Origin of the sequence: Candidatus Nitrotoga sp. BS (assembly GCF_927797785.1) — a bacterium.
In the GTDB taxonomy this organism is placed as follows: Bacteria; Pseudomonadota; Gammaproteobacteria; order Burkholderiales; family Gallionellaceae; genus Nitrotoga.
On record NZ_CAKMLL010000076.1, the window covers coordinates 1 to 41,553 of the forward strand.

Sequence of the window (41,553 nt, forward strand, 5' to 3'; positions counted from 1 at the left end):
ATGTCACCCCCAGTAATCAATTGAATCTATTCGCGTATTAACCGGACAGCAGTGAAGTGAACCGCAAAGTTTCGTTTTGACACCTGAATGTAAGGCGGGCTGTTCATTCTGCTGCAGTCTCAAGGTCGAAGTCTCTGATCCAGAAGCGATCCAAATTGCCCAGCACGTTCAGGGACTTCCTCAGGATGAGAGAGCGAAGCTCATTAAAAAATTGAAACTCGCAGCGGCACGAAAAGCAAACTTGACAGAACCTGTGAGAAGCGATTGTGCCTTCCTCCTTGAAGCAGGCCTTTGTTCCATTTACACCATCAGGCCATCGGTCTGCCGAAAAGCGCATTCCTTGTCTGTCAAGGCGTGTCAAGAATTGGCTCCCGAGATTCCTCAGAATCTCAACCTTTTGCTCCAATGCGAAGTAATTGCTGCCGGAACCAACGAAGCTTTCCAGCAAAACAACTTGCACGTAGGCAACAATGAGTTGTCTTCCGCCGTACTTGCAGTGCTCGCAACCGTAAATGCAGCTGAAGAGTGGTTTCGAGGCAAACCACTGATCTGCGGGGCAGTCGCAGCATTAAAACCAGGCAGTTCAGACGCTGAATTGTCGTGAATACTAAAAACCACCGGCTTTAGCCGGTGGTTGTTTAGTCGCGTATTGTCTAATTAGAGGTACCCCGGCGCATTATCTGGCTTTCACGTATTGCTGAAAGCGGGTGGCTAGGAACGGCAGGCCTTGAATATCTGAATAGCCGTTTAGCGCTGAGTTGATTTTAGAGATACGTTCGGTGGTAGAAGGATGGGTTGAAAAAAACACGGATTCGGCATGGCCTTCTTCTTTAGCTAAGGTCTGAAGGTAATCCTTTAACCCTTGTGGGTGATACCCCGCTCGGTACGCATACTCCACGCCCACCGCGTCGGCTTCGAATTCTTTTTCCTTATCCAAGCCCTTGGTAAACAGTAAATCAGTCAATTGACCGATAGCGTTGGAAAACATTTTAGGGTCTTTTTTCATGGCTGTCAGCGAGAGTTCTGAGATGCTGCCCAATACTGCCCCGCGTCTGATGGTGTCTAACATGTGCCGCTTGGTGACATGTGCGATTTCATGCGCTAGTATACCTCCCAGTTCGGCTTCGTTTTTCAACGTCTTCAGGAGGCCAACGGTGATGAAGATATAACCACCGGGTGCAGCAAAGGCATTTTGTTCAGGAGTGTTTAAAATCGCGAAGTGATAGTTGAGGGTTGGTCGGTCAGATACTTCGGCAATCGTTTTTCCGACCAGATTGATGTAGCGATTCCAGGCCTGATTGGGATATTCACCACCAAAACGGCTGAAGGCTTCCACGGCCACAGCTTCTCCCAACACAATTTCCTCTTCTTCGCCTATGGGCTGAAGAGCCCCTACTACGCCGACCCCTTTTTTGACGAGATCTATTTCGTTCTTTTTTACGCCAAACAGTCCACCGATACCATCAAGAAGACCAGGTTGTTGGTCTGCGGCTTTTTCTTGAGCGGGGCTATCCGTCTTTTGTTTCGGCACGGGTTTCAATATGTCGTCAAAAAACCCACTCATGGCGGTGGTGGGAAGAAACAAACACAAGAGGGTAAAGCTACCGAGCATCATAATTCGTTTCATTTGGCATCCCCCGAAAATTCACCTAAGCGGCCTGATTTCTTAAATTCCATGAGATCATTCGTTGCCAATGAAAAGGCTTCCATGCGATCCACGGCATCACGGTGTTTCTGGCTAATTTGTTTATCTTTGGCATATTGTTCAGTGGTTTCTTTAAGGCCGCGAATGCTGCCCCCGGATCGGGATTCGCGGGCAGCAATGGTATTTCGCCCCACAAGGCTTGAGAGACCCGAGCCTCCCCCTGAAGTAGGCTTTTCTTCTGATAGCCGAAATTTAAATACCCAGCCATTTTTTCCTTTTGTCGTTTTGACCTTGGCTACCCGGCCTTCTTCACTAAGTACCGTGACGGCATCGCCAAGATTGAGGGTCTCAACTAACGCGGAGGTGGAAGATTTTTCGGCCGTGACCTTCACACCATCCTGTTTGGCGTACCACGTACCTGCCCAAGAGTAGGAGGGCAGGCTTATAACACTGAACAACACGATGGTCAGCGCAATGAGAGGGTGAATGGAGAACGAGTCTCCAATGTACTTCTGTTTTTTCTGATGGTTGAAAGGTGTCATTTATAGTCTCCGATTAAACTGAACCCTGCCCAAAAGGATGGGTGGGGGAAATCCTTTTTGACGAGAAGTTGCGCTTGACGCAAACTTTTGGCTTTATTGGCTGTGACATAATTCCGATAAAAATGTTTCATGAGTACCGACGTTGAAAGGTCATCCACCCGCCACAACGCGGAGACCAAGGCATGGGTACCGGCATAGATAAACGCGCGGTTGAGACCGATGAGCTCTCCGGCTTCCAGTTTACCAAGGCCCGTTTGGCAGGCACTTAAGGTGACCAAATCTGCGTTGATTTCCAACCCAAAAATCTCTTGCACGGTCAGCTGCCGATTTTCCGGGTTTTCCGAGGCCAGCCAGAGTGAGGACAGCAGCGGATTGCCCTCATCGAATTCCCCGTGAGCCGCCAAGTGGATGATGCCATAGCGGGAGATATTCTTCACTACCCATTCTTTGGTGGCTTTTGTGCCGGTCAGAATATCCATATTGGGATAATTCCATTGGATACTTTTGGCCTCTAATTCGGCCAGTGGAAGATCGTAATTGAAATTTCCTAAATCAGGGTTCCCGATCGCGAGGACTTTGTTATTTTTGATTTCTTGACGTTTAGCGAAGGTGAATTGAAAGACAGAAGCCGAAGGCGCGTAAAAGAGCGGGATGTCATCCACCAGATACGCGGGGCCATGTTTAAGCGCAGCGAAAGAAAGAAAGTGAAGAGGCCCATCGGGAACAATTCCCAAATACTCCAGCTTTGTGATCTCCGGTGCAACTGGCAGAATCAGGGACGCATAGAGTTTTTGTAACTCATCCTCCACTGGTTCCAGATGCTGAACGAGTTGCCGGTAGCGGGTCACTAATCGAGTGAGCTCTTCCTCCTTCGCCGAGATGGTACGAAAAACTGTTCGTTCGTTGGTGATGAGCCACAAGTAGAGTTGATCTTTCGTTATGAAATAGGTCAGTAACCCCACTCCAGGCGCCAAAAGTTGTTGGACCCCTTTCAGGTTTAATGGATCCACAGAGACAAAACTGCTGAGGTCGGGATTTGTCTGTTTCAACTCCAAAACCGCTTCTTGATACCGGATTTTAGTATTGCGATATCGTTTCTCGAGGTCGGCAGGGGGCTTCTCATACGACCCCAGTTCTGACTTGAGCGAATTCACCGTGGAAGCCAAGGTATTGATCTTGTTCCAGGTTTCCTGATCCCCTTCTTTTTTGAACGAGAGCTTTTGATTGCCCAGCAAGTCGATAAAACTTCGGGACCGTGAGCGTTCTAAAAAATTAAAGGCATCATCGGTACGGTTCATGGTAATCAGCAGAGTGATGATGTCCCGGTACAGATCCAGTTTGTTGTTCTGGAAGCTGTTGCGGAGCTCATCAATCTTCAACGTCGCCCGCATGCCTTCCACCACCTCAACACCTTTGGTAAACCAGGTTAATGCGTCAGAGGTCTTTCCCTGTTCCTGCAATAACGTAGCCTTACCCGCCGCCGCCCGCCACTCTACTTCCTTAATGCCATATCGCTGAGATAGCTCATGCGCTCGTTCATAATAGCCAAGAGCTTGTTGAGGTCGCGCAAGCGCCTTGTTTACATTGCCCAGTTCCAATAAGGCTTTGACCCAATTAATGACATTGTGGATGTCGGCGCTGATCTGCTCGGCTTTAAGGAAATGGCCTTCGGCTTCTTCCAATTGGCCCAAGGCCAATAAGGAAATACCGATATTGCGATGGTCATAGCCTAAGCCCCATTGACTCTTGAGGCTCTCGTCAAGGGATTTCGCCTGTTGGAAATAGTCCAGTGCAGTGACGTGGTCGCCCCGTTGCCGGTAGATCAGACCAAGGTTGTTAAGTGAAGAGGCCAACTCGGTTTGAATATTGGAAGACCGACTAAGCGTGACTGCGTCCTGTAAATGGAGCAGTCCTTTGTCGGTGTCATTGAGTGTCCAGTACATTAATCCGCGCGTATTCTCCACCATGATGCGCAACTGCGAGTCATTCGCCCGTTCTGCAATATTATTTGCCTGGGTTAATAATTGGAAGGCCGTTTGATAGTTCCCCTGGAACCAGGCCACATTGGCAAGGTAGAGATCGCCTGTTGCCAGGAGCGCGGGATCATCTAATCTTTTCGCAATAGCGAGGGCCTGGTTGTAGCGTTCAGCAGCCTGGCTGAACAGACCGACTTTTTCAAAGGTCAATCCCACTTCATACAGTACTTCGGCTTCTCCTTTTGGATCTTTTTGTTCCTGGTAAAGCTTCAGGGCGGCCAGGAAGTTTTCACGGGCTTTTTCATACCGCCCCAACCGAAGGTAATAAATACGGCCGATGCGCCGGTATTGAAAAGCCGTGTGCCCCATTTCCCCTATTTCCTGATACAGAGAAAAGGACTGGTTAAATTGTTCCAGGGCTTCCGTATAGGAGCCCATGTTTTCGCGCACAATCCCCAATGTGGCTATGCCTTCCGCCAGACGATCAAGCGCTTCGCCTTGTTTCCAAATTTGGTTGGCATGTTCAATGTGCTTCACGGCAATGTCAAAATGTTCCAGACGGGAATGAAGGATGCCTAAACGATATTCGGCCTCGGCCCGTTCGTTGACGGGCGTCTTTGATGTGAATGAATTCAGCAGTTTTTGCTGAAAGAAAATGCCCTTTTCGTAATTTTTGATCTCAAAAGCGGTTTCCACGGCCAGGGTGTTGAGTTCCTTGAAGTCCTTCCGCTTTTGAGCATGATCGATGAGCGCAAGGGCATGCTCAATGTGTACGAGTGAGGTGGAAAAGTCCTTGGTTTTAAATGCGTTAATAGCATCAGCCACTTCCTGGTCGTAAATCGAGGTCGCATATTTCTGCCGTTCATCGGTATCCATGCCTGCGAATCCGTAGTGGCGGAAAAGGTATTTTGCCGTGTCTTGCCCCCAGATATCCTTAGACGCGGCTACCACAGCTTTATCGGGAGGAAGGCTGTTGAGATTCGATAAATATTGGTTCAGAAACTGAGCCGCAATTTTGGGATCAACCGTAGTTCGGCTCATGATGACATGAGGAAAACCGGCGCGAAGAAGAGAGGAAATCAGCGCCCGTGGAGAAGGCGACGTGGACGGGACGCCGCCGAACAACAGGATCGAATGATGCTGATTACCGGAAAAATCGAGCACTGAGGCAAATTCTCGAACAGCCTTATCTTGCTGAACTTCAAAGGCGAACGCATCCGCAGGTTTAAGAAATGCCGCGATGTTAGTTTTGGCAGCCAGTAGGCGATCGTGAGCCTCGACCCCGCTAAATTGTTGAAGCACAAATGGAATGTCTCCCGCAGTCGAAGGCGTGGAAGCTTGAAAGCCACTTGGCGTGGAGATGTGAGAAAAAAAGAGGCTGCGCTGATGATAGCCATTCAGAAAGTCGTAAAAGTTGCTGACCCAAGTGAGCGGCTTTTTGTCAATCGCCAGTGAAGAGAGGGAGGATTCCAGTTCCTGCGGTATCGAGAGATAGGCAGAGGCCGATTGGCCAAGCCGCTGATGAAATTCTTTATCCCCGGCGATCCCTTTCTCTGTCACTACCAGAGGGCTGTAATGGAGCGTCTTCCCGTTATGAATAAAGCCATGATATCCTCGCATTCCTTGGACTATTTTTAAATAGGGGCGCTGTGCGTCGACTCCCAACGATAACAGTTCTTTGGTTTGAGGATAGGCCCAGAAGGACGCGGTGGCCCATGGATGTTCTTCAAACAGGGCATATAGAACGTCCTGAAGGGCAGCAGCATGTTCTGCAATGGCCGCGTTGTCACCCTGACTTCTGGCTTGCCGAAGTTTTTCGAGTAGCGATTTCAATTCGGGTTCATAGCTGCCCAAGCCTTTGAGAAAAAAGTCCTCACCAAGCGCTTCATAAATGACGCTGGTCATTTGTCGAATGCTCAATTGTTCAGCCACGGTAAAGGCGTCGTCGGGTCGTCCGTCAGTGATCAATTGGTCGACCGAGAGTCGAGTCAGACGTTCGTACGCCGGCCCAGTGTTGGCCTGTCCTGTTCGGGGGTCGGTTTGCGCGGGAAAACGAAGGACGGTCTCAACGGATTTTTCGAGGAATTGTTTCCGCGTGAGAGGGTCGCTGGTATTTTCTGCCTGTGCCAAATACCATAACCAGCTATTGGCTGTTTGTTGATCCTCCACCAGTTTGAGGAGATATTCCCGGATGCGGCTAGAGATCTGAGGCTGGTCTGCTGTTCGTGCTAATTCGGCCTGATTTAACTTCACCAGAAATAGAGCGGGGAGACGCTCACTGCTGGAGAATAAATCTGGCTTCTGCAGGAGCAATTCGGCTTTCTGATAATACGACCACGGTAGCGTTCTGGAGGCAAATTGCTCATGCATGCGTTGAACGGCTTCCTCCGGCTTGAGGTGCTGGTCTGGTGCTGGTTCGGGGAGAAGCGAGAGGAGCAAAGCCGTGTTGGTGAGCGTGTAAAATAAATTGCGGTTTTCATAGTTCCGTTTCTGGAGATCCTGAATGCCGGAGGTGATCGCCTCCACCAAGCTCTGGTCGGGTGTGTGGCCTTGCAGGACATTTTCTACGGCCAGTTGAGAAAGGTTGTAGATGTTGATGCTAGTCCCAAAAGGTACATCCAACGCTCGGGTGACATTCAATGATTGACGAAAGAACTCTATGGCCTGATCAGGCTCATGTAACTTGTGCGAAAGAACTCCTAGATGATTGAGGACAATTGCTTTTTCAGTCATGGTCGCAGCATCCTGTTTCGCCGGAGACTGCTGATTGAGGAGCGCGAGTTTTTTGCGATAAAAATCTCGAGCGGGTGCAGCTTCGTCTAATTGCTCATAGGTGCTGGCAATGTAACTGAACATAAGCTTTTGTTCACCCATCAGATCGAACCCGCTGGCGGCTTGAGAATCGCTTTCACCACCAAGAGCCACATTGACATTGAACAGGCCTGATCCCTTTGAAAGGGTTTTACCACCATCAGCCTTGAGACGGTCTAAGCTGGCAAAGTAACTGCCCAACGCCTGTTTTAGCTCATCCCGTCCACCGGTTTTGCTGGCGCGGCTCAGGTTAAACAAATTAACCCCGATATTTCTCTGCAGAAGGGTGACGTTTTTTTCTTGCCCCAGTTCACGGTTGATATCCAAAGCATGGGCATAGGCTTCAATGGCTTTGGCATGTTGTCCGATGTCCTGGTGGGACAATCCGATGCGTTCCAGAATTTCTGCTTTAAGGCCAGGTTGGTCGGGAGGAACGATACGCAAAGCCAACTGATATTGCACCAACGACTCTTCACTGTGTCTGGATTTAAAACTGGCCTCTCCATAATTTTTACGATAGAGCATTTCGGTGACGTTCTCTCCGGTCGGAGCGAATTGAACCTCCCGCTGCCGGTAATGCCGATAAGCTTCGCGGGCACTCGAAAGTGCCAGATAGGTGTTCCCCAAATTCAAGAGCAGTTGTGATTCCACTTCCGGGAAGCGGCTAACGTCGTTCATCTCCAGTGCGATGCGATACTCTTGCTCGGCTTTCTCAAGATACCCTTTGTTGCCGGAAGTCCGTTCAGTTTGTTCGTAGGCCCATCCCAGTGTTTGATGAACATACCCCATGGCGGGATCTTTTTCCATGGCACGTTGAAGCAGGCGGATCACCAAGGGAAGATTCGGCGGCTCGGTATACGATAACGCCAAGGCTTGGCCATATTGATACACCGCATGATCAGGATTTGCTTTGACTAAGTTGGTATACCAAGCTTGGACCTCTTGGGTTTCCTTGAGCATGGCTTTGGTTTCGATATATGCCCGGTGGGCTTCCACGGATTCAGGATATTGATCGATGAGCTGTTTAAGAGATTTTGCGGCAATGCGTGTCTCCCCCACCTTCCGATCTTTTAGCGCTTTTTTTACCAGTTGTAAAATGAGAAGACTCTTGCTTCTTTCGAGTTCAGCCTGATCTTCTCCGGTAAATTTGCTCAAGGCGGCATAGGTATCCGCCGCTTCTTGATACCGTTCCGCGCCCGAAAGAATCGTGGCTTTTTTTCGATAGGCCTGGATGAGGAGATCGTTGGGAAGGTCCTGAGCCGAGACGATAAAACCCAGGGTTTCCAGAGCAGACAGTTGTTCTCCCTGTTCGTAGTAAAGGTCGGCGATGGTGAGTCGAGTGGTGGCGATCAACACGGGAAGGTCGCGGTGCTGGGAGATCAACGCGTTTAATGCTGTCACGCGATCTTGAATCGTCTCTCCCTGCTGGGAGAGAGAAATGACCTTTTGAATGGCACGTTTACCCCAGGAAGATCGTTCGCCGAATAAGTGAATCACATCCACGAATACACGAATCACATTGGGAGCGTCTCCCAGAATCCGGTAGGTTTCGCCTCTGGTGAATAGGCCTTTGGCACGAATCTCCTTATTCGGCACGTCGTCGACTTTTACCAGGTAATCCAACGCCGTGAGAGGATCTTCCGCAAAGAGGTAAAGTCGTCCGGCCTCTATCAAGGCTTGGCCGTAAACCTCTTCTATGTTCCGGTGCTCTTGCCCAATGGCCATGAGCTCAGACGCGCCTGTGCTAACTAACCGGCGTCTCGCTGAAGAGCTGACGCCCTTGGCCTGCTCTTGAATATTCAAGACAATGGTGTAAATCCTGGCTAATGCTCCGATCCGGCCTGATTGTTTGGTGTAGGGTTCCAAAGACTGGCGAGCAGCAAGAAAGTTTCCTTCTTGTGTCTGTGCCTCGGCGAGAGAAAAATCGAATTCTGCTCGTGCGTCAGATGGCTGTTGTGCTAACAGATTGTGAGAAATGTTAGTCAGAACCAAGAGCGCCATATCCATCTGGCCATGATCTTGATACGAGGCCACCAATGTTTTGGCTTGATCGAGGTTGGTATAGTCTTTGAGGAACGCGGGGATATTGATCCGGAAAATATCTCCGGCTTTCAAATCGGAGTAATACAGGAAATCCCCCGAAACAGCAGGGTAAAGATGAAATTGGTGCGCCGGAGTGATCCGATAAAGGCCTTGGAATTGATGCGACTGCGAGTCCCGATATTTCATCCAAATAGACGATTCATCATCGGTATCGACTAGCCCATCGCCGTTGGTATCTTGTTCATATCGGGCAAAAAAGTGCGGGCGGTTCGTAGTAGGCTCTGCCGGGTGACGATCCAACACCGGCCAGAGATCCAGAGCATTCCCATCTTGACCGAGTGGAGTTGAGCTTTTGTCCTGAAGATTCATCAGAGTCAGCTGTGTGCCATTGGAATACAGGAGCTGTCCCTGGCCATTTACGGAAAAGCTGGTGGCTTGGGGCACGATCAATTCTTCTGATTGTTTTGAAAAAGATTTCCGGTAAATGGCTGACGTGCCTTGAAGCGGATTGCGTTTAAGATAGAAAAATCCTTTTTCTTCTTGATCCCACTGTGGAAAGGAATCGCCGCTGCTTAAATCCGTGAGTCGTTCCTCCTTACGGGTAATGAGGTCCAGGAGATACACATCGCCGCGTGGATCGGATTGACGCGACACATACAACAGTCGGGTGCCATCCCGGTTCAAAGCGGGTTCCTGGTCACTGGCCGGATGCGTGGTCACCTGACGCGGAAGCGCGAGGGAAGAAGTTCCAAGTGGCTGTATCCAAATATCCGCATTCCCGGAGCGCATGGAGACAAAGGCCATGCTCTGCCCATCCGCAGAGACGGCTGGTTGATAGTCAAAAGCGGGATGCGTAGTCAGCCGTTGCTGCGGAGAGCCATATGAATGTGTGGCTCCCAGAAGAAATAGACAAAGACAGAGTAAGTGGATGCAACGATGTGTGTTCATAGAATCAATGACGTGATAGGCAATAAGAAAAAGGTTAAGCGTTTCTTATCAACAATTTCAAACATTCCACACCCTTGGAGTGACAGGCAAGCGTTAAATGGAGTACCCAAAGCCCGGCCATGTGAGGTTTTCATTTTTGCGTTTCTTTTTGAATCCATTTCCCGCTGTCCAGTTGAATGTGTTCTCCCTTGAGGGCTTTATCCCGATTGAGAGCGGCAAACATTTTGTGGACACGTGGCGTATCTATGGAGGAGAGGGTCTCGTTGGTCTCAATAATCCGGCTCATGATGATGAGACGATCCTCATTTTCTTCCTTGAGTAGATTATCGACAAATGCTCGAGCAGATAGTTCGACTTTTTCCGGCTCCAGGAGGGTGATACCACCTTTATTATTCTCCCCGATAATCCCCAGGGATTTATAGCGATTGAGATCGTCCTTGTTAAATGACACGCGTTGGAGCGCGCGCACAACGTTTATTTTCCCCGGAGGGAGTGCCTGGGTTTGTTTTAATTTTCCTTTCGGATCGATATAACGAACGGACGCGAGTAGCATGACTTGCTGATTGAGTTCTTGATACGTGCCGAGCACCTGATTTTCTAATGCTGTGCGTTCATCAATCACGGTGACGCCCACCAAGGGGCCGCCACAACCGGTGATTAATACGAGAAAAATGATCGCAATGATGCGGTTCCTCGGATCGATTCCTAACGTGCGCATCAGAGTGTTGAGTGGTATTGGAAGATGGGGCATGAGAAATCGACTCCTTGTGAGGCTAGAATATTGTTTGTCTTGTCAAATCAAAAAAAATTCACCGCTTGCCCTCTTAATGTAACTGTAGCTCTTCGGCTTGGCTCAGGGCAGGCGCCACAGCTCGATTAGGCCATGACTTCGCGAGATGCTTCGTGAGCCTTAGCATGACACTAGATAGAAGGATTGGCAATTACTGAAGCACTATTTCTCCATCCGGCGTCAATGAGTAAGTCTCTGCTCCGATCAATTTCAACACCTTCGCCAGGTCTTCCCAATTGGGGATGGCAGCAGTGAGTTTTTCGATATTTTTCATCTTGGAGATTGGGATCCGGTCTAGCTTAAAGGTGGAGATCAGGCTCTCCTGAAAATTAATCGTCAGACTCAATTGGCCTCTAGCCACTTCCACCGTCACCTGAGAGGGATTTGCGAATTTTAATTTGGCACGGACATTGGAAAGTGTTGGATTACTTCCTTCCGGGTCCAAGAATACGAGAAGGCGATCCAGCGCTTCTTTACCGATATGCGTAATGTGAAGATTGCATTCCAATCGGCTTAAATCCACGGCTCCCGTAGCATCCTGCAGAATGGTAGTGAGTCCAATGGTTGCGGCAATCTTGCTATCGCCCTTAATTTTAGATTCCGTCTTGAAGAGTTGGTTGGCATCGAGATTTGCCACTTCAAGTTCCGCTGAGATACGGAGGGGATGTTCGGCGGCGATGATTACATTGCCTCCTATTCCTCCTCCCAAAAGATTCATGACGAGATTTTGAATTTTGAGAGACTGTTGTTCAAACGACAGATTGGTTGAGAAATTTTGAACCGTCAATGGCCCGAGCTGGAGACGTTGAATAGTGAGGGCCTGTCCTTTCCGGGAAAACGACCTGAGTTGGGCAATCCGGTCGGACGGTTGGAATTGTTTTTTCGGTGGAGTCTTGAGTCCATCCCGTTTAGAAGTCAGTGTTTTTCTGAGTTGTATCCCACCGTTCATGCCATGCAGTTCAGTGCCATCACGAGTCAGGGAGAGTGTGTCAGCACCGACCTTCACAGAGGCGTAAAGGCTTCCTTGTTCTTTTTTGAGTAAAGACAGAGTGACTAGAGTCTTTCCGGTTCCCTTCAGCCCCAAGGGTTGCAAGGCTTCTTGAAAGTTTTCTACATCCACAGCCAGGCGGCTTTGTAGTTGAGCAAAGAGTTTCGCCAATTGGGTGCCGCGAGGCGTTGTGGAGGACAGTAGATCACGCAGGCCTATCACTGAACCCTTGAGGGAAAGATCCATTCCCTTGGACGTTAGATGGATCGGGTCAATCTGGACTTCATTGAGATCGGGAGACTTCATGCTGACGTGCAGGGAGGTGTCGGCTAATTCCCTGATCGGAAGCGTATCCGGCAAGTGAATCTTATTAAGCGTCATATCAGTTGTGAGCTGAGTCTGCGGTGTCGCTTTAGGGGAATAGGCTATCTTCATGGTGCCGTTGCCTCCCCGGACCTGGTACCCCGCGACGGCTCCTTCAATATCTTGCAGCGTCAGCTGTCCATTAACTTTCAATGGCAGGGTCAATTTATTGAAATCAGCGGCTTGAGGAACTTTACCCGCAGCTCGCAGGGTCAGCTTGACTTGTCCTTTTGGATTGATCGCCTCAACGCCCCTCATGAGAGGGCCCGATAAATGGGGGAGAAGGTTACCCACATGAAGAAGGGGAATCTGCAGATCCACATCAAATTGTTGATTTGCCTTTTTAAACCGGCCTTTCACGTCCATATCCAATATATTTTTGCTGCTCACCTGCAAGTTATCTAGTCGGTAATCATGTTTAAACACATCTTCTTTGGTTTTGGAAGACAGACTGAGCGAGGGTAGGGTAGCTGTTAGCGAAGAATCCTGGAATTTCAGATTTCCGAGCGTAAGTTGAAGCTGGTCTTGTGATCGCAGGCTGGTGGGTTGATAGGCCGGCGAGAGATTGCCTTGAAAGGAAGACTTCAAGCTCACTTGGCCGGTTCCAATCGTCACCTTATCAGTTGCATGGAAGTCGGAGAGATTTGAAGTGAGTCCTATTGTTCCTTGGAAGGCACCATTTTTTTCCTGATAGTCGGAAGAAACCAGGAAAGCGAGTTGCTGCACGGTGCCTGCCGCGCTCAAGGATTTTAATTTTGCCTGTAGGGAGGGGAGTTTGAGTGTGGCAACAACTTTTGCCCATTCTGGACGGAAATCCGGATGAAGCACTGCAGTGGCTTGAAGCACGAGCGTATCCGATTCGCTCCCACTTTGGAGTACGAGTCCTTTAAGCTGATCCTTGGGTATGAGAGCGAGTATGGCGTTAAGCTTAGGCGATAGACGTGCCTCAAGAGAGGCATCCATTCCTTCCTTGGGAGCAGGATGGGGCTGCAACGCACCTTTCAGTTGCAGGGTGCCATAGGGGCTTAGATCGACGTTTAGACTTTTCACCTGGACGTGACGGGTTTGATGATTACCAGTGGTATCAAGGGCTAGTTTAAAAGGCAACGTAACAGGTGTCCCGACGAGATCTGGCGGAATGGTGGTAGTGCCGCTGATGCCTAGATTGCCTGAAAATAGACCAGAAGCAAGACCGTTGCCGGCCAGGGAGAAGTCGAGATTTTCAACACCATAGGATTGAAACGCCAGATTTTGAGAAGAGACCTTTGCCGACAAGGTTCCCTCAGTGGGTTGATTGTTTTGGACACGAACGTCTTTAGCCTGGATGTCCAGTGAGCTAGACCCAAGTGCGAGCGCTAACGATGGAAGATTCACCTGAATATCCTGGCCTTGAAGGCTCGCTTGGATGGTTCCCAGAAATTGACCGTCCGGCAGGGTGCCTTTGATAGAAAGAGTGGGAGACAGCGATCCTTTAATAGTCGCTGAAGCCCATTCGGGTGGTACAAACTCATGTGCCAGCTTTATGATAGATTCGAGGTTAATTTGTGTGTCATTCAGAGAGAGATTAGTGTGGACTTGTGTGAATAAATCATCGATGGTTCCTGACAAGGACATGCGCCACGCCGAATCTGAGACTAGTGTCAACTCCTCAAGATTAAGGTGTTGTTTGGGAAGATCGAATTGCGTGTTAAATGTTATTTTTAAAGGTAATTGCGCATGCTTTCCTTGAAAATTCAGAGCCAGTTGGCCAATGGTGAGCTGGCCCTTGAGGTTGGCATTTTGAGGTGAAACCATTCCGGAACTTTGAAGATTGATATTCGACAAGGTGGCTTGCAAATCTGGCGAAACAATGACATGTACCCGACTATCACGAATGACCAGCGTACTCAGGTTGATTGATATGGGAAACAATTCGGTTGGAGGGGGAGAAACTGGCTCCTGAGGACGGTCTTTGGTGAGCTCAGGAAGATTCAGTGAAATATTGGCTTGTTCAATGGCTATCTTGTTAATGGTCAATGTGCCCTTGAGTAAACCAAGCAGCGAATAGTCCAACGCGAGTCGCTCGAGTGTCAGAGGGGGTTGATCGGCTTTACGGAATTCTAAATCTCCGACTTGTAAGCCCGTTAAGGCATTGAACGATAGGGATCGAATCGTAACCTTGCCCTGAAGGAACTCTGACAGCTGAACTTCCAATTGTTGCCGCACAATGTTAGAAGGAAACCAATAGGTCAAAAGCAGGCCAAGAATTAAGAAAAGACTCGCCAAGCCTAGAGTAAGCCAGAAGAACCACTTCATCATTCTTCGTGCTGTGGTCGTCGGGGGGTGTGAGGGAGATACGGCTGGGGATTCTTCAGAAGTCATCGTGAGCCGGAATTCATTGTTATTTCAAGGAAAAAGTGCCTTGATTTGCGGGAAGGATAGGCAATTCAACCGCACAAATCGTAGTATCTATGACCGCCGCTCTCCGGTCAATGCCAATTTATATCGATTAACTTCCACAGAAAATTCGAATTACGTCTGCGGCATTTCACAGAGGAGATCCGCGCGCTGTGGCGATTCTCGGCGGCTGCGTAGATTCGCCGCTAATGATGCCGATATCAGTGGGGAGTATCGCGGCTGGGTTGGTGAATGGTTAGTAGAATTTATTGCTTGAGCATCACGAAAGCATTAAAAATCCCCGCTCTCGCGGGGATGATGCTTGTGTTTATTAAGTGATGTTGCCCAATTTCAAGGCTTGACGAATTTCAAGGTCCAGCGGTCAGTGTTGCCGGTTACTGTTTTACGGCCGACCTCATAGCGAAGTTCATCATCAGCCCGATAGTGCAGGTCTGAAAAATCTACAAATTTGAACCCGGCAGACTGAATTTCACGAATGGCTAACACTGGATCAGTCCGACGTTTATTTTCAGGCGTATCGCCTTCCATGTGGCGTCGTGTGTGGTCAACGACAGCGTAAACTCCACCGGATTTCAAGGCATCAAAAGAAGCCTTGTTCATAGCCGTACGACCTGCTAAATCAAAATTGTGATAATTACGAAATGTCAGCACCATGTCCACATTATTTACACCCAGACCAGTAGTCTCAAGGGTATAAAGGCGGGCACCTTTCGGTTTGTACATCTTCGAGTCTGTGGCGACAATCTGCACATCCTTAAACCCGGGTTCAGTGATGACGGACTTGGAAATATTATCTGTACCGAACGCAGCGTAATATTTACCGTTGTCATGGACAACGGGTGCCAACAATTTGGTGTACCAGCCGCCACCGGGAATCAACTCAACAATCTTCATGTTATCCCTGAGACCGAAAAACTTAAGCGTATCGATCGGGCGACGGTTGGAGTCACGCTCTTTTTCAGCATCGGTTCTGACTTGTGCTGCCATTGCTACTTTCAGCTTGGCCTCCACTGCGTCAAAATCATCGGCAAGTGCCAATCCGCTAGAGACTATCAACAAAGCGCTAAGAAAATATTTCATAAGAATTCCCTTTAATTCAAATGCAAAAATGCAGTGCGCAAGCATAAAGGAATTAACCGCTGCTGGAAACAGCTTAGCCCGGTTAGATTGAATGAAATGAAGCCTTCATCATAGATTTTCTTTAGCAACCAGCAAAGCATCCAAAAAAATATTTTCTAAATCATGGTATTAGCGAGTTAATGTTGTTACAAACCATTTTGCTCACTCTTTTTTCGTCAACCAATTAAATTCGGGAAAGAATTGCATCTGTGTTTGCCTCGACTGTGCGGCCATCGACCCTGAAGTGACCTTTGCTTCCCGACATGCAACTGTTCGCTTCCGGTTGAACATATGATCGGCAGTTACGCGTCGAGTCTAGGAAATCGATGTGCTAGCAGCCTGTCGGATATCATAAGTGGGCGTTTTTTCTGGTCAACGGCCAGGAACTCAGCTACCCTACAATTATAGGCTGAATGAATGGATGTTACTGGGTTTGCGTCCCGGCCTTCACGTTGAAGGCGACCCAGCCGCCTCATTACCGATGCACACCTAAACACCGAGAACAATGATGAAGAATCTGCTGATCCTGCATCTGGAAAGCATCTCCCAACTGACGCTGGCGATACATCGGCAATGCTTCCCTAACCTCGACCGCCTGCTCAGTGAGTCGCTACGCTATGAGAACTATTTCTCTGCTGCAACCTCGACCCGGATGGTCCAGACTTATCTCTTCCACGGCAACGACTTCGAGCTGGATCAATTTGCCGCATACAGTGATGCCGTGGCGGCAGGCAACTGCGATCATCTGTTCGCGATCCTCAAGACACATGGTTACCACCCCGGATTGGCCTGTCTGAACCTGTACCACGATCAAGTTCCCGCGAAATTCAGCGTCTGGCCCAAGTCAATCTCGGTCCCGTTCGATTCGGCCGACCCAGAGGCGGTGATGGCTGAAATGAACCGCATGAGCGACGAAAGGCCATTCGCGGTTTTTTTCTGGAATCTGATCAGTCATATCGAACACAGCGGAGTCTATGCCTACCAAGCCAGCAGCCTGACCCATCGGCTTCAGAACGCCTACCGAAAGGCGGATGAAATGATCGGCGAACTGCTTCGGCAGCTGCAGGGCAAGGGAGCTCTTACCGATACCCTGGTCGTCGTCTATGGCGATCATGGCGACGATTTATGGGGTCACGGCTTTAAGGGCGGCATGGTGCACGGACTCGAGCCTTACGCGAACATGGTCTGGACACCTTTTGCGATCTGGTCTGGCGGCAAAAACGCGGGAGTGGACAACCGCTTGGCCAGCACCATCGACATCCGCGCCACCTGTCTCGACATACTGGGAATCGAGCACCACGATCATTTTCCATTTGCTGGCAAAAGCTTGCTGACGAGCGGGCAATCGCAAGTCTACTCCCAGAACTTCATGGCCAACCAGCCAGACAGCCTGGAGTTGGACATTGCTCGCACGATCGCCGTCTACAATGACACCTATTGCCTGCTGGTCAGTTCCCGCGGCCTGGAAATGTACGCCTATCGCCTCGACCCGATGAACCACTGCAATTTGCTGTACTTCCATGAACTCACGCCCGAGGGCAGCCTGCGCCTACTGGAAATCCCGGGGGCCAGACCACACTACCTGAGGGCCATTCCTGAAGGCGAAGCCATATGTCACAGTATCAGTCGCAACTTCGCTGAATTACGCGGGAAGTTGTCTGAACGTATCGCCGCCAAATACACCTGTCTTAATGAAAAACTGCCCGGTGGCCAGGTTTCCACCTGGCCACCGGATATCCTGAACCGCATCGAGACAACGGGACGTAATGCGTTTTTCAATGTGAAGATATCAACACCTACGCGCCCAAGCCACCGGTTTTATTGAAAAGCAAGGCATGCATCGTTGAGGCCTGCTCTACCCACTGCAGATCAAGCTTCTATCTACAGTGGCGGCATGCTCGAAACCTAGGTAGCGTTGGGAATAAAACGGTTGACCTTAGACGCATATCGTCTCCGCTGTCTCCGCACTGAAATCTGGAGAGCCAGCGGGCACAATTCATCCGGTTAGCGATTGTCCTTGCGCACGATTTGCTTGTCGAAAGGCCCGACAAAGGATTTAGTCGGATCCAGTGCCTGTTTGATATCGCTGATGGGAGTACGATTCAATACTTCGAGCAATTTCTTGATATAGGTACTCGATATATTCTCGGTTCGTGGCAGATATATCACCTCGCAATAAACCCTGAGATCGTCGAATCGTCCCTCCCAGTCGTTGCCCATACCAAAAATAGAAACGCCGTAACGGCGGATGTCGTCTGCCTTCTGCTCGCCATTCTGTAGGGCGATCGCCAGATTGACACACTTCAGGTTACGGATGATTTGTATGCGGTTCTCGAAGTCGAAAATAGTTTGCTTGCCCCTGAGTGCATTGAATTCATCAGTGGTGACGCCGACGACGAGTTCGTCTCCCAAGGCCTTCAGACGGTTCAAAAGGCTGAGATGACCTGTGTGGAATAGGTCGAACGTGCCATAAGTCAGGACTATTTTTTTCATTCACAACGCCTCTGGCAAATTCACGACATACGCATTGTATTCGGTTGGCCGAATCGTCCCTCCGCAGGCACACAAGAGCGTGGAGCGTCAACCTTGAACCGCTCGGTCACCACGACAATTTCGAATTGTATCTTGCAATTTCAAGCGTAGCCGCTGATAAGCGCAGTTTCATTTCTATTTTTTTGATCACTATAGGTGATAAATTGATTGCTTAAGCTTGATAATTGCAATTAAATCATGCTACGTCCAAGTGCGCTTGCGCACATCTATGGTGCGGCCATCTTTACGCCTCAGACTGGAGAGTTACTCGGCTATTCTGCTGTGGTGAGGGAGGTCATCGACTGTTGCGTATAAGGAAACGAAAGCGCAGCAAGCGCTATCGGGAGTCGTAGGGGTTAATGGTACGTTCGAGTCTCGGGAGCAACATAACCTCAGACGAGGGGAGCGATCTTGCTTTGTTCGTGCAATCGAATAGTGGAGAATCAGGGGATTGCCATTTTGCTAATAACCACTCCCTGATGTAATCAGGACATTACATAGGAATCTCTATACCAAGGACAAGCTGAAGCCCCGCCTTTTAGGCGGGGCTGATGCAACTGTTTACTATCTGGATAATCTAGAAGTTAGCAATTAATGAAACTCTTGCAGCAATGGGCGATCCTGGTGAGATATTGTTGTTATTGTGAGCGGAAGCGTAATAATTTTTATCAAACAGGTTTTCGATGTTTAACTGTGCACGCAGATTTTTATTGATTTTGGCATACACAGCTGCATCCACGCGAGTAAAGCTTCCCAAGCGAACGGTATTGTCAGTTGAAGTGAACATAGAGCCACGATTTATAACCCCCAGCCCAACACCCCATGTCGGATCGATGTCATACCGGTTCCACAATGAGAATGTGTTCTTTGGAAGCTCGGCCAAGACTGCCCCTTTTTGGGCGGTAGAGGATAAAGAGTTGGTAATGACACCATCTTGATAAGTGTAACCTCCCATGACGCTCCAAGCCGGTGTAATACGACCTGCCAAACCTAACTCAAAGCCTTTATTACGCTGGCCACCACCTAAAACAGAGATGGCTGCATTGTTCGGATCTGGAATAATCACATTGGTACGATCCAGCTTAAACAGGGCAGTTGTCAAAGCCAAGTCAGGATGAATATCCCACTTGGCTCCAACTTCCACATTTTTGAATTTTTCAGGTTCAAGCGCCGCATTGGTTACTGATAGCGAAGTAAGCTGTTCACCTGCTCTGGGCACGTATGACAAACTATAACTGGTATAAATTGATACTTCATCAATTGGCTTGTAAACCAATCCGGCTCTTGGTGAGAAAAAATTATCTTTGACATTTAATGCAAGAGGATTAGCGGGGTTTTTATTAATAAAATCCACCTCGATTCTATCGTAACGCACTCCTAGAATAGCTTGTAATTTAGGCAATAACTTGATCTGGTCTTGCACATAAAGCGAGGTTTGTTTTGTGACGCTATTATTGTCACCGTCTGTAGCCGATAGCTTGTATGTGAGGGGAACAGTAGTAAGAGGGTTGTTAATAGGCACGTTAACCGTCGTGGCTGAATTGTTGAAATATCCAGTATTCCGAGTGCTATCCGTATCCTGATGACCTATTTCGACACCAACTACCATATCGTGTTTAATTCCACCTGTGTCCAGCGAAAACAACAGGTCAGTCTGGTTAAAAAAGTTATCGCGCTTTGTTGTATTGTTATAAGCACTAATAGCTACAGTGGATGCAGCAGTGACTCCGGCACTTGGGTAAACGTTCTCATAAAATTTATCTTGTGTAGCATAGCGAGTGCGGTTACGAATCATTACTTCATTATTAAATTTATGTTCGATAAGCCCATTGACGGCCTTAAGCTCGGTGTCAGCATTGCTTCGATCAGGATCGCCAAAAAATGTTGATCTCTTGGTATCGATAGGACGACCATTTAAGGAAGGTATACCTCGATCGGCTGTACGCTCATCCTTGAAATATTCTGCATTGAGCACGACTTTGGTATTATCACTCGGCATAAGCGTGACGGTAGGATTAATTCCATATCGTTTCAAATCTACGCCATCACGGAAACTACCCGAGTTTTCATACATGGTATTAAGACGGACAGCGGCAACTTCATTCATGCCTTGGCCAACGTCCAGTGCCACGCGCTTGGTATCAAACGAACCCGCTTGTACCGAAAGTTCGCGTATCGGGTTCCAACCCGCTTCTTTAACCACCCGGTTTATTACGCCCCCAGAGCCACCTCGACCAAAGATCATTCCATTTGGGCCTTTAAGTACTTCAACTCTTTCTATGTTGTAGAGATCGCGAAAATACTGCACATCATCCCGTATACCAGAAACAAAATAGTCTCCCGTAGAGCGGTTGCCCCGGAAAACCAGCGCATCCCGATTCCCTTCCCCTTGTGAAATCCCCATGCCCGGGACATAGCGCACGGTATCTGCCATGCTCTGTATGGCCTGATCTTTGATCATAGCCTGTGTCACCACAGATATAGATTGCGGCGTATTAAGCAGAGGAGTGTTTGTCTTGGTTGCAGTGCTTGTACTCTTTATTGTATATCTAGTAGGACTTTCATTTGCAGAGACCACTATTTCTGGCAGCATAGTTTCTCTATTAATTTTCTTAGGGTTTGATTTAGATGTTTGTGCATTTTCCTCGACAGGCTCATTACCCTGCGCTACTGCGACACCCGACAAAGAAATAGTGGCTACTCCAAAGCTGAATAACGCGCTATTCATAGCGATGGCGAGCTTATTTTGGCGATGATTGCATCGGGTTTGGATGTCGGCATTTTTTTGCACCAAGGTAGGGATGCATTTGATGTTACTGGTATAACTCATGGTTTCTCCAAATTAAAATTAATAAATTACCACTGGTGCTTTGTTGAAAATCAAACAAAATCATTAAGTTGAATTAATGTGGCGCAATAATTTCGGTAGTATCCGGCTACAAAGCGCATGAAATATGGGTTACCGCTTGTATAAATCCGCGATGATCAGATCGCTCAAGAGGTTTGGTTGGTCAGCAACACCAGCTTTTGCCTAGGTTCGAATTGAACTCCAAGTTCGCTAAACATCGTATACACCTTAGTGGAGCTATGTCTAAGTTGATTACGCTTAATTATAAATAATAATACAAGTGATAATGATTCGTAATTGTATTGAAATAGTGAGATAAATGCAAGGCTTAAACCTTATCCAATTCGTAATAAATTTGAAGGAGTATCAAATTTCAAACGAGATGTGATCCTGAGAGGCCGAATTTCTGAATCAATCATGATGCAATACAAGGTAAATGACATGGGAAGTGAGCACAGCATAGTCTTGATACGAAGGCGATAAATTATATTGAGTAACACTGTGTTGTTACGAAAAAAGGTAAGCAGACCATCCGCAAAGCGGCTGCTCGAGAAATTTCTATTTTTATAGGTCGCTAAAGAAACTTCGGGATCAGCTCTAACACTCTTACACGTGTATTCAGGGGCACTAGCTAAGTAGCACACTGAATCCTGCAATCTGAATAGATATACCCCCGAAATTCCGCGTTCGAATTTCGTTCTAAATTTTACATTTCGTTTGATCTTGATATTTGTTATGGTTCACGGCAAGATGCGGCTATAAAGGTACTTTTTCTACCGCTTCGTTAGGTATTGCAGCATTGCCTTCTATGCTGCGTTTACAGGAGATTCACCATGGAAAGCAATGATCAAGACAAGAGCAAGCTGACAGAACAGTACGACAAGCTTGCAAGTAAATTCAATGAATTTTATTTGGCAGGAAAGGAACGTGGGCGTGAGTCAATGTCAGTGGCGCTCGATAAAGCCAACGAGCATCTGGCTTCACTTGGGGAGTTCAGCGCTGAACGCGGGGAAGAAATGAAGCAATACCTTGCCCGCGACCTGGATCAGACCATATTGGATGCCCAGAAACTTGGCGAAGAGGCCAAAGAACGATTTCACCCGGCTCGAGTGGGCGCAGGAGCACTTTCTTCCCTCGCAACCGTGCTGGAAATGACCGGTAATGCGTTGCGTTCCCTGAGTAGTAAAACAAAAGAGACACTTACGTACAAAACAGGCGAGATTACATCCGCTGGCACATTGACCTGCCAGGCGTGCGGGCAGCAAATGCAGCTCAAGAAAACAGGGCATGTCCCGCCTTGCCCAAAATGCCATGGCACCCTTTTTAACAAAGGCTATTAATTACTCGGGCATCGGTTGCTTGCAACGCACCGGCTTTGCTGTTTTGTGACACCTCTCTTTCTAAACTTAACCGAATGTTGGTGACCAGCTTTTCAGCTTACTTCATATGTCGATGATTGGCCATTTGCTGCACATCACAAATCCGCGTGTTGCTTCGCGCCAGCTATTATTCATATCACGCTGCAGTTCGATCACATGCACAGACTCTCTGGAAACTGCGAAATGCGCATTGAGTGCAGCGCATATCTCAGCCTGCCCCATTACGCTTGCTTCCGCTTCCAAGCGCACGGGAGCCAAAAAACGTATGCGCGACAGGATAATCCAGCAGCTAGTTGGTGTTGTTTGCGGTAGTGAGCCAACTGGATGGTGTATCCACCAGCCGGACAAATGGTTGTCTGATACGCCGGGGATGGGTGTGATGGGAATAAAATACTTTCCTGCTTGAGTTACAGGATAGAACAAATAGCCTTTGATGAAGGCCTGTGTTTTCTTCAGCACTACCCCATTTGGCAGAGCTGCGCGTCCGGCGGGTGTGTGGCCTAATTGAAGTTGGTATTGGAATACGCGATCCAGTTTAATATCGAGCCGGTCGCACACGGCACGGCCTATGAATGCGTGTTGTTCGGACAGCGGTTCAGCTTGCAAATAGAACTTGACGGCGGCTTCCCAATGACAAATATTTCCATCGGCATCGCGAAATAAAAAATCATATTCTCCCAAGGTGCGTTGCGCGTTTTGAACCTGCAAATTGGTGGCGATGATTTGTGTATCAGGTATGTACGCTAAAAAGAACGCAATGAGTGATTCAAAATAGTGGCCGAGGCGACGTGTTGGACGCTGGGCAATAAAATCATGCAGGCTGCGAGGCTCAATGTCCAAAGCAATTAGCCACTGGGCACATGTTTTTAATTGCGCGCGACACCAGACATCTTCCACCACGCGTCCGGTATAAGCGGGCCAAGTTTCATCCAGCAAACCAGGCGAACCGATAGCCCACGCAAGGTCGCGAACAATAGGGTCGCGCAATGAGTCCATGAAAGTATCTCTCGGAAGAGGGGACATGTTGACTAAACAGGCTTATAGCCAACGCTGATGAGGATTTCAACGTTTAACCAAATGCCTTGCTCATCGGCAAGCAGTTCAATCTCTTCCTGATGTGCTGGACGGAAGCGTGCTAAATCAGAGGAAGAAAGCTGATTCAATAAGCCACGGAAGCCGCTATACCATAAAATATCCCACCACTCTTCAAACCTGGCAAGATGATATCCAACATGATGTGTGTGTATATACAATTGTTCCAGTCCCGCTGATTGATACAAAGTGCGGATTTTCTCTGCACTATCCAGTCGCTTCCAGGATAGGGATGGTATAGCAACCCCATAAGTTAGAATGCGTTCGATGAATTTTTGCGACAGGGGTTCCATAACCGCACCTGTAAAACTTGAGATTCCAATAGCGCCGCCGGGTTTAACATGCTTGGCGATGGACTTGAGTCCGGCCTCCATATCAGGCAGGAAGAATATGCCAAAGCCGCAACAAGCAGCATCAAATGAATCGACGGTAAAAGTCGAATCCTCCATATCCCGGCAGTGAAATTCGAGATTGCTTAACTGCTGGGCCTGAGCTTTGACCTTGGCTTTTGCCAACATTCCATCAGATAAATCAATGGCCGTCACATGTCCTGCGCCCAGCCGCTGTGCACAAGCCAGCGCAACCGAACCTGTACCCGTGGCCACATCCAAAACATGCTCGTTTCCAGCAAACCTCATATTAAGTGTGGAACTTGGTTGTAATCACACAATCTTGGCACTACTGCCTTGCTATCGTTATTATTAATGATAATTATTATCAAATATATTGACATTAAAAATGATAATCATTATCATTTGATCAGTTGTTGCTATAGAGCACATAAAATTTAAATGCATACCATCTTAGCCGGTGGCCATATTGTCCACTCACTTGGAAATAATCAGCAAATTTAGCCAGTCAATTTGTAGCAATCAATCACGAAGAGGAAAACATGAATGCAATGCTAATAGGTGCGGATCGTTTGGGAAATATTCCAAAGCTGCTTTCTGATTGGAATATAAATATCACCCAGCATATCACTGGTCGACATGTGTCACATCAGCGAAAACCACAAGGATTACCCAAGAATACGGAACTTTTGATATTATTCACGGATTTTCTGGGACATAATGTGATGCGCCATTTTCGTAATATGGCGCAAACTCGAGGTGTACCTTTTATTGCTTGCCGTCGATCTGCAAGTTGTCTTGCACAGTCACTGGAACATTGCTTTAACGGAAAAATTGATCCTTCAAAATGCCAAAATTGTCCATTTCGCCCCTGATTTTATTTATCGCTTTCTTGCTCATACTATTTTCAAGCTTGGCACAAGCCTTAGAACACGTTTACCAACAACCGGAAAATTTTGTTAATGAACAATTTAAGGCAAAACCGAAAGTAAAATTAATATTGCTAACCAAGGAGATGCAGTCTGAGGTTTCTCGCATCCTCGGCCATGCACCCAGAAAATTGCGTCAACGATATTGGACTGATGGTTTACGAACGTTATGGATTTTAGAAGAGATAGGTAAAACCGATCCAATTACCGCAGGCTTTGTCGTAAAAAATGGTCGCATCGAAAAGGCTAAGGTTTTAATTTATCGTGAGCATAGGGGAATGGAAGTGCGCTTTCCATCTTTTTTGAAGCAATTCAGTGGTGTTTCTCTAAGTACTGGAAACAGTCTTGATCGGAAAATTGACGGTATTACCGGCGCTACACTTTCGGTACATGCCATGGAACGCATGGCTCGTACAGCACTGTATTTTGACAAACTTAGCAGCACCAAATGAATTCATATCCATTGCACTGCTGGCTTAACCTACTGGTTTATTGAATAACTTCCTTTAGTTGTTCAAGAATCGCCGGATTTTCCAGCGTCGAAATATCCTGCGTTATCTCTTCACCCTTGGCTATAGCGCGCAACAGGCGACGCATGATCTTGCCGGAGCGCGTCTTGGGCAGATTATCACCGAAGCGAATTTCGTCCGGCTTGGCAATTGGCCCGAGTTCCTTGCTGACCCAATCACGCAAGCTTTCAGAAATTTGTTTTGCGGTAGTGGCATCCTCCGGCCGCGAACCTTTTAACACCACAAATGCCACTATAGCCTCTCCTTTTATATCATGCGGCTTTCCGACTATAGCGGCTTCTGCCACCAGCGAATTTGACGCCAGCGCGGATTCTATTTCCATCGTCCCTAAGCGGTGGCCGGATACCTTCAATACATCGTCAATGCGCCCCAATATCCAGAAATAACCGTCTTCGTTTCGGTGAGCTGAATCGCCCGCCAAGTAAGCACCTTTCATTTCATCTGGAAAGTAGCCTTTGCGATAGCGTTCATCATCGCCCCATATGGTACGGATTTGAGAGGGGAAAGAACGTTTGATGACGAGAAAACCGCCATGTTGGTCATGCACTTCGTCACCTGCTTCGTTAACGATAGCGGCCATTATTCCGGGCAACGGCAAGGAGCAGGAACCAGGTCTTGTTGCCATTGCTCCCGGCAGAGGTGCAATCATGTGGCAGCCAGTTTCGGTCTGCCACCAGGTGTCCACAATCGGGCAGCGCGACTGACCGACTACGGTGTAATACCACATCCATGCATCCGGATTAATCGGCTCGCCCACGCTACCAAGCAGACGCAGACTGGAAAGATTGTATTGTTTCGGTAATTCGCCACCTAGTTTAATCAGCGAGCGGATGGCGGTGGGCGCAGTGTAAAAAGTGGTGACTTGATGATCTTGAATCATCTTCCAGAAACGCCCGGCATCGGGCCAAGTGGGCACGCCCTCAAATATCACTTGCGTCGCACCCACTGCCAGCGGGCCATATGCCACATAGCTGTGGCCAGTCACCCAACCCACGTCAGCGGTACACCAAAAAACATCATCAGGCTTATAGTCAAATACCCATTGCATGGTAACTATGGTGCCAAGCAAATAGCCGCCGCTGGAATGCTGCACCCCTTTGGGCTTTCCCGTAGAACCTGATGTATACAAAATAAATAATGGATGCTCCGCACCCACCCATTCCGGCTCGCATGTAAATGGGTGGTCGGCGATCACATCATGCCACCACAAATCATGCTTCTCATTCCACTGCACTTCATATCCCGCGCGTTTATAAACAATTACGCTATGCACTGAATCGCAACCGCCCATGCCGAGCGCTGCATCTACAGCGGACTTAAGCGGTATCGTTTTACCGCCGCGCAGCTGTGCATCGGCGGTAATGACAGCACATGCTTGTGCATTTTCAATGCGCTCATTCAGGCTTTTTGAAGAAAAACCACCAAAAACGACCGAATGGATTGCACCAATACGCGCGCATGCCTGCATTGCCACCACTACCTCAATGCTCATGGGCATATAGATAACTACACGGTCGCCTTTCCGAATGTTGCGTGACTTCAGCGCATTGGCAAACTGGCACACACGGGCGTGTAACTCGCGGTAAGAAATCCTGGTCACCTGTCCGTCATCCGTTTCAAAAATCAGCGCGATTTTTTCAGGTTGCGTCGCCAGATGCCTATCCAGACAATTATAAGAAACATTCAATTCGCCATCCGCGAACCACTCGTAAAACGGCGCCCGACTCTCATCTAACACCGTATTGAATGATTTGTTCCAAACGATATGCTCGCGTGCTAGCCGTGCCCAAAATCCTTCGTAATTTTGTGCCGCCTCGCTGCACAGAGCTTGGTAGGCCGCCATACCAGAAACATTAGCCTGTTCGACAAATGCATTGGCAGGCTGAAAAATGCGGTTTTCATGCAAAGCTGATTCGATGCTGGTGGGCATGGTGGTCCCTCGGTATTGTTAATGTTTCGTATTTGGCGGGATCAAATGTAGGTTTTTTTTCAGGTAGCGTCAACAATAAAGCTTATTGATGCTCGAGTGTGGGCATTCGGCCGTGGCGAAGAAAGCTGGCAGTTAGCTCGTCATATTATCTATCGCGACTCCAAACACAGAGGCCAGCCCGTGGACCTATTTGACCGAAATCTGGCTTAATCTCGTTGTGCATGCCAGCTAATAATCAAAGCCACTTGAAACGGCACAAAACTCTAACAGCGTCGATATTGAATACCAGCACGAAAAAAAGGTGAGAATGTCCTGTACGATGGCGTGGATTGGAAGCAGAAGCACGAGCAGCGGGTCTAGGAAGTCAATGATGTGAAGCGTGACAGAATATAAATCCCACTTGCAGGTAGCTCTATCATGCCTACTGCGTAGCCTCGAACTGCTTGCCGTCAGCGGAAGTTGTTCGGAATCACCGAACAGCTGAATTTTCATCTATTTCGCCATCTTCAAAGATGTATTTGATGTGCTTGCTGATCGTGCCCTTGACCTTGCCGAATAACTCAGTAAGTTACTTCTGATTCGGCCACAGGGTTTCGGCATCCGGCATCACATCAATCTTGGTGCGACCGTCTTTGCTTAGGTAGATCAGGAATTGGCGTATTTCATTCATTTTCGCTCCAATCAGAGTCCGTTGTCTGGACGATCTTCAGCTCGTTGCCGGTGAATTTGGTGAGGCTGTAGAAGAAGGTATCGGCGATAAGGAAGTTCATAAGCTACTTGGAACTGCAACTTACTGCAACTTGTTGAACAGGTGATTCATTGATGCCAAGACGCAGTCGCTTTGCTCTAGCTCTAAAGGCGCGCTCTCCACCTTCAAGGATGTCGCATACTCGTTTACGGATATGAGGATTCTCCAATCCACCAGACTCATAGGTGATCTGTGGCAACTCACCGGGACGATGCTGTCCTGCTGTTGCGACAATAACTTGATCTGCGTCAGTATTCACGACGAGATTTGCGTTGTGCGTCACGATGATAATCTGACGTCGGTTTTTGGCGAGTCTAAATCGGCTAACCAACTCATCGAAAATTGACTGCGGATCCAAGTTTTCCTCTGGCTGATCGATGATCAGTGGTCGATCATCCTCTTCGTCAATTGCGAGATAGAGGAGCAATAGAACAATTCCACGCGTGCCGGGCGACAGTAGCTCAATATCCACGCCGTCGTATTGAACACCATACGCAATTTCGATGTGGTTGGTGCTGTGTAGCCACTTAGACACAGACGAAACCCATTCGCGATTGTCTTCAGCCTCAGGCTTGTGAGCCCTGAGTGATGCCTCGTTTTCTTGGATGAACTCCATTATGGCGGCAGAGACATCTCTCGGACTGCCGCTTTGCCATGGACCAAACAATATTTTCGTTGCGGTATCGAGAAGTGCGCCACGCCCCTTGAACGGGCCAATTCGGCGCAAGTCGAGAAGTGCTTCACCTTTTGCTGCCCATTGCTCAATATCAACCTGGCGCCTAACTGCAAAACCTAGCTTCCCTAGTGTCCCAGATGAGCTGCTTAGCTGCTTAGCGAGCGGAGCATAGAGAAGTTTTAGCTGGGTCTCCAGGTCAACTATGGCACCAAAGACACCGGCATATGCATCCAGTCTGAGTTGAATTAGCTCTTGAATTCGGCGGTCAGAATTATTCGCTTTAGCGATTTTTGCGTCAAATTTTTCCAATGTTTTATTCGCCTTGGATATCTTTTCATTCAAGGCAGCGAATCGTTTCGCGTTCTGTGCATCCATGCCAATCAACTTGCCAAGCCGTGCTACTTCTTGCTGAAGCAACGCGATAGTTACCTCGGAGAGGTTGGCATTGTCTGCGATCAATTGCACGTTGGGATCAAAGCCTACTTCTGGCTCTGTGGATGTAGGTACTGTTCCGGCAATACGTTTGCACTCGTCCTCAGCTTTCTTGCTATGGTTATGAAGGATCAGGTCTACATCACCGACGAAAGCGAGTTTGAACTGATCCCACTCGGACTGTTCAAGCGCCGCATCAGATCGAACATTTTGCAGCTCTGCAAGCCAAGCAGGCGCTTGGCGTACCTTTATGTCTAATACGTCCTCTAAGAGCGCATTCAATGTACGTAATCGTGCCTGAGCAACTTCGAGTCCCCGGCGACGCATTTCGAGCGCATCAACGAGTTCTTCGTGACGCCTTGCTCTTGCGTCTTGCCCCTTGCCGATTAATACCCCTCTGTCCTTTTGATCCTGCCCAATCTGCTTTGCTAATTCAGCTCGTTGTTTCATGAGTAAGGGCAGTTCTTGCTTCAAATGACGTTCCTGAGTTAGAGCACTGGATGCCGATACAAACTCCTGCTCATGGCGAGTTCTGCACTCCACTGCTGCGGCAGACTGGAGCACGTAAAGGTCGTTGAAGGAACTCGCACCTTCCCGCTCATCGACTGGGTGGGCATTGAAAATTACTCTCTCAATTTCTTCGACTAATGAATTCGCAAGGCCTTCAGCTGAGCACAAGTTCTCCACGAACTGTTGAGACAAGTATTGGACTCTTGGTGTGTCCAACAAGTCTTCAACATCAATTTGCTTGAGATCATTCCCAGTAATCTCACCATGCTCCCATGAAAGTTCTGATCGGCTATCGCCAAGGTGTTCTCTGGCCCTAACAACAAATGACTTTGGGTTTAGTCTTGAACTGACTGCAAATCCACCCGCAGCAATCAAATCAGCAAGGGCGGTTTTACCTGATCCTCTTGCCCCAATAATTGCGATAAGCCCCGGATTAAGAGGTATGTTTGCTGGGATCATCCAAAGAGCGTTTGACACACGCACAGATTGTATGGTGTGCCCCGCCAAGGATCCACGCGGAGATTGTGCGCCGATGTGCACACGGCTTTCCGGCTCAATGCATGCTTGTCGCAGTGACTCAAATGTCAGGTCGCCTTTAATCCAGCATAGACGCTGAGCATCTGGCACGCCAACTCGCCCCATTACGTGGGCATCAGAGCCGTGTAGACAAGGCTTCATACCGCCCCATTTGGATTCTAGATCTTCTAGGGTAGCGCTTCGCCGTCCCAACCAAAACTCAATTTGAGAAGCGTTTGAAGAGAAAATGATATGCGCAAAGGCCTCAATACTCTTTCGAAGAGCGGAAAATGAGTCACTACTGTCACGAAGACCAGATGTGCCGTCACGTTCACCCGCTGCAACAGCGACAAGGCAGTTTTTCCTGATCCACTCACTGCTCTCCCATACTGCCTGCAATTGCTCGAAGCTAACCTTGAATTGGTTTACTCCTACAGCGAGTGCTGCCTGATCATCTTCGGCCTGTGGTTGATGTTTGCGTCCAAGACTTATGAGGTCGGCTCGGCAACAACGGTAACTCTCATGCAAGTAGCGGAAATTAAGCCGTTCTAGAATTCGCTTTATTTGCTCGACATGATCTGGTGTATCTGGAGAAAAGAGTAGGTGGACATTTACACCTGATCCCTTAGAAGTTTCGATGCCAAAACGCATCTCCACATTTGGAAAAATGAGACCAACATTTGCAATACGTCCCGAATTCTTATGAAACAAAGCTTGTTCATACTGCTCAATTGACAAATAGTCGGTAATACCAAGCGCACGAATCTGTGGTTGCGAAGATTCAACTTGGCTAAGGAACGTTTGCCAGGGGTCAGCACCACCGTACTGGTCATTTAGGATAGTGCCGGGAGTATGGATGTGTGGATCCCATCTATGCCAGACCGATCCACAACTTTCCTCAGCACTTAATTTATTGGTCACGACGTACTTCCTCTTAAATCGTAGGGAGAATTGAGAATTGGGCGATCGAAGAATGCGTTTGACATATTTTTTGTTATTGATGCGATTTTGCTTTAGCTGCGGATAGTATCCCGTGCTGCGTAGATGGGCAATCAACAGGGAAAGAAGGAACCATCGAGCAAATAGTGGTTTCAATATTTCTGAACATTTCAACGATTTTTTGAGCAAAGCTTGATCACCCGCTCCTTATTTTGCGTTACTGCTATCGCCAAATCCTCCTGTTTTCTACTTTGTCGTCTACAGACGGGGCAGGGCAGGTGCATTCCGTCCATCAGCTAACGGGATTTTTCCCCAAGCGAGGGTAGCGCGTTATGTTGAATCTAAACTACCGATTGATCACCGGAACACATACTTCACCCGTGCTTATTGATCTGGTTCAATATATTTGAACTTATCGGCCAGTCAAGCTGCCCAACTGCACAGTGACTACTCATTCCAACTTCAAACTTTACTTGGTTGTATCATATTAGATGAAGAAATGCTTACGAATACGATTCTTCTGGTTTGTGGCGAGAGGTTCTGTCCAGCCTATATGATCGAAAGTCTATAATATAAACAATATAAACTCACTCAACTTGACTCAACATTGAGCCATGAATTATCAATCACGTTCAGGAGATTCTATGCGTAAAACGCTACTTTCAATATCATTTTTGTTCACGGTATCTACTGCAAACTCGGCGGAATTTAATATGCGTCCGGGATTATGGGAAATGACGACGAAATCAGACCTATTGGCGCTAGTGCCCAGAATTCCGGCGGATCAAATGCAAACTTTGACAAACTTGGCTAAACAATACGGATTGGATATGCCAAAGATCAGTAATGGAGCAGCGACATCTGAAGTTTGCATTACCCAGGAAATGGCCAAGCAAAAAATTCCAACTTTTTTGAGTCAAAATCAATATGGATGTGATATTAAAGATGTGACTCAAACAGGAAAAGACTACAAAATAAATCTTATTTGTGAGGGCGCTATCCTTAAGGGGAATGGAGTAACCGAGGGGATTTTTACAAGCCCAGAGAGTTTTACAGGCCGAACTGAATTCAAAGGTGTTGTTCAGGGCAACCCTGTTAATGAACGCGCCTACACTGACGGTCGATGGATGGGTGCAGACTGCGGAGCGGTGCAGCCTTTACGTGCCCATCGCTAAGCGAATGTGCAACAATTAAGCAGCTAGCTGCCTGTCGGACTTAAAGGAAATCAGCTGCAAATCCGCTTGGCCAGTGCAGGCCCCTCCGTTTTTTGGTCAATAGAATGACTATTGATCGGCGAATGACTTTCAACATTCTAAATTCCACGCCAAGATTTTGTAATCACCTATTTCACAAAGTATCCTCGCGCTTCAAGGCATGCGCCCATTGCGCGTTGGTAATCTTGTACTGTGGGGTTATAGTTAGCATCGCTAACGGCCCACTCATGGCACTCATACTTGTCGCTGATTGTTTGCTGTTCGCTCTGCCCAGCAGCTGGATAGACGATTAATTGATTGGAACCTAAGCTGCCGGGATCAGTATGCACCTCATTAGGATTCGTGATCACGACGTACCCGTTAGGTGCATGTCGATAATAGTCATCACCGTATTGGAAGTATCGATTCGCACCGAAGCCAAAGGAGACATAACCGCCTGGAAGTGCAGCGATGAATGCTCCAATAGGCGCGCTGATTGTTACATAAGATCCGTTTACATAACGGTAAAACCGGCCATTATGGGAGAAATATGGCTTGCTCCTGTGAGCAACTTGATGAGAATGACCTTTAGGTAGGGCTTTTGAAGGTTTGTGGCCCTTCTGAGCCCCTCGATGATCATCAGGTGCTGCATCAGCGGGTGGTGCAACTGACCAGCTCATAAGTGTTGCCAATATCATAACTGCTGTTGTTTGGAACATGGTGGTCTCCTAATTGGTTGCAGAATTAGTGTCTGTTTTTATCTGAACTTCTGCCTGATTGCTGTCGAATGCCGCCTATACGTTTTTTGCAGATAGATGACGAAATGCTCGCGTTCTTCTTGTGTCATAGAGGCCGCAGAAAATTTAGAGACCCTCATGGCTATAAGAGTCTCAGCATTTGTTATTGACTAAAAAACATTAATCCGAACATAACGATAAGTAATTCATTTTTGTCGGCCGGTCTATTTTTTTTCTTTGTGGCGAAATCGGCGTTCTGACATTTCTTCATACTTTGCGAGTTGCTCTTCAGTTAATACCGTACTGAGTTGGCTAAGCGTTTTCGCACGTTGCTCTTCATGATAGCTTTTCATGCTTTCATGTTTTGCCTTCATGATTCCACGGAACTGAGTTTCTTGTTCGGTAGTGAGTTCAAGCTTTTTGGATATGCGATCGCAGTGTGGACCACCTTCTCCACCTTGACGAGCTGAAACGGATGCTGCTCCTAGTCCGAGGACAGATATTATTAGTAAAGTTGGAATTAATTTTTTCATGACTTTTTCCTTTGCATTGATTATTTAATATAAGCGTTAATCTGTTTGATTAACGTGAGTGCCATATTAAGTACTTCTCTGTAAAGAGTACGTAGAGATAAGTAAATATAAGTAACGCTTTGTAAAGACATGTAAATGTCGATAACTATTTCAATTTATTAGTAACTATAGGAACTGTAGGGCACTTACATATATCCATAAGTGTCAATATGAAAAAGTTAGCCCATGACTGCAATTTGATTAATGGAAAACGATAAAAAATTTTGTTTGGATTTGAAGGAGTTTTTAAAGCATCTCTCGCGATGGCCATAATTTTGCAGGCTTTAGAGACGTTTTGAAGATACGAAGCAAGATTGAGCAATCCTGCCTTATGTTTAATGATTGGGTTGCCAGTATGGAATATGAGCGTTACCTTTCTTTAAGTATGATGACGGATTCAACACCCATATCAAACTCGGTAACGCTCACTTTTACAACTGCACTTCCAGATCAGATTGAGACTAGTTCAATTAACGATAAATAATTCATTTTTGTCGGTCGGAGTATTTTTTTTCTTTATGGTGGGATCTGCGTTCCGACATTTCTTCAAACTTGGCAAGTTGCTCTTTAGTTAATACCGTACTGAGTTGGCTAAGCGTTTTCGCACGTTGCTCTTCATGATAGCTTTTCATGCTTTCATGCTTTGCCTTCATGATTCCGCGAAACTGAGCTTCTTGTTCGGTAGTGAGTTCAAGCTTTTTGGTCATGCGATCAAAGTGTGAACCTCCATCACCATCTGGACAAGCTAAAGCGGATGCTGCTCCTAGCCCGAGGACAGATGCTATTAGTAAACTTGGAATTAACTTTCTCATGATTTTTTCCTTTATATTGATTATTTAAAATAAGCGTTAATCAATTTGATTAGCGTGGTTGCTATATTAAGAACTACTCTGTAAAGAGTACGTATGGATAAGTAAATATAAGTAAGTGTAAGTAAATATTTGTAAAGATGAACAAATATCGATGAATTTTTGAATTCATTGGTTACTATAGAACCTGTTTATATATACATAAGTGTAAAAATGAAAGTGCGAGTCCATGACAACTATTTTATTAATTGATGACGATAAAGAATTTTGTCTACTATTGAAGGAATTCTTTAAGATCGAAGATATGGAAGTCACGTTTGCTCATGACGGGAAAGCAGGTATCGAAGCTATGCAAGCAGCTCGTCACGATGTGGTGGTGCTCGATATTATGATGCCGCCACCAAATGGGATTGAAGTTCTAAAAAAAGTACGCCCGCAATCCAATGTGCCTATCATTATGCTTACGGCACGGGGAGAAGATATTGACCGTATTGTTGGATTAGAGCTGGGGGCTGATGATTATTTATCTAAACCATGTAACCCACGTGAATTATTGGCAAGAATTAGAGCGGTGCTTCGCCGCACTCAATTATCTAACACTGAGCAACCCGAGGTTATCAATGCTGGTCAGGTTACTCTAAATACCGGCACACGCACCATTACTGTCAACGGCAAGCTAATAGAGCTCACGAGTACACAATTTAGTGTGCTAGAGCAACTCATGCGACATGCGGGTAAAGTTATTACTAAGGAAGATTTAACAGAAAAAGTTCTTGACCGGAAACTTGATTCATTTGATCGCAGTATTGATATGCATGTCAGCAATATCCGTAAGGTGCTTAACCGTAATAGTGAAATACAACATATCAAAACGATCCGGAATGTCGGTTATCAGTTCGTCCTAGAGCAAGAATAATGTTTAAAGTGATCAATATTCATAGTCTATTCTGGAAGATATTTTTCGCATTTTGGCTTGCACTATTATTAATTGTTTTAATCACTGCATTTCTTACAAATTATATTATTAATTTTGAAGATCGTAGGCCACTGGGACCAGTCGTATTAGAAAAAAATGCCGCTAGAGCAATTAAAGTATATGAAGAAGAGGGGAATATAGGTTTAAGAAAATATTTCGATGAGGTTCATGATGCTTATGGTGTCAATGAATTTTTATTCGACATTGAAAATAATGAATTAACAAATAAAACATACCCGTACAGTGTGCAACGTGCATTAGTTTTTGAAGATATAGAAGATAACTATAAATTCGTACCGAGCCCTGTACGGACAGGGGCATTAAAATATGAAACAGAAACAGGTAATCGTTATATATTTGTAAGCCAAATGCTCACGCGTGGGCCAGATTCTAAAAATAAGAAACTGAGTCGATTCGGGAAACGTGGGCCATTAGGCCCACCGCTTGAAATGTATACCCTGCTAATAACAGTATCTTTATTTGTTACTGGGCTTATTAGCTACCTTTTATCTTCATATCTGGTTACACCCATTCAAAGAGTACGTGCTGCTACAAAAAAATTGAGTGAAGGTGATCTATCTGTTCGAGTGACTTCAACAGTCAGCCCACGTAAAGATGAACTAGGCGGCCTGGGCAAAGACTTTGATCAAATGGCTTCGCGGCTAGAATCTTTAATGTCTTCACAACAACGTATGCTTCGAGATGTATCACATGAGTTGCGTACACCTTTGGCACGTTTGCTGGTTGCACTTGAGCTTGCAAGAACAAAATCCAAAGGTGCAAGTAAAAATGAACATGATCGTATTGAATACGAAACTCAAAGATTAAATCATCTCATTGGTCAAATATTAGAACTGGTCCGCATGGAACAACGTGAATCCACTCTTGCACTCGCCAATGAAAATGTAACTGAAATCGTGCGACAGGTTGTCAAAGATGCTAATTTTGAGGCTGTAAAACAGAACAAAGGTGTGCAATTAATTGCTGTTGAAGACTGCTACTTAGAGATAAATGCGGAACTAATACATAGTGCGATTGAAAATGTTGTACGCAACGCGGTTAAATTTACGCCTAAAAATTCTAATATAGAAGTATCCGTGGAAAAGCACACGGCAGATAAAGATTATTTGACAATTACAGTACGAGATTTTGGACCAGGTGTACCGAGCGAGGCTTTAGAGCAGCTATTTGAGCCATTTTATAAAATTCGTTCGCGAGATGACGTTGATTCAAGCGGATATGGCATTGGGTTAACGATCGCCGAGCGTGCAGTTCGATTACATAACGGAATGATCTCTGCCAAGAATGGAGAGGTATCAGGCTTGGTTATAATTATTAAACTTCCTATCAACTAATAATTAGAGGTGCCCTATACATAACAAGAATGCCAATAACCCAAGAGTACAGTAAGAGGGCAGGACAATTACTTATTACTTATTATTGTTTTTTTGCCGGAGCTGTTGTGTTTTGTTAGAAATTAAAGCGAAATCAAGTGAATTAGTGTGGTTATACGTTATGCGTGGAAATTTCCTCTAACAGAATTTTTCGCTTAAACAAATCTTGTTGTATCTGTTCAGCCAAATCGCCCAAAGGATCGCTACCTTTCAACTCTGCTCTTTCAATTGTGATTTTTAGTTTATAAATATCAGATCGTTTTTTTTCATACAACTCTTCCTGAATTTCGTCCATACGGCGCTGTAACTGTCCAGTACGGCGAATAACTTTCAACATTCTTAATTCCACACCCAGATCAGGAATTAACTCGCGATCCTCCGGATCATCGGTCTCACGCATCCCAGGATCCTGGATGAACTCCAGTACCAGATTTTCAATGGCCTGCTGATCACCGCGCTCGTAGGCAAGGTTCACCTTTATCATAAATTCGTGGCGGCGCAGTCGCTCCGGCTCCGTGGAAGCGCGATCGGGGTGCATCATCATGGCAGCGCGCCGGAATGCCTGTTTAAGTTGAGGTGTAATCACCAGTGGGGGGGGAGGCTGGGCCTCTATTAAACCCGCTTCTTCAGCCGACTTTCTAGCCTGATCTTGGGCGGCTTGTGCATGGGCTTGAGCAGCCGCATCACCCGGTGATAGCTCCGCCTGTTCGTTAGCAATCTGCGCGTCAAGCTCATCTAACTGAGCGTAGAATCGGCCGACGATTTCATAATAGCGGCGCTGGAACTGTGCAATTTCTGTCTTGGCTGTTTCCAGTTCCAATTCAGCTGAAACAACCTGCTCTGCGAGCTTAACCTGCTCACTCACCAGGCGGGTAATCTCCTGTTCTAAAGTGAGCTTCATTCTGTTGTTTTCCAATTGCTAGTGAATTCGTTCAGTTTCGCCCACGCGGTGGGGTCGATTTTCTCTCTACTACTAACCCCAAGTTCCTTCAATTGATCCAACGCTCTGGCTTCACCTTGCTGTGCAGCCTTGCGATACCATGAGATAGCCTGCTGGTCATCCTGTGTAACACCCCGGCCTTTGCTGTACATGAATCCAAAATTGAATTGTGCTTCTGTATGTCCCTGCTCAGCGGCTTTACCGTACCAAGATGCCGCCTGCTGATCGTCCTGTGTAACGCCCTGGCCATTGTCATACATAATGCCTAGCGTGTATTGCGCTTGCATATCTCCCTGCTCTGCAGCCTTTAGAAACCAAAATGCAGCTTGTTGATCATTTTGGGTAACTCCCAGCCCGTTGTTGTACAAGTACCCTAAATTTAATTGAGCCGTAGCATGCTTCTGCTCAGCAGCTTTGTTATACCAGGACGCGGCCTGCTCGTTATCCTGTGGAACGCCTTGACCTTTTTCATACAAGAATCCCAGATAGAATTGTGCCTCCGCATGCCCCTGTATCGCAGCTTTTTCATACCAAAGTGCAGCCTGTTCATAATCCTGGTGCGCACCCAAGCCTTTTCTGAAAGTGTTTCCTGCTGCATATTGCGCCCGCACATGCCCTTGCTTGGCAGCTTTTAGATACCAAAACGTGGCCTGCTGAAAATCCTGTATTACGCCCTGGCCATTTTTGTACATAACGGCTAGCGCGTATTGTGCCCGCGCATATCCTTGCTCTGCAGCTTTCATATACCAGAATTTAGCTGGTTCATGATCTTGTGTATCCAATTGGCCGCTGTTGTACATGGCTGCCAAATAGAATTGCGCTCGCGCAAGTCCTTGCTCTGCGGCTCTGCGATACCAAAACGAAGCCAGTTCGTAGTTCTGCTTGATGCCTTGACCATTCTCGACCATATATCCCAAAGCTTGTTGCGCCCATGCATTTCCTTGCTCAGCACCCATCTGATACCAAAACACAGCCTGCTCATAGTCAAGTGCAACGCCTTGCCCGCTGTAGTACATAGCGCCCAGAGCATACTGTGCTCGCGTATGTCCTTGTTCTGCGGCCTTGAGATACCATAGTATTGCTTGTTGATAATCCTGTATAACGCCCTGTCCGTTGAAGTACATGGCTCCAAGATCATATTGCGCCTGCTCAAGTTCCCTTTCTGCCGCCTTCTGATACCAATAGAGTGCTTGCTCATAGTCTGCCTCGACTACCTCACCGAGCCAATATAGCCTACCCAAATCATGCCATATTTCAGGGTCATCTTGATTTTGGTTTGCTATACACCAGTCAAAGGCCAGCCTTGCGTAATGCTGAGCATGTTCCTTGTGAACCGGAAAACTCCGTCCACCATTGTGGAGAAGCGATAAGGGGAAATAGGCTTTGCCATATTGGCTATCCGCCAATCGTTGAAAAACGTCCAAGGCATCTTTCAAATCGTCAAGATCATTACGTGTCCAAACCATACCAAAGCCTGTTTTATCGCCTAGTTCGATAATATAGTTATAGGCATTCCGTGCTTGGCGATAAAGCGCGTCATAGTCTTCTGCCAGTGACGGATCTTTACTACTCATAACTGCAGCCATTCCTCGCATAACAAGGCTGCTGCCTTGGCCTGTATGCGCGATAACTTCTTGAGAGGTTGTTTTGGCTGGAAGATTTGTTCGGTCGGTCATAAGTATTTACTCGTTAAATTGTTTCACATTTAATGCGTGAATTTTTTATTTTCAATTTTCATTGTGTGTTAGACGTAGCGACTAGCGTAAGGATGCGATTTTGAAGCACCGAAGTCAAAATATAACCCAACTTTCTCTCGCGAGGGCATTGTTCCATGACGAACTTTGAGGTTATCTTAAGACGGAAGCATTGTCTGACGCAAATTTCAAATTTAACAACCAATCACTTCAAAAGCACCTGAAGCATAAGGGCTTGAAGCAAAATCTATTGAGGCCTATGCGCGCGCCATCCGTCGAATCGGCGAATTCTTCAGATTATCAAATTGACTGTCTGCTCGAGCGGCAATAAGTGGACTACTTCACCGATCTTGTAGTTCTCACTTTTGGAGTGAGATGAGGTTTGACCAGTTTGTTACTACTTATATATTTCCTGATACTGACTTTATAACCGTCGTGCAGGTGAAGCGGCCATCCATCACTGCATGCTTCTTTTGTACCACATACGCTGTCGCCTTGCACTTGCAGCAGTTCGCAACACAGGCTTTGAAAATATAGTTCTTATCTGCACTTAGCCCGTTGGCTCACCCAATCAATCTACGGCTTTGCCGTAGTTCGTTTAACTTCCACATTTTTAAAAAATTGGGCATAACGACTGTGTTCGGCAGATGGTTCGAAGAAGAATTGAGACAGCTTAAAGTCTCATTTTTGCTTGGCCTTGAGTAATAATTGTTGTATTGTATTTAGAGAGATTTTCTAATCTAAACCTCAAGGAGAAATAAATGACGACACTATATGAACGACTGGGTGGACAGCCTGCCGTAGATGCTGCAGTAGATATTTTTTATCGTAAAATGCTGGCTGACGATAAGGTCAGCGGTTTCTTTGATGGAACCGATATGGACAGGCAAATCGCCAAACAAAAGGCGTTCTTGACCATGGTTTTTGGCGGCCCTAATAATTACACAGGTAAGAATATGCGCGACGCGCACAAGCCACTTATTGCAAAAGGCTTGAACGATTCACATGTCGATGCTGTGATTGAACATTTGGGCAGCACATTAAAAGAACTTGGCGCTGCCGATGCAGATATTGCCGAAGTTGCCGCCATTGCTAATGGTGCGCGTAATGATGTGCTAAATCGCTAAGGTTACACTTATATCCATGGCGGTTAATATTTCTTATCAAGGGCGTAAGTATGAGCTTCAAGATGGCGAAACCGTTCTTGATGGCTTGATGCGCCATGGGCAGGATGTGCCGAGCTCTTGTAAGGCAGGAGCCTGCCAAAGTTGCTTGATGCAGGCAAATGACGGTAATCCCGGAAGCAAGGCACAAATCGGGCTGAAAGATACGCTTAAGGCACAAAACTTCTTTTTGGCTTGTCAATGTATCCCCGATAAAGATCTCAGTATTTCCCTGCCTTCTTTGTCGGATACAACCATTCCGGCTGAGATTGTTGGTAAAGAGCAACTTTGCCACAATGTTATAGCCTTGCACCTTAAACCATCAGCTGACTTTTCCTGCCGTGCAGGGCAATATATCAACCTCCTGAGCGAAAACGGCTCTGTAATTCGCAGCTATTCCATCGCTAACCTGCCTGAGCAAGACGGGTTTATAGAGCTACATATTCGAAGAATAAACAATGGCACTATGAGTGTCTGGGCTTGTGACAAAGCAAAAGCAGGTGACACAGTTCACATTCGCGGCCCAGCTGGTGATTGTTTCTACATAGCACCCGATAACGACCAATCTTTTCCAATATTACTGGCTGGAACAGGGACAGGACTTGCCCCAATTGAAGGTGTTGTTCTGGATGCACTGGCGCAAGGTCATAAAGGTGAAATTCGTATCCTGCATGGAGCTTTAAGCGAAAACGATTTATATCATGTTGATATGCTGACAGAGTTAGCGAAGCAACATGCAAATCTGACATATATTCCTTGTGTTTTAAATATGAAGCATGACAAGCCGGGATTCCATACCGGCCCACTGGATCAATTCGTTATGCATATTTTAGAGCCACTGGATAAGACAAAACTGCGCACATATTTCTGCGGTGCGCCCGAGATGGTGAATATATTGAAGAAGAAAGTTTTTCTGGCCGGTGTTGCTTCAAAAAATATTTTCAGTGACCCGTTTATTATGAAAAATAAACAGTGAATTTAAACAAATTGGTGGCGTTGTCAATAGGAGACCTGAAATAATGCACTCCGTTATGTTGTCACT

27 protein-coding genes and 2 pseudogenes are annotated in these 41,553 nt (G+C 46.9%); 11 read left to right on the forward strand and 18 right to left on the reverse strand.

Annotated features, from left to right (window positions below; genetic code table 11):
• Positions 1-76: 76 nt before the first annotated feature.
• Positions 77-328 (forward strand): annotated as a pseudogene (locus MJ769_RS14750) (YkgJ family cysteine cluster protein); the annotation flags it as partial.
• 36 nt (positions 329-364) lie between these two features.
• The gene (locus MJ769_RS09715; RefSeq protein WP_239236821.1) at positions 365-604 is read left to right on the forward strand and encodes a hypothetical protein; all 240 of its coding nucleotides are present in this window, start codon (positions 365-367) and stop codon (positions 602-604) included.
• A gap of 72 nt (positions 605-676) precedes the next feature.
• On the opposite strand, the gene MJ769_RS09720 is transcribed toward MJ769_RS09715, so the two are convergent.
• The 6 genes from MJ769_RS09720 to MJ769_RS09745 all read right to left on the reverse strand — a co-directional run bounded on the left by MJ769_RS09720 (position 677) and on the right by MJ769_RS09745 (position 15,583).
• Positions 677-1,627 (reverse strand): M48 family metalloprotease, encoded by a 951-nt coding sequence (locus MJ769_RS09720; RefSeq protein ID WP_239236822.1) that lies wholly within the window; start codon positions 1,625-1,627, stop codon positions 677-679.
• Positions 1,624-2,187, reverse strand: a complete 564-nt coding sequence (locus MJ769_RS09725; RefSeq protein ID WP_239236823.1) for an SH3 domain-containing protein — start codon at positions 2,185-2,187, stop codon at positions 1,624-1,626. Before MJ769_RS09725 ends, MJ769_RS09720 begins: the two co-directional genes overlap by 4 nt.
• Positions 2,184-9,821, reverse strand: coding sequence for a CHAT domain-containing protein (locus tag MJ769_RS09730; RefSeq protein WP_239236824.1), 7,638 nt, complete (start codon positions 9,819-9,821; stop codon positions 2,184-2,186). Before MJ769_RS09730 ends, MJ769_RS09725 begins: the two co-directional genes overlap by 4 nt.
• A gap of 274 nt (positions 9,822-10,095) precedes the next feature.
• Positions 10,096-10,716: a DUF1318 domain-containing protein gene (locus MJ769_RS09735; protein ID WP_239236825.1), complete on the reverse strand. Its 621-nt coding sequence runs from the start codon at positions 10,714-10,716 to the stop codon at positions 10,096-10,098.
• Between the two features lie 190 nt (positions 10,717-10,906).
• On the reverse strand, positions 10,907-14,404 hold the full coding sequence (locus MJ769_RS09740; RefSeq protein WP_239236826.1) for a hypothetical protein: 3,498 nt from the start codon (positions 14,402-14,404) through the stop codon (positions 10,907-10,909).
• Between the two features lie 429 nt (positions 14,405-14,833).
• Positions 14,834-15,583 carry a class I SAM-dependent methyltransferase gene (locus MJ769_RS09745; protein WP_239236827.1) on the reverse strand — a complete coding sequence of 250 codons (750 nt, stop codon included), beginning with the start codon at positions 15,581-15,583 and terminating at the stop codon, positions 14,834-14,836.
• A 544-nt stretch (positions 15,584-16,127) separates the two neighbouring features.
• Between MJ769_RS09745 and MJ769_RS09750 the strand changes: the two genes are divergently transcribed.
• Positions 16,128-17,447 carry a sulfatase-like hydrolase/transferase gene (locus tag MJ769_RS09750; RefSeq protein WP_239236828.1) on the forward strand — a complete coding sequence of 440 codons (1,320 nt, stop codon included), beginning with the start codon at positions 16,128-16,130 and terminating at the stop codon, positions 17,445-17,447.
• A gap of 179 nt (positions 17,448-17,626) precedes the next feature.
• Here MJ769_RS09750 and MJ769_RS09755 read toward each other — a convergent pair whose 3' ends face one another.
• Positions 17,627-18,115 carry an adenylyltransferase/cytidyltransferase family protein gene (locus tag MJ769_RS09755; RefSeq protein ID WP_239236829.1) on the reverse strand — a complete coding sequence of 163 codons (489 nt, stop codon included), beginning with the start codon at positions 18,113-18,115 and terminating at the stop codon, positions 17,627-17,629.
• A gap of 616 nt (positions 18,116-18,731) precedes the next feature.
• Positions 18,732-20,984: a TonB-dependent receptor gene (locus MJ769_RS09760; RefSeq protein WP_239236830.1), complete on the reverse strand. Its 2,253-nt coding sequence runs from the start codon at positions 20,982-20,984 to the stop codon at positions 18,732-18,734.
• Between the two features lie 851 nt (positions 20,985-21,835).
• Between MJ769_RS09760 and MJ769_RS09765 the strand changes: the two genes are divergently transcribed.
• Entirely contained in the window at positions 21,836-22,342 is a 507-nt protein-coding gene (locus MJ769_RS09765) for a zinc ribbon-containing protein (protein ID WP_239236831.1), read from the forward strand.
• A 102-nt stretch (positions 22,343-22,444) separates the two neighbouring features.
• On the opposite strand, the gene MJ769_RS09770 is transcribed toward MJ769_RS09765, so the two are convergent.
• Complete coding sequence (locus MJ769_RS09770; RefSeq protein WP_239236832.1) at positions 22,445-23,377, reverse strand: DUF1853 family protein; 933 nt, start codon at positions 23,375-23,377, stop codon at positions 22,445-22,447.
• Positions 23,378-23,409: 32 nt separating this feature from the next.
• Complete coding sequence (locus tag MJ769_RS09775; protein WP_239236833.1) at positions 23,410-24,111, reverse strand: class I SAM-dependent methyltransferase; 702 nt, start codon at positions 24,109-24,111, stop codon at positions 23,410-23,412.
• 254 nt (positions 24,112-24,365) lie between these two features.
• Here MJ769_RS09775 and MJ769_RS09780 point away from each other — a divergent pair, with 254 nt between their 5' ends.
• Positions 24,366-24,698, forward strand: coding sequence for a DUF2325 domain-containing protein (locus MJ769_RS09780; protein ID WP_239236834.1), 333 nt, complete (start codon positions 24,366-24,368; stop codon positions 24,696-24,698).
• Complete coding sequence (locus MJ769_RS09785; RefSeq protein ID WP_239236835.1) at positions 24,671-25,204, forward strand: FMN-binding protein; 534 nt, start codon at positions 24,671-24,673, stop codon at positions 25,202-25,204. The genes MJ769_RS09780 and MJ769_RS09785 overlap by 28 nt, the downstream gene beginning before the upstream one ends.
• A 37-nt stretch (positions 25,205-25,241) precedes the next feature.
• On the opposite strand, the gene acs is transcribed toward MJ769_RS09785, so the two are convergent.
• The gene (gene acs, locus MJ769_RS09790; RefSeq protein WP_239236836.1) at positions 25,242-27,212 is read right to left on the reverse strand and encodes an acetate--CoA ligase; all 1,971 of its coding nucleotides are present in this window, start codon (positions 27,210-27,212) and stop codon (positions 25,242-25,244) included.
• Positions 27,213-27,985: 773 nt separating this feature from the next.
• Positions 27,986-31,015 (reverse strand): TrlF family AAA-like ATPase, encoded by a 3,030-nt coding sequence (locus tag MJ769_RS09795; protein WP_239236837.1) that lies wholly within the window; start codon positions 31,013-31,015, stop codon positions 27,986-27,988.
• Positions 31,016-31,677: 662 nt separating this feature from the next.
• Between MJ769_RS09795 and MJ769_RS09800 the strand changes: the two genes are divergently transcribed.
• Complete coding sequence (locus MJ769_RS09800; RefSeq protein WP_239236838.1) at positions 31,678-32,208, forward strand: DUF3617 domain-containing protein; 531 nt, start codon at positions 31,678-31,680, stop codon at positions 32,206-32,208.
• A 167-nt stretch (positions 32,209-32,375) separates the two neighbouring features.
• Here MJ769_RS09800 and MJ769_RS09805 read toward each other — a convergent pair whose 3' ends face one another.
• From MJ769_RS09805 to MJ769_RS09820, 4 genes and pseudogenes are all read right to left on the reverse strand, one after another.
• Complete coding sequence (locus MJ769_RS09805; RefSeq protein ID WP_239236839.1) at positions 32,376-32,945, reverse strand: DUF6515 family protein; 570 nt, start codon at positions 32,943-32,945, stop codon at positions 32,376-32,378.
• 242 nt (positions 32,946-33,187) lie between these two features.
• Positions 33,188-33,496 (reverse strand): Spy/CpxP family protein refolding chaperone, encoded by a 309-nt coding sequence (locus MJ769_RS09810; RefSeq protein ID WP_239236840.1) that lies wholly within the window; start codon positions 33,494-33,496, stop codon positions 33,188-33,190.
• Between the two features lie 292 nt (positions 33,497-33,788).
• Positions 33,789-33,899, reverse strand: a pseudogene (locus MJ769_RS09815) (IS481 family transposase); the annotation flags it as partial.
• A 121-nt stretch (positions 33,900-34,020) separates the two neighbouring features.
• Positions 34,021-34,347 (reverse strand): Spy/CpxP family protein refolding chaperone, encoded by a 327-nt coding sequence (locus MJ769_RS09820; RefSeq protein WP_239236841.1) that lies wholly within the window; start codon positions 34,345-34,347, stop codon positions 34,021-34,023.
• 226 nt (positions 34,348-34,573) lie between these two features.
• Between MJ769_RS09820 and MJ769_RS09825 the strand changes: the two genes are divergently transcribed.
• Both MJ769_RS09825 and MJ769_RS09830 read left to right on the forward strand, forming a co-directional pair.
• Positions 34,574-35,260 carry a response regulator transcription factor gene (locus tag MJ769_RS09825; protein ID WP_239236842.1) on the forward strand — a complete coding sequence of 229 codons (687 nt, stop codon included), beginning with the start codon at positions 34,574-34,576 and terminating at the stop codon, positions 35,258-35,260.
• Complete coding sequence (locus tag MJ769_RS09830; protein WP_239236843.1) at positions 35,260-36,675, forward strand: ATP-binding protein; 1,416 nt, start codon at positions 35,260-35,262, stop codon at positions 36,673-36,675. Before MJ769_RS09825 ends, MJ769_RS09830 begins: the two co-directional genes overlap by 1 nt.
• Before the next feature lie 151 nt (positions 36,676-36,826).
• Here MJ769_RS09830 and MJ769_RS09835 read toward each other — a convergent pair whose 3' ends face one another.
• Positions 36,827-37,615, reverse strand: coding sequence for a J domain-containing protein (locus MJ769_RS09835; protein ID WP_239236844.1), 789 nt, complete (start codon positions 37,613-37,615; stop codon positions 36,827-36,829).
• Complete coding sequence (locus MJ769_RS09840; RefSeq protein WP_239236845.1) at positions 37,612-39,330, reverse strand: SEL1-like repeat protein; 1,719 nt, start codon at positions 39,328-39,330, stop codon at positions 37,612-37,614. Before MJ769_RS09840 ends, MJ769_RS09835 begins: the two co-directional genes overlap by 4 nt.
• A 779-nt stretch (positions 39,331-40,109) precedes the next feature.
• Here MJ769_RS09840 and MJ769_RS09845 point away from each other — a divergent pair.
• Together MJ769_RS09845 and MJ769_RS09850 are read left to right on the forward strand one after the other, a co-directional pair.
• Positions 40,110-40,475 carry a group I truncated hemoglobin gene (locus MJ769_RS09845; protein ID WP_239236846.1) on the forward strand — a complete coding sequence of 122 codons (366 nt, stop codon included), beginning with the start codon at positions 40,110-40,112 and terminating at the stop codon, positions 40,473-40,475.
• A 16-nt stretch (positions 40,476-40,491) separates the two neighbouring features.
• Entirely contained in the window at positions 40,492-41,487 is a 996-nt protein-coding gene (locus tag MJ769_RS09850) for an FAD-binding oxidoreductase (protein WP_239236847.1), read from the forward strand.
• Positions 41,488-41,553: the final 66 nt, after the last annotated feature.

Bases quoted from the DNA above. Each gene is read 5' to 3' on its own strand.
- MJ769_RS09775 (WP_239236833.1), bottom strand. From the start codon at position 24,111: ATGAGGTTTGCTGGAAACGAGCATGTTTTGGATGTGGCCACGGGTACA.
- MJ769_RS09735 (WP_239236825.1), bottom strand. From the start codon at position 10,716: ATGCCCCATCTTCCAATACCACTCAACACTCTGATGCGCACGTTAGGA.
- MJ769_RS09825 (WP_239236842.1), top strand. From the start codon at position 34,574: ATGACAACTATTTTATTAATTGATGACGATAAAGAATTTTGTCTACTA.
- MJ769_RS09845 (WP_239236846.1), top strand. From the start codon at position 40,110: ATGACGACACTATATGAACGACTGGGTGGACAGCCTGCCGTAGATGCT.
- MJ769_RS09820 (WP_239236841.1), bottom strand. From the start codon at position 34,347: ATGAGAAAGTTAATTCCAAGTTTACTAATAGCATCTGTCCTCGGGCTA.
- MJ769_RS09760 (WP_239236830.1), bottom strand. From the start codon at position 20,984: ATGAGTTATACCAGTAACATCAAATGCATCCCTACCTTGGTGCAAAAA.
- MJ769_RS09785 (WP_239236835.1), top strand. From the start codon at position 24,671: ATGCCAAAATTGTCCATTTCGCCCCTGATTTTATTTATCGCTTTCTTG.
- MJ769_RS09730 (WP_239236824.1), bottom strand. From the start codon at position 9,821: ATGGCCTTTGTCTCCATGCGCTCCGGGAATGCGGATATTTGGATACAG.
- MJ769_RS09840 (WP_239236845.1), bottom strand. From the start codon at position 39,330: ATGACCGACCGAACAAATCTTCCAGCCAAAACAACCTCTCAAGAAGTT.
- MJ769_RS09740 (WP_239236826.1), bottom strand. From the start codon at position 14,404: ATGATGAAGTGGTTCTTCTGGCTTACTCTAGGCTTGGCGAGTCTTTTC.
- MJ769_RS09765 (WP_239236831.1), top strand. From the start codon at position 21,836: ATGGAAAGCAATGATCAAGACAAGAGCAAGCTGACAGAACAGTACGAC.
- MJ769_RS09725 (WP_239236823.1), bottom strand. From the start codon at position 2,187: ATGACACCTTTCAACCATCAGAAAAAACAGAAGTACATTGGAGACTCG.
- MJ769_RS09750 (WP_239236828.1), top strand. From the start codon at position 16,128: ATGATGAAGAATCTGCTGATCCTGCATCTGGAAAGCATCTCCCAACTG.
- MJ769_RS09745 (WP_239236827.1), bottom strand. From the start codon at position 15,583: ATGAAATATTTTCTTAGCGCTTTGTTGATAGTCTCTAGCGGATTGGCA.
- MJ769_RS09770 (WP_239236832.1), bottom strand. From the start codon at position 23,377: ATGGACTCATTGCGCGACCCTATTGTTCGCGACCTTGCGTGGGCTATC.
- MJ769_RS09850 (WP_239236847.1), top strand. From the start codon at position 40,492: ATGGCGGTTAATATTTCTTATCAAGGGCGTAAGTATGAGCTTCAAGAT.
- MJ769_RS09810 (WP_239236840.1), bottom strand. From the start codon at position 33,496: ATGAAAAAATTAATTCCAACTTTACTAATAATATCTGTCCTCGGACTA.
- MJ769_RS09800 (WP_239236838.1), top strand. From the start codon at position 31,678: ATGCGTAAAACGCTACTTTCAATATCATTTTTGTTCACGGTATCTACT.
- acs (WP_239236836.1), bottom strand. From the start codon at position 27,212: ATGCCCACCAGCATCGAATCAGCTTTGCATGAAAACCGCATTTTTCAG.
- MJ769_RS09805 (WP_239236839.1), bottom strand. From the start codon at position 32,945: ATGTTCCAAACAACAGCAGTTATGATATTGGCAACACTTATGAGCTGG.
- MJ769_RS09780 (WP_239236834.1), top strand. From the start codon at position 24,366: ATGAATGCAATGCTAATAGGTGCGGATCGTTTGGGAAATATTCCAAAG.
- MJ769_RS09720 (WP_239236822.1), bottom strand. From the start codon at position 1,627: ATGAAACGAATTATGATGCTCGGTAGCTTTACCCTCTTGTGTTTGTTT.
- MJ769_RS09755 (WP_239236829.1), bottom strand. From the start codon at position 18,115: ATGAAAAAAATAGTCCTGACTTATGGCACGTTCGACCTATTCCACACA.
- MJ769_RS09835 (WP_239236844.1), bottom strand. From the start codon at position 37,615: ATGAAGCTCACTTTAGAACAGGAGATTACCCGCCTGGTGAGTGAGCAG.
- MJ769_RS09830 (WP_239236843.1), top strand. From the start codon at position 35,260: ATGTTTAAAGTGATCAATATTCATAGTCTATTCTGGAAGATATTTTTC.